Origin of the sequence: Pseudomonas sp. EA_15y_Pfl1_P101, assembly GCF_963970835.1 — a bacterium.
In the GTDB taxonomy this organism is placed as follows: Bacteria; Pseudomonadota; Gammaproteobacteria; order Pseudomonadales; family Pseudomonadaceae; genus Aquipseudomonas; species Aquipseudomonas tritici.
The window spans coordinates 57,672-115,342 of sequence record NZ_CAXAPA010000013.1; the positions used below are offsets into that span (position 1 = coordinate 57,672).

The 57,671-nt window shown below is 61.0% G+C and carries 46 protein-coding genes, 2 pseudogenes and 1 riboswitch (2 of these 49 cut by a window edge); of the genes and pseudogenes, 14 read left to right on the forward strand and 34 right to left on the reverse strand.

Annotated elements, in window-relative coordinates:
- The 5 genes from parE to AACY36_RS20360 all read right to left on the reverse strand — a co-directional run.
- A protein-coding gene (gene parE, locus AACY36_RS20340) for a DNA topoisomerase IV subunit B (protein ID WP_339427250.1) crosses the window boundary here: on the reverse strand, positions 1–931 show its 5' portion. Its footprint begins 974 nt before the window's first position; the window shows 931 of its 1,905 coding nt (coding positions 1–931); it begins with the start codon at positions 929–931; its stop codon lies beyond the left edge, outside the window.
- A 44-nt stretch (positions 932–975) separates the two neighbouring features.
- Positions 976–1,584 (reverse strand): YqiA/YcfP family alpha/beta fold hydrolase, encoded by a 609-nt coding sequence (locus AACY36_RS20345; protein ID WP_339415634.1) that lies wholly within the window; start codon positions 1,582–1,584, stop codon positions 976–978.
- A gap of 203 nt (positions 1,585–1,787) precedes the next feature.
- The gene (cpdA, locus tag AACY36_RS20350; protein ID WP_339415633.1) at positions 1,788–2,603 is read right to left on the reverse strand and encodes a 3',5'-cyclic-AMP phosphodiesterase; all 816 of its coding nucleotides are present in this window, start codon (positions 2,601–2,603) and stop codon (positions 1,788–1,790) included.
- Positions 2,604–2,700: 97 nt separating this feature from the next.
- Positions 2,701–3,150: a DUF1249 domain-containing protein gene (locus AACY36_RS20355; RefSeq protein ID WP_339415632.1), complete on the reverse strand. Its 450-nt coding sequence runs from the start codon at positions 3,148–3,150 to the stop codon at positions 2,701–2,703.
- On the reverse strand, positions 3,141–3,758 hold the full coding sequence (locus tag AACY36_RS20360) for an NUDIX domain-containing protein (RefSeq protein WP_339415631.1): 618 nt from the start codon (positions 3,756–3,758) through the stop codon (positions 3,141–3,143). The genes AACY36_RS20355 and AACY36_RS20360 overlap by 10 nt, the downstream gene beginning before the upstream one ends.
- A 247-nt stretch (positions 3,759–4,005) precedes the next feature.
- Here AACY36_RS20360 and AACY36_RS20365 point away from each other — a divergent pair, with 247 nt between their 5' ends.
- Positions 4,006–4,743, forward strand: coding sequence for an RsiV family protein (locus AACY36_RS20365; RefSeq protein WP_339415630.1), 738 nt, complete (start codon positions 4,006–4,008; stop codon positions 4,741–4,743).
- Here AACY36_RS20365 and cytX read toward each other — a convergent pair.
- Together cytX and thiC are read right to left on the reverse strand one after the other, a co-directional pair.
- A complete protein-coding gene (gene cytX / locus AACY36_RS20370) occupies positions 4,712–6,001 on the reverse strand; it encodes a putative hydroxymethylpyrimidine transporter CytX (RefSeq protein ID WP_339435808.1) in 1,290 nt (429 codons plus the stop codon). The two genes, AACY36_RS20365 and cytX, sit on opposite strands and share 32 nt — an antisense overlap.
- Before the next feature lie 154 nt (positions 6,002–6,155).
- Positions 6,156–8,060 (reverse strand): phosphomethylpyrimidine synthase ThiC, encoded by a 1,905-nt coding sequence (gene thiC / locus AACY36_RS20375; RefSeq protein WP_339415628.1) that lies wholly within the window; start codon positions 8,058–8,060, stop codon positions 6,156–6,158.
- Between the two features lie 149 nt (positions 8,061–8,209).
- Positions 8,210–8,315: riboswitch (TPP riboswitch) on the reverse strand.
- Between the two features lie 207 nt (positions 8,316–8,522).
- Here thiC and AACY36_RS20380 point away from each other — a divergent pair.
- On the forward strand, positions 8,523–9,962 hold the full coding sequence (locus tag AACY36_RS20380; protein WP_339415627.1) for a TolC family outer membrane protein: 1,440 nt from the start codon (positions 8,523–8,525) through the stop codon (positions 9,960–9,962).
- Between the two features lie 118 nt (positions 9,963–10,080).
- On the opposite strand, the gene waaA is transcribed toward AACY36_RS20380, so the two are convergent.
- Together waaA and AACY36_RS20390 are read right to left on the reverse strand one after the other, a co-directional pair.
- Complete coding sequence (gene waaA / locus AACY36_RS20385) at positions 10,081–11,358, reverse strand: lipid IV(A) 3-deoxy-D-manno-octulosonic acid transferase (protein ID WP_339469297.1); 1,278 nt, start codon at positions 11,356–11,358, stop codon at positions 10,081–10,083.
- 23 nt (positions 11,359–11,381) lie between these two features.
- Positions 11,382–12,272, reverse strand: coding sequence for a LysR family transcriptional regulator (locus AACY36_RS20390; protein ID WP_065879892.1), 891 nt, complete (start codon positions 12,270–12,272; stop codon positions 11,382–11,384).
- A 102-nt stretch (positions 12,273–12,374) separates the two neighbouring features.
- Between AACY36_RS20390 and AACY36_RS20395 the strand changes: the two genes are divergently transcribed.
- From AACY36_RS20395 to AACY36_RS20410, 4 genes are all read left to right on the forward strand, one after another.
- The gene (locus AACY36_RS20395) at positions 12,375–12,710 is read left to right on the forward strand and encodes a DMT family transporter (RefSeq protein ID WP_339415624.1); all 336 of its coding nucleotides are present in this window, start codon (positions 12,375–12,377) and stop codon (positions 12,708–12,710) included.
- 142 nt (positions 12,711–12,852) lie between these two features.
- Positions 12,853–14,022 carry an NAD(P)/FAD-dependent oxidoreductase gene (locus AACY36_RS20400; protein WP_339493307.1) on the forward strand — a complete coding sequence of 390 codons (1,170 nt, stop codon included), beginning with the start codon at positions 12,853–12,855 and terminating at the stop codon, positions 14,020–14,022.
- The gene (locus AACY36_RS20405) at positions 14,019–14,831 is read left to right on the forward strand and encodes an aldo/keto reductase (RefSeq protein WP_339438047.1); all 813 of its coding nucleotides are present in this window, start codon (positions 14,019–14,021) and stop codon (positions 14,829–14,831) included. Before AACY36_RS20400 ends, AACY36_RS20405 begins: the two co-directional genes overlap by 4 nt.
- 41 nt (positions 14,832–14,872) lie before the next feature.
- The gene (locus AACY36_RS20410; protein ID WP_339415621.1) at positions 14,873–15,832 is read left to right on the forward strand and encodes a metal ABC transporter ATPase; all 960 of its coding nucleotides are present in this window, start codon (positions 14,873–14,875) and stop codon (positions 15,830–15,832) included.
- 109 nt (positions 15,833–15,941) lie between these two features.
- On the opposite strand, the gene AACY36_RS20415 is transcribed toward AACY36_RS20410, so the two are convergent.
- The 6 genes from AACY36_RS20415 to AACY36_RS20440 form a co-directional block, all read right to left on the reverse strand.
- The gene (locus AACY36_RS20415; RefSeq protein ID WP_339415620.1) at positions 15,942–16,868 is read right to left on the reverse strand and encodes an NAD-dependent epimerase/dehydratase family protein; all 927 of its coding nucleotides are present in this window, start codon (positions 16,866–16,868) and stop codon (positions 15,942–15,944) included.
- Positions 16,861–18,285, reverse strand: a complete 1,425-nt coding sequence (hldE, locus tag AACY36_RS20420; protein ID WP_339497510.1) for a bifunctional D-glycero-beta-D-manno-heptose-7-phosphate kinase/D-glycero-beta-D-manno-heptose 1-phosphate adenylyltransferase HldE — start codon at positions 18,283–18,285, stop codon at positions 16,861–16,863. The genes AACY36_RS20415 and hldE overlap by 8 nt, the downstream gene beginning before the upstream one ends.
- Before the next feature lie 103 nt (positions 18,286–18,388).
- Positions 18,389–18,997 (reverse strand): adenylyl-sulfate kinase, encoded by a 609-nt coding sequence (gene cysC / locus AACY36_RS20425; protein WP_339497512.1) that lies wholly within the window; start codon positions 18,995–18,997, stop codon positions 18,389–18,391.
- On the reverse strand, positions 18,990–19,694 hold the full coding sequence (locus AACY36_RS20430) for a sulfotransferase family 2 domain-containing protein (RefSeq protein ID WP_339497513.1): 705 nt from the start codon (positions 19,692–19,694) through the stop codon (positions 18,990–18,992). Before AACY36_RS20430 ends, cysC begins: the two co-directional genes overlap by 8 nt.
- A 153-nt stretch (positions 19,695–19,847) precedes the next feature.
- The gene (gene msbA / locus AACY36_RS20435; RefSeq protein ID WP_339427255.1) at positions 19,848–21,656 is read right to left on the reverse strand and encodes a lipid A export permease/ATP-binding protein MsbA; all 1,809 of its coding nucleotides are present in this window, start codon (positions 21,654–21,656) and stop codon (positions 19,848–19,850) included.
- Positions 21,657–21,665: 9 nt separating this feature from the next.
- A complete protein-coding gene (locus tag AACY36_RS20440) occupies positions 21,666–22,844 on the reverse strand; it encodes an O-antigen ligase family protein (protein WP_339438049.1) in 1,179 nt (392 codons plus the stop codon).
- A gap of 148 nt (positions 22,845–22,992) precedes the next feature.
- Between AACY36_RS20440 and AACY36_RS20445 the strand changes: the two genes are divergently transcribed.
- The gene (locus AACY36_RS20445; protein WP_339438050.1) at positions 22,993–23,559 is read left to right on the forward strand and encodes a toluene tolerance protein; all 567 of its coding nucleotides are present in this window, start codon (positions 22,993–22,995) and stop codon (positions 23,557–23,559) included.
- On the opposite strand, the gene AACY36_RS20450 is transcribed toward AACY36_RS20445, so the two are convergent.
- From AACY36_RS20450 to AACY36_RS20485, 8 genes are all read right to left on the reverse strand, one after another.
- Positions 23,548–24,633, reverse strand: coding sequence for a glycosyltransferase (locus AACY36_RS20450; protein ID WP_339438051.1), 1,086 nt, complete (start codon positions 24,631–24,633; stop codon positions 23,548–23,550). The genes AACY36_RS20445 and AACY36_RS20450 overlap by 12 nt on opposite strands.
- 46 nt (positions 24,634–24,679) lie before the next feature.
- Positions 24,680–25,441, reverse strand: a complete 762-nt coding sequence (locus AACY36_RS20455) for a glycosyltransferase family 2 protein (protein WP_339497515.1) — start codon at positions 25,439–25,441, stop codon at positions 24,680–24,682.
- 53 nt (positions 25,442–25,494) lie between these two features.
- Positions 25,495–26,451 carry a glycosyltransferase family protein gene (locus tag AACY36_RS20460; RefSeq protein ID WP_339427260.1) on the reverse strand — a complete coding sequence of 319 codons (957 nt, stop codon included), beginning with the start codon at positions 26,449–26,451 and terminating at the stop codon, positions 25,495–25,497.
- Positions 26,451–27,836: a PIG-L deacetylase family protein gene (locus AACY36_RS20465; RefSeq protein ID WP_339427261.1), complete on the reverse strand. Its 1,386-nt coding sequence runs from the start codon at positions 27,834–27,836 to the stop codon at positions 26,451–26,453. The genes AACY36_RS20460 and AACY36_RS20465 overlap by 1 nt, the downstream gene beginning before the upstream one ends.
- Positions 27,833–28,729, reverse strand: coding sequence for an antimicrobial resistance protein Mig-14 (locus AACY36_RS20470; protein ID WP_339415612.1), 897 nt, complete (start codon positions 28,727–28,729; stop codon positions 27,833–27,835). The genes AACY36_RS20465 and AACY36_RS20470 overlap by 4 nt, the downstream gene beginning before the upstream one ends.
- Positions 28,729–29,859: a glycosyltransferase gene (locus AACY36_RS20475; protein WP_339497517.1), complete on the reverse strand. Its 1,131-nt coding sequence runs from the start codon at positions 29,857–29,859 to the stop codon at positions 28,729–28,731. The genes AACY36_RS20470 and AACY36_RS20475 overlap by 1 nt, the downstream gene beginning before the upstream one ends.
- Entirely contained in the window at positions 29,843–31,600 is a 1,758-nt protein-coding gene (locus tag AACY36_RS20480; protein ID WP_339497519.1) for a carbamoyltransferase family protein, read from the reverse strand. The genes AACY36_RS20475 and AACY36_RS20480 overlap by 17 nt, the downstream gene beginning before the upstream one ends.
- A 142-nt stretch (positions 31,601–31,742) precedes the next feature.
- Positions 31,743–32,099: a YceK/YidQ family lipoprotein gene (locus tag AACY36_RS20485; protein WP_339497521.1), complete on the reverse strand. Its 357-nt coding sequence runs from the start codon at positions 32,097–32,099 to the stop codon at positions 31,743–31,745.
- Between the two features lie 198 nt (positions 32,100–32,297).
- Here AACY36_RS20485 and AACY36_RS20490 point away from each other — a divergent pair, with 198 nt between their 5' ends.
- Positions 32,298–34,400 (forward strand): TonB-dependent receptor family protein, encoded by a 2,103-nt coding sequence (locus AACY36_RS20490; protein ID WP_339415608.1) that lies wholly within the window; start codon positions 32,298–32,300, stop codon positions 34,398–34,400.
- A 119-nt stretch (positions 34,401–34,519) separates the two neighbouring features.
- Positions 34,520–34,786, forward strand: a complete 267-nt coding sequence (locus AACY36_RS20495; protein WP_339415607.1) for a hypothetical protein — start codon at positions 34,520–34,522, stop codon at positions 34,784–34,786.
- Positions 34,787–34,793: 7 nt separating this feature from the next.
- Here AACY36_RS20495 and AACY36_RS20500 read toward each other — a convergent pair whose 3' ends face one another.
- From AACY36_RS20500 to glnE, 8 genes are all read right to left on the reverse strand, one after another.
- Positions 34,794–36,239 carry a lipopolysaccharide kinase InaA family protein gene (locus AACY36_RS20500; RefSeq protein ID WP_339415606.1) on the reverse strand — a complete coding sequence of 482 codons (1,446 nt, stop codon included), beginning with the start codon at positions 36,237–36,239 and terminating at the stop codon, positions 34,794–34,796.
- Positions 36,239–36,991 carry a lipopolysaccharide kinase InaA family protein gene (locus AACY36_RS20505; RefSeq protein WP_339415605.1) on the reverse strand — a complete coding sequence of 251 codons (753 nt, stop codon included), beginning with the start codon at positions 36,989–36,991 and terminating at the stop codon, positions 36,239–36,241. Before AACY36_RS20505 ends, AACY36_RS20500 begins: the two co-directional genes overlap by 1 nt.
- Positions 36,988–37,722: a lipopolysaccharide kinase InaA family protein gene (locus AACY36_RS20510; RefSeq protein WP_339497523.1), complete on the reverse strand. Its 735-nt coding sequence runs from the start codon at positions 37,720–37,722 to the stop codon at positions 36,988–36,990. Before AACY36_RS20510 ends, AACY36_RS20505 begins: the two co-directional genes overlap by 4 nt.
- Positions 37,722–38,528: a lipopolysaccharide core heptose(I) kinase RfaP gene (rfaP, locus tag AACY36_RS20515; RefSeq protein ID WP_339415603.1), complete on the reverse strand. Its 807-nt coding sequence runs from the start codon at positions 38,526–38,528 to the stop codon at positions 37,722–37,724. Before rfaP ends, AACY36_RS20510 begins: the two co-directional genes overlap by 1 nt.
- The gene (locus tag AACY36_RS20520; RefSeq protein ID WP_339415602.1) at positions 38,525–39,649 is read right to left on the reverse strand and encodes a glycosyltransferase family 4 protein; all 1,125 of its coding nucleotides are present in this window, start codon (positions 39,647–39,649) and stop codon (positions 38,525–38,527) included. Before AACY36_RS20520 ends, rfaP begins: the two co-directional genes overlap by 4 nt.
- A complete protein-coding gene (gene waaC / locus AACY36_RS20525) occupies positions 39,649–40,710 on the reverse strand; it encodes a lipopolysaccharide heptosyltransferase I (protein WP_339415601.1) in 1,062 nt (353 codons plus the stop codon). Before waaC ends, AACY36_RS20520 begins: the two co-directional genes overlap by 1 nt.
- A 1-nt stretch (position 40,711) precedes the next feature.
- Positions 40,712–41,746, reverse strand: coding sequence for a lipopolysaccharide heptosyltransferase II (gene waaF / locus AACY36_RS20530; protein WP_339415600.1), 1,035 nt, complete (start codon positions 41,744–41,746; stop codon positions 40,712–40,714).
- A gap of 220 nt (positions 41,747–41,966) precedes the next feature.
- Positions 41,967–44,906, reverse strand: coding sequence for a bifunctional [glutamate--ammonia ligase]-adenylyl-L-tyrosine phosphorylase/[glutamate--ammonia-ligase] adenylyltransferase (gene glnE / locus AACY36_RS20535; protein WP_339427264.1), 2,940 nt, complete (start codon positions 44,904–44,906; stop codon positions 41,967–41,969).
- Between the two features lie 383 nt (positions 44,907–45,289).
- On the opposite strand from glnE, the gene aceE reads away from it, so the two are divergent.
- The 4 genes from aceE to msrA all read left to right on the forward strand — a co-directional run bounded on the left by aceE (position 45,290) and on the right by msrA (position 53,296).
- Positions 45,290–47,935 carry a pyruvate dehydrogenase (acetyl-transferring), homodimeric type gene (aceE, locus tag AACY36_RS20540; protein ID WP_339415598.1) on the forward strand — a complete coding sequence of 882 codons (2,646 nt, stop codon included), beginning with the start codon at positions 45,290–45,292 and terminating at the stop codon, positions 47,933–47,935.
- A gap of 11 nt (positions 47,936–47,946) precedes the next feature.
- Complete coding sequence (gene aceF, locus AACY36_RS20545) at positions 47,947–49,569, forward strand: dihydrolipoyllysine-residue acetyltransferase (protein ID WP_339427265.1); 1,623 nt, start codon at positions 47,947–47,949, stop codon at positions 49,567–49,569.
- Between the two features lie 316 nt (positions 49,570–49,885).
- The gene (locus AACY36_RS20550; protein WP_339415596.1) at positions 49,886–52,576 is read left to right on the forward strand and encodes a putative bifunctional diguanylate cyclase/phosphodiesterase; all 2,691 of its coding nucleotides are present in this window, start codon (positions 49,886–49,888) and stop codon (positions 52,574–52,576) included.
- A 72-nt stretch (positions 52,577–52,648) separates the two neighbouring features.
- On the forward strand, positions 52,649–53,296 hold the full coding sequence (gene msrA, locus AACY36_RS20555; protein ID WP_339427266.1) for a peptide-methionine (S)-S-oxide reductase MsrA: 648 nt from the start codon (positions 52,649–52,651) through the stop codon (positions 53,294–53,296).
- Between the two features lie 79 nt (positions 53,297–53,375).
- Here msrA and AACY36_RS20560 read toward each other — a convergent pair whose 3' ends face one another.
- Positions 53,376–54,212, reverse strand: a complete 837-nt coding sequence (locus tag AACY36_RS20560) for a 23S rRNA (adenine(2030)-N(6))-methyltransferase RlmJ (RefSeq protein ID WP_339415595.1) — start codon at positions 54,210–54,212, stop codon at positions 53,376–53,378.
- Between the two features lie 249 nt (positions 54,213–54,461).
- Here AACY36_RS20560 and AACY36_RS20565 point away from each other — a divergent pair, with 249 nt between their 5' ends.
- Positions 54,462–55,739 (forward strand): O-acetylhomoserine aminocarboxypropyltransferase/cysteine synthase family protein, encoded by a 1,278-nt coding sequence (locus tag AACY36_RS20565; RefSeq protein WP_339415594.1) that lies wholly within the window; start codon positions 54,462–54,464, stop codon positions 55,737–55,739.
- Here the strand turns inward: AACY36_RS20565 and AACY36_RS20570 are convergent.
- Both AACY36_RS20570 and AACY36_RS20575 read right to left on the reverse strand, forming a co-directional pair.
- A pseudogene (locus AACY36_RS20570) lies at positions 55,725–56,408 on the reverse strand (DUF4123 domain-containing protein). The gene AACY36_RS20565 and the pseudogene AACY36_RS20570 sit on opposite strands and share 15 nt — an antisense overlap.
- Positions 56,409–56,435: 27 nt before the next feature.
- Positions 56,436–57,671, reverse strand: a pseudogene (locus AACY36_RS20575) (type VI secretion system Vgr family protein); it runs 740 nt beyond the window's last position.

The following is a 57,671-nucleotide window of genomic DNA, read 5'->3' on the forward strand; positions in this document are numbered from 1 at the left end:
GCTTCACGCCGCGTGGCAGCAGGCTGCGGTACTCGCAGAATTCGCGCATGGCATCCAGCAGGCCTTGGCGCAAACCATTGACGTGGGTACCGCCCTGGGCCGTCGGGATCAGGTTGACGTAGCTTTCCTGCACGCTGTCGCCACCTTCCGGCAGCCACAGCAGCGCCCAGTCGACGGCTTCTTTGTTACCGGCCAGGCTGCCGCAGAACGGCTCGTTAGGCAGGCGCTCGAAATCGCTGACGGAATCTTCCAAGTAGGAGCGCAGGCCGTCTTCGTAGTGCCACTCGACCTTCTCGCCGGTGCCTTTGTCTTCAAAGGTCACCAGCAGGCCTGGGCACAGAACAGCCTTGGCTTTAAGTACGTGCTTGAGGCGGCTGATGGAGAACTTCGGCGAATCAAAGTATTTCGGGTCGGGCGCGAAGTACACGCTGGTGCCGGTGTTGCGCTTGCCAACGGTGCCGATCACCTGCAGGTCGGTGGCTTTGTAGCCATCGGCGAAGGTCATCTCGTACTCGTTGCCGTCGCGTTTGACCTTGACCCGGACGTGGTTCGACAGGGCGTTGACCACCGAAATACCGACACCGTGCAGACCACCGGAGAACTGGTAGTTCTTGTTGGAGAACTTGCCGCCAGCATGCAGCTTGGTGAGGATCAGCTCGACGCCCGACACGCCTTCTTCAGGGTGAATGTCCACCGGCATGCCGCGACCATCGTCGGACACTTCCAGGGAGTGGTCAGCGTGGAGAATGACGTGCACCGACTTGGCGTGCCCGGCCAAGGCTTCGTCGACGCTGTTGTCGATGACTTCCTGGGCAAGGTGGTTCGGCCGACTGGTGTCGGTGTACATGCCGGGGCGTTTGCGCACCGGGTCGAGGCCCGAGAGGACTTCGATGGCGTCGGCGTTATAAGAGCTAGCGCTGGGAGTGGCCATGGGGTCTCGTCGTGAGTCGTTCGATTAAAAAATGACCTGCGACTTTACAGTGCTGCAAAGTCGAAGGATTGATACTGATCTGCGCCAATCCCGGCAAAGCTCAGCAACGCCGGTAATTGCTGGGCGAACCCCTGGTAACCATGGTCGCCACCGGCCTGGATGCGCAAGGCACAGGCCCGGTAATACTGTTGGGCGAGGCGATAGTCCAGGGTTTCGTCCCCGGTCTGCAACCACACCTGATAACGCGCGGCGTCCTGGGGCGCCGGGACTTCCAGCTCGGCCAGCGCCGTCACGTGGTCGTGGGTCAGTTCCCAGGTTTCGTCGGTGTAGAGGTTCTTTTGGGTGCCCAAATAACCGTCGAACATCCGATGGGGGCTGACCGCAGGGTTCACCAGCAGCGCCTTGAGGCCATGGCGTTCGGCAAGATGGGTTGCATAGTAGCCGCCGAGTGAGCTGCCGACCAGCAGTGGCCGCCCCAGTTCAGCGATAGCGGTTTCCAACTGGGGAATCGCCTGACGGGGATGGTGATGCAGCGCCGGAACCCGCAACTGGCCGGAAAGGCCGATCGCCTCCATCACGGTGATCAACTGGCTGGCCTTGTTGGACGCCGGCGCGCTATTGAAACCGTGGATATAAAGGATCGAAGCGGACATGCCGGGCTCTCCGTGACGTGGCCAAAGAGGCGCAGTTTACAGGGATCGGGGTGGTGTGTGAGTCCCCTATCGTCCAGCCGCTGCAGAACCAATGTGGGAGCGGGCTTGCTCGCGAAGGCGTTGGGTCAGCAAATACAGATGTCGACTGTTACACCGCATTCGCGAGCAAGCCCGCACACATTTTTGATCAGCGTTTACCGCTTTTAATAGCCGTTGCTGCCGTAGTCCACGGTAAATGCAAAATCCTGGACCCGCTCCACCCCCGTTTCCAACCGTCCGTCGGCATGCAAGCGCAACCAGCGATACCCCGGCGCCTGCTCGCTGACCTTGAAATCCTCGCTGCCCGGCGCGAACTGGATGCAAGTGGACGGCGACGCCAACAGCCGCACGCCGTTGCGATCGCGGTCGATCTCCTGGTGCACATGGCCCCAGAGCACCGCCCGTACCTGTGGAAAACGGTCGAGCACGGCAAATAAAGCATCGGGATTGCGCAGGCCAATGGGCTCCATCCAGGCGCAACCGATAGGCACCGGATGATGGTGAAAGCACACCAGATGATGCCGATTCGGCGCTTCGCTCAGGGCCTGGGCGAGCAATTGCAGTTGCTGGTCTTGCAGATAGCCCGGTACCGAACCGGGTACCGCCGAGTCCAGCAAGGTGACGCGCCAGTTACCGATATCGACCACCGGCTCCAGCAAGTCGCTGTGCATGGCGGCGTCGGCCATGATCTGCGGCTCGTCGTGATTACCGGGAATCCAGCGGGCCGGGGCACCGATGGGCGCGGTCATGGCGCGAAATTGCTGGTACGACTGCAATGTGCCGTCCTGGGACAAATCCCCCGTGGCCAACACCAAATCAATCCGGGGCTGCTGCGTTTGCACCAGCTCGATCACCCGTTGCAGGCTTTCACGGGTATTCATGCCCAGCAGCGTGCCATCGGCCTCGGCAAACAAATGGCTGTCGGACAGTTGCACCAGCAAGGCTGGCGCATCAGGACTCACAGTGGATACGCTCGGCAAGGCGCTCTCCCAAGGCAATCACAGGAATGGACGTTTGGCGTGATTATGCTGGGGCAGGACACAAAGAGGAAACCCATGAAGCGGACGCAGTTCACATCTACCGCACAGCTTCGAACTCATGGCCCAGGGCCAGGCAGTGGCTCAACCATTCACCGAGGAACACATTGAGTTGTGCTTTCTCATCGGGCTGGTGCATGAACACGTTGGGGTAAGGATAGATGCTGCGAAAGCGTCGCGCATGTTCGGCGCTGATCACTTCAGCCATGCGCGCATCATGGTAGACCTGCACTTCCAGTTGCGGCACCGGCAGCCATGGCAGGCTGTGTTCCTGGCGCACGCGCAGGGTGGTGGTGTACGGGCAGTTGACGATGACGTCCAGGGCCAGCACGCCAAGCATCTGGTCGCCATGGGTCACACCGATGCGCCGAGCCGCAGGGGCATGGCGCATGTCGGGGAGCAAGCGCATCAGCCGCGCATAGTTGGCCTCGCAGGCGGCTTGCAGCCCGATCAGGTCGACTCGATAACGTTCCCGTGCCTTTACTGCCATAACCCCCTCACTTCCGCGCGATTAAGCGCAAGCCATTGCAGGGCGATGATGCTGGCTGCGTTGGAAATTTTGCCGTCACGCACCGCTTGCAGGGCATCTTCGAAAGCCCATACGGTGACGCGGATATCTTCAGCTTCTTCTTCCAATCCATGGACGCCACCTACACCGGTGCTGTCGCAACGGCCCAGGTACAAGTGCACATATTCAGTACTGCCGCCGGGCGAAGGGAAATATTGGGTGATCGGCCACAACGCAGAGAACGTCAGCCCAGCTTCCTCTTCGGCTTCGCGGTGTGCAACCTCCTCCGGTTGCTCGTCCTTGTCGATCAGGCCGGCGACCATTTCGATCAGCCAGGGGTTGCCGGTACGGCCCATGGCGCCGACGCGAAACTGTTCGTTCAACACTACTTCATCGCGCTGCGGGTCGTAGGGCAATACGCACACGGCATCATGACGCACAAAGACCTCGCGATTGATCACTCGGCTCATGCCACCATCAAATTTCTCGTGACGCAGCTGCAGGCGGTCGAGCTGGTAGAAGCCCTTGAAAGCATTGTCGCGCTGAACAATTTCAATCTTGCTCGGCGTCGATTTCGCAATGTCCGTCATATCCTTCCTCGTTAGCCTGTGCAATTCGCGCCATCCTAACGCGCTCACGCTGGTTGGTGCAGCCCCTTTCCAGTTGCCGGGATAGACGGCGAGCGTCAAACTCAGGGGGGCGCTCTCAATTAGTTTCCCCGTCGCGGCGGGAAAACTAATTGAGAACGCCCCCTGATCAGCTTAGTGGCGAACTGACTGCCTTGCCGGTAGTCGAAGCTCCACAAATTTCGCTCTTATCGTTAGACGAAGGACATCCATGTCGCTTTTAAAAATCGCCTCCGTGGCCTGCATCGCATTGACCCTGGGTGCCTGCCAAAGCCTGTTCCAACCGAGCTTTAGCACCCCGCTGGAATCCACCCGCGACGCCACCGAGCAGAGCAAGCCGGGCTGCGCCAGCACCGATTGCCCGCTGGTGAATATCGACACCGTGCACTTTGCCAAGGAACCCAAGCTGGACGCTTTGATTGAACAGCGCCTGCTGGAAATGACCCAAACCGACCCGCTGCCGACGAGCCTTGCGACGTACAGCGAGCAGTTCCTGCGCACCGCTGCACCGCGCAATAGCATGTATTTGCAGGCCAAGGTACGGGAGCAGCATGACGGTCTGGTGATCATCGAGCTGTCCAGCTACCTGGACCAGGGTGCTACCCACGGCGAACCAGGCCGTGCGTTCATCAACTATTCGCGCCAGCAGCAAAAGGCGCTGACCCTGACCGACATGCTGTTGCCGGGCAAGGAGGACGCGTTCTGGAAAGCGGCCCAGGTGGCTCACAACAGCTGGCTGATCAGCACCCGCCTGAGCCTGGAGCCGGAGTTTGTGAAAACCTACCCCTTCCAGAAAACCCCGAACGTGGCGCTGACCTATGGTGGCGTGATCCTCAAGTACCCGACCACCACGATCGCCCCCTATGCCCTGGGCCATGTCGAGCTGCAGATCCCCTACTCGCGCCTGGACGGCATCCTCAGGCCTGAACTGGTGCCCGCACGCCGCTGAAGATCCGACTCAGGATCAACTGCAACAGCCCTGCCAGCACCAGTGCCGGCAGGGTCGCGCCGATGTCCGGATACAGATTGGCCAGCAGGTGGTAAGTCGCGATGCCACCCAGCCAAGCCAATAACGCCGGCCAGCGCAGGTTGGCGATTGCGCCCTGGCCACGACGGCGCAGGATGAAGTGATCCACCAGCACCACGCCAAACAGCGGCGCAAACACCGAGCCGATCAATAGCAGGAAATTCTGGTACTGAGCCAACGGTGCAAAGCAGGCGATCAGGGTGCAGATGACGCCAATGGCCAATGCCAGGTGCTCGACCTTCAAGCGCAACAATATCCCGCTGGAGACTGCCGCCGAGTGAATATCGGCAAAGGCGTTTTCCGACTCATCCAACAGAATCAATAAAAGCGGAATGCCCAGGCCCGCCCCGGCCAAGGCCAGCAATAGCGCATTCACTTCACCGCTCGGCGCAAATGCCAGGGTGTACGCCACGCCCAGGCTCATCAGCCATAAATTACCGATAAAGAATCCAAGCGCAGTGCCGCCGAACACGCTTTTTGCGCGTTTGCCGAAGCGTGAGTAATCGGCGATCAGCGGCAGCCACGAGAGTGGCATGGCGATGGCGATATCGAAGCCCACGGCAAACGGCATCGAGCCGTCTCCAGCCTGGGCCCAGAGTGCAGCGAGGTCGGCTTTGGCGAACAGGTTCCAGGTGAGCCACACGCAGGCGGCAAGCAACAGCCAAATGCCCCATTTGCGCAGGATTTGCCGCACAAAAGTCAGTGGGCCGCTGACGGCCAGCAGGGTCGCCAAGCCGCCGAAAAACAGCGTCCATAACAAAGGACTGGCTAGCAGGCTGCCGTCACTGAACGCCCGCGCGCCCAACAGGCTGGCAGCGTCGCGCATCACAATGATTTCAAACGAGCCCCAGCCGATCAGTTGCAGCAGGTTGAGCAGCGCCGGTAGGCTCGCGCCTTTGGTGCCGAGGCTGAGCTTGAGGGCGGCCATGGCGGACAGGCCGGTGTCACTGCCGATCACGCCGACGGCGGCCAGCAACAGCACACCGACCAAAGTGCCAAGGAGGATCGCCACCAAAGAGCCCGACAAGCCCAGGCCAGGCGCGAGCAATGCGCCGGTTTGCAGGACCATCAGGCCGATGCCGAGGGAGAACCAGAGGGAAAAGAGGTCGCGGGCGCCGAAGACGCGCTTGTCAGCGGGGACTGCGATGTCCGGGGAGTAGGTGCTGGGTTGAATGCTCAAGGGGGTTATCTCTGAGGGACACGTTGTTGTTTGGGAGATCGCTATCGCGGGCAAGTCGAATCGTCGCACCGCCGCTCCCACACTGGAATGCATTCCAAATGTGGGAGCCGGTCTTGCCCGCGATAGCGGCGGCACAGTCACCGCCGCCTCTGGATCAGACCTTCTTGTACAACTGACTGCCTTCCTGCTTGAACCGCTCCGCCTGCTCCGCCAACCCCTTGGCTACATCGACATCCACCGCTTCAATGCGCTGGTTGGCCGCGTACTCACGCACTTCCTGAGTGATTTTCATCGAGCAGAACTTCGGCCCGCACATCGAGCAGAAATGCGCGACCTTGGCCGAGTCCTTCGGCAGGGTTTCATCGTGATACGAACGCGCGGTGTCCGGGTCCAGGCCGAGGTTGAACTGGTCTTCCCAGCGGAACTCGAAGCGCGCCTTGCTCAAGGCGTTATCGCGGATCTGCGCACCTGGATGGCCTTTGGCGAGGTCAGCCGCGTGCGCAGCGATCTTGTAGGTGATGATCCCGGTCTTCACGTCATCCTTGTTTGGCAACCCCAGGTGCTCCTTGGGCGTGACGTAGCAGAGCATCGCGCAACCGAACCAACCGATCATCGCCGCACCGATGCCGGAGGTGATGTGGTCGTAACCCGGCGCGATGTCAGTGGTCAGCGGGCCAAGGGTGTAGAACGGCGCCTCGTCGCAGCACTCGAGCTGCTTGTCCATGTTTTCCTTGATCAACTGCATCGGCACATGGCCAGGGCCTTCGATCATGGTCTGCACGTCGTGCTTCCAGGCGGTCTTGGTCAGTTCGCCAAGGGTTTCCAGCTCGCCGAATTGCGCGGCGTCGTTGGCGTCGGCAATCGAACCGGGACGCAGGCCATCGCCAAGGGAGAAGCTGACGTCATAGGCCTTCATGATTTCGCAGATTTCGTCGAAATGCGTGTAGGTGAAGTTTTCTTTGTGGTGCGCCAGGCACCACTTGGCCATGATCGAGCCGCCACGGGACACAATGCCGGTGACGCGTTTGGCGGTCAGCGGCACGTAGCGCAGCAACACGCCGGCGTGGATGGTGAAGTAATCGACGCCCTGCTCGGCCTGCTCGATCAGGGTGTCGCGGAACAGCTCCCAGGTCAGGTCTTCGGCGGCGCCGCCGACTTTTTCCAGGGCCTGGTAAATCGGCACGGTGCCGATCGGCACCGGCGAGTTGCGGATGATCCACTCGCGGGTTTCGTGGATGTGCTTGCCGGTGGACAGGTCCATCACGGTGTCCGAGCCCCAGCGAATGCCCCAGGTCAGTTTCGCCACTTCTTCTTCGATGGACGAACCCAGGGCGCTGTTGCCGATGTTGCCGTTGATCTTCACCAGGAAGTTACGACCGATAATCATCGGTTCCAGCTCGGTGTGGTTGATGTTGGCCGGGATAATTGCACGGCCACGGGCGATCTCTTCACGCACGAATTCGGGGGTGATGATCTTCGGCACGCTGGCGCCAAAGCTGTAGCCGGCGTGTTGCTGGTCGAGAAGGCCACTGGCGCGGGCTTCTTCAAGCTTCATGTTTTCGCGGATGGCGACGTATTCCATCTCAGCGGTGATGATGCCTTTGCGCGCGTAGTGCATCTGCGTGACGTTGGCGCCGGCCTTGGCGCGGCGCGGGTTCTTCACGTGGGCGAAGCGCAGCGCGGTCAACTCGGCATCGCTGAGGCGCTGTTGGCCGAAGTGCGAGCTCAGGCCGGGCAGGCGCTCGGTGTCGCCACGCACTTCGATCCACGGCGAACGTACATCGCCCAGGCCTTTGCGCACATCAATGATCACGTTAGGGTCGGTGTAGGGGCCGGAGGTGTCGTAGACGACGACGGGCGCGTTGATTTCACCGCCGAAATCGGTGGGGGTCACGTCCAGGCTGACTTCGCGCATCGGCACGCGGATGTCCGGGCGAGTGCCCTGCACGTAAATTTTTTGCGAGCGGGTAAAAGGTTGCACGGAGCCTGAGTCAACCTTGGCCGATTCACTCAGGTGCACGGTGTTTTTCAGTTTTGTACTTTTTTGTTCTGTGCTCATCACGGGCTCTCCAACTTATCCAGGCGGTGGATTTTTGTCGGAGCGAACCTGTGACGGATGGACGCACTGAAACCAGTGCTGTGCTTGGCGCACGAGGGCTGTTCGATTGTCGAACAACATCCCGGACGAAGCACAAGAGGACTCGCCGGGTGACGAGAAATCTTGTTCCCTACGCAGGCGCTAACCTGATCAGGTTCAACGGGATCCGGTATTTACCGATCTCAGCCTTCCAACAAGGCACCCCGACAAGAACGCATCCAGTCTAGACCATGCCGTGGGCAAATTGCCAACACCCGAGCATTCAGCGTGATGAATGGCTCTTTTGCAGATTGTTGTGTGGTGAACACGCCACTACACTCGGGAACTGCTCAAGCCCTTGACGCCAGGAATCGGCCGTCTCAGCCTTGAGCGCAAATTACAGCCGTAATATTCAACTCATTATTTTCAACAAAGGATCGCCTCATGCTGCGCAAACTTTCACTGGCGCTTGCCGTGTCTTGTGCGACCAACGGAATGGTCTGGGCAGCAGAAGCGCCCTTGTCTGCCAGAACTGACCTGGTCAGCGTCTACCAGGAAGCGGTGGACAACAACGCCGACCTGGCCGCCGCCCGCGCCCAATACGGCGCGCAAAAAGAGGTGGTGCCCCAGGCACGCGCCGGGCTGCTGCCGAACCTGACCGGTGGTGCCGATATCAATAACGTGCGCACCCAGATCGACACGCCCGCCGCCACCGCCAACCGCGATGCTCACTCCTGGCGCGCAACGTTGAGCCAGCCGCTGTTCCGTGCTGATCGCTGGTTCCAGTTGCAGGCTGCCGAGGCCACCAACGAACAGGCGGCGCTGCAACTGTCGGCCACCGAACAGAACCTGATCCTGCAAAGCGCCGAAAACTACTTCGCCGTGCTGCGCGCCCAGGACAACCTGGCGTCGACCAAAGCCGAAGAAAATGCGTTCAAGCGTCAGTTGGACCAATCCAACGAGCGCTTCGACGTGGGCCTGTCGGACAAGACCGACGTGCTGCAATCCCAGGCCAGCTACGACACCGCCCGCGCCAACCGGATCCTGGCCCAGCGCCAGGTGGAAGACGCGTTTGAAGCGCTGATCACCCTGACCAACCGTCAATACAACTCAATCCAGGGCATTGTCCACACGCTGCCGGTGCTGCCACCGCTGCCGAATGACGCCAAGGCGTGGGTGGAAACCGCCGGCCGCCAGAACCTGAACCTGCTCGCCAGCAACTACGCCGTTACCGCCGCTGAAGAAACCCTCAAGCAGCGTAAGGCAGGGCATGCCCCGACGCTCGATGCTGTTGCGCAATATCAGAAAGGCGATAACGACGCCCTCGGTTTCAGCAACCCGAATGCCTTCGGCACGCCGTATCGGGGTGATGTGGAGCAACGCACCATCGGCCTGCGCCTGAGCATCCCGATCTACAGCGGCGGCCTGACCAGCTCGCAGGTGCGTGAATCCTACTCGCGCCTGGGCCAGACCGAGCAGCAACGCGAAGGCCTGCGCCGCCAGGTGGTGGAAAACACCCGCAATCTGCACCGTGCGGTAAACACCGATGTGGAACAAGTACAGGCGCGCCGCCAGTCGATCATCTCCAACCAGAGCGCGGTGGAAGCCACGGAAATCGGCTATCAGGTGGGTACGCGCAACATCGTCGACGTGCTGGAATCACAGCGCCAGCTCTACGCCTCGGTGCGCAACTACAACAACAGCCGCTACGACTACATTCTCGACAACCTGCGTTTGAAGCAGGCAGCGGGCACCTTGAACCCAGGGGATCTGCAGGACCTGGCGCGCTACCTCAAGGTTGACTACAACCCGGATAAAGACTTCCTGCCACCAGACCTGGCCAAGGCCGCAGCCGAACAGCTCAAGGCCCGCCCGAATAATTAAGCACACCGCATGACCCCTGTGTGAGCTGGCTTGCCTGCGATGCAGACGCCTCGGTACTTCTGGTACACCGAGGCGATGCTATCGCAGCCAAGCCAGCGCCCACGTTTGATTGGTGTTGTCAGCGCGCAAGCAGTTTGTCCAAACCATCCAGCAAACGCTTGAGCGCGCCCTGATTGGCCTGCATCACCTTAAGGCCAGCCTGGGCCATCTTGCGTGCATCCTGCGGTAGCTCGAACAGCTGGCGCACGGCTTCGGCCAGTCCTTGGGCATCATCCACCTCTAGCAACGCCCCGGCTTCCCGCATCATCGCGGTGATTTCGAGGAAGTTGAACACGTGCGGCCCCATGATCACGGGTTTGGCCAACGCTGCCGGCTCCAAAGGGTTGTGCCCACCGGTCGCCACCAGGCTGCCGCCAACAAACGCGCTGTCGGCCAACGCATAGAGAAACAGCAGCTCACCCATGGTATCGCCGAGCAACACTGACGTTTGCGCGGTAACCGGTTCGCCGCTGGAACGGCGCACGGTAGCAAAGCCTTGCTGCTCGCACAGTTCAAACATCGGACCGAAGCGTTCCTGATGGCGCGGCACCAAAATCAGCAACGCGTTGGGATAGCTGTCGAGCAGCTGGCGATGGGCAGCCAGCACCACCTCATCTTCACCTTCGTGGGTGCTGGCGGCGATCCACACCGGACGCTCGCTGGCGCCCCATTGTTCGCGCAACGCAGCAGCTCGCACCGGCAACTGGGGGTCGATGGTCAGGTCGAATTTGATCGAGCCGGTGACGTCGACGGTTTCCGGACGAGCCCCCAGGCTAAGGAAACGCTGGGCTTCGGTTTGCGTCTGCACGGCGAACAGGCTCAGCTCAGACAGCATCGGCGCCGTCAGCTTGGCGAAGCGCCCGTAACCCTTGGCCGAACGCGCCGACAATCGCGCGTTCGCCAACGCCACCGGGATCCCGCGCTGGGCGCAAGCGTGGATATGGTTGGGCCACAACTCGGTTTCCATGATCACCGCGAGTTTCGGCTGCACACGATCAAGAAAACGCTTGGCCGCGTACGGCAAGTCATACGGCAAGTAGCAGTGCTGAATGCGCGGCTCGTTGGCAAACAGCGCCTGGAGGCGCTCGGAACCGGTGGGCGTCATGCAGGTGACGGTGATTGGCAGCTCTGGATAACGCGCAAGCAACCCCCGAACCATCGGCGCAGCAGCGATGCTTTCGCCCACCGACACCGCATGCACCCAGATCCCGCCCGGTTGCATCACCGGCAAGCCATAGGAAAAGCGCTCGCCGACGCGTTTGGCATAGGCCGGCGCCTTGCGAGCACGCAACCACAGACGTAAAGCCACCAACGGCAGCGCCAGGTAAAACAGACAGCTGTAGAGAGTTCTATTCATGGCGCCGGAGTTTATCGGCTTTTTCAGTCGATCGCCTGCAAGCACTCAGCAAAACGTTTGGCCAGGAAGCGCGCGGCGGGCCCCAAGTGCTCGTCGCGGCGCCACACCAATTCCACCACCAGGGCCGGCGGCGTCCATTCGCTGTCCAATTCGACCATTTGTTGCTGATAAGTCGGGTACTGCACGATATGCCGGGGCAGCCAAGCCCAGCCCAGGCCACTCATCAGCCATTCGGCCAGCACGTAGAAGCTGTCGGCGCGCCACACCAGCGGGCTGGCGGCTTCACTGCCGGGGTAAACGCTGGTCTGGGTCGACATCAGCAGTTGGCGAAATTGCGCCAGGCGCTGGCAATCCACGTACTTTTCCTTGGCCAGCGGGTGATTGACACCGCATACCGTGACCATCTCCACACTGCCGACTACTCGCCGCTCGAGTGCTTCGGGGATCTGGTCGTGATAGAACAACAGGCCCAGGTCCGCCTTGCGCTCCACCAACTTGCGCGCGACATCACCCTGGGCGGCGCTGGACAGTTGCACTTCCAGCAGCGGGTACTGCCCCGCCAGCGCCTCAAGGCTATCGAGGACCGGCTGGAACAACATGGCTTCATCCTGAGCCAGGCGCAAGCAAGCCTCCTCGCCGCGCGTCAATGACAGCGCCCGGCCATTGAGCCGCTCGCATTGGCGCAGCACTTCGCGTGCTTCTTCCAGCAACACGCTGCCGGCTTCAGTCAGCCGCGGTTGGCGGCCACTGCTGCGCTCGAACAGGCTCACGCCCAGGTCCGCCTCCAGCATGGCAATCGCGTTGCTGACTGCCGATTGGGCCTTGCGCTGCTCACGCGCCACCGCCGAAAACGAACGCTGCTCGGCGACGCTGACAAATAGGCGCATCTGCTCCAGATCCCACTGCACGCTCATGGCTCAACCCATCTCTAATTCGGATAGGTAATGACTTTACCCCATCTGATAAAACTCTAAAATGCCAGCCTTATCTGATTGCTTTACCCCGAGGATTGACCCATGAACGCCGCCTACTATTACTTGGCAATCGCCATTTGCTCGGAAGTGATCGCCACCGTTTCGATGAAGGCCATCAAGGGCTGGAGCACGCCAATTCCCCTGCTGCTGGTGATCGTCGGTTACGGCGTGGCATTCTGGATGCTGACGTTGGTGGTGCGCACGGTACCGGTCGGCGTGGCCTACGCCGTGTGGGCCGGGATGGGCATTGTGATGGTGAGCATCGCGGCGCTGTTTATTTATGGGCAGAAGCTGGATATCCCGGCGGTGCTGGGAATGGGCCTGATTGTGCTTGGGGTTGTGGTGATACAACTCTTTTCGAAAACAGCAGGGCATTGAGGCGATAGCCAGCGGCAAGTTTCAAGCTACAAGCGGCAAGAAAAAGCAACGCGGTTCGCTTCTAACTTGCCGCTTGCAGCTGATAACTACCAGCTGCGCGCTATACTAGCGCTCCTTTTTCTACGCCAGAGGTCCCGCGCGCATGCCTATTTCCACCGACGTTCTGATTGTCGGCGCCGGGGTTGCCGGCCTCTGGCTGAATGCGCGCCTGCGCCGCCAGGGCTTTTCCACGGTGGTCGTGGAAAGCGCCACCCTGGGTGGCGGGCAAAGCGTGAAGTCCCAGGGGATCATTCACGGGGGTGCGAAATACGCCCTGCACGGTGCCCTTACCGGCGCTTCTGAAGCGATTGCCGATATGCCGCGCCGCTGGCGTGAAGCGCTGGCAGGTAAGGGTGAGCTGGATTTGTCCGGCGTACGCTTGCTGTCCGAGGCCCATTACCTCTGGTCCCCCGGCACGCTCGCTGGCAACCTCACCAGTTTCTTCGCCAGCAAGGCCGTGCGCGGCCGTGTCGACCAGGTCAAGGGCGATGACCTGCCACCCGCCCTGCAAGACCGCCGCTTCAAAGGCAAGGTCTATCGCTTGGCCGAACTGGTGGTGGATGTACCGAGCCTGATCGAACGCCTGGCACAACTGGCCGGCGACGGGTTGCTCGCCGGGCAACAGATTGAACCGTTGCTGGAGGGCGACGCGCTGGTGGGTTTGAAGGTCGACGGTCGCGACATTCGCGCCCAACGCATCGTGTTGAGCGCCGGCGCCGGCACGGCAGATGTGCTGACCGCGCTGGGCACCAGCCAGCCCGCCATGCAAAAACGTCCATTGCACATGATCATCGCCAAAGGGCCCGGCCTGAAGCCGTTGTACGCCCACTGCCTCGGCGGCGGCACCAAGCCACGCATCACCGTCACCACTCACCCGGCGGCTGATGGCAATTGGGTGTGGTACATGGGCGGCGACATTGCCGAAGCCGATGGCGTGGCGCGCACCCCACAAGAACAGATCGCCACCGCGCAGAAAGAGCTTGCTCAGCTGTTGCCATGGATCGACATGAGCCAGACCCAGTGGACCACCCTGCGCGTCGACCGTGCCGAACCATTGCAATCAGGCTTATCCCGCCCCGACAACGCCTTCATCGCCGAGCAAGGCCGGCTACTAGTGGGCTGGCCGACCAAGCTGGCGTTGGCGCCTGACTTCGCTGACCGGGTGATCGACAGCCTGGCGCGTGATGGCATCCGCCCAAGCGCCAGCGAGCCACTGCCCGCGCTGCCAAAACCCGCCATCGGCGTACCTGCCTGGGAGCAACTGTTGCCATGAGCCTGCCAACCCTGCACGACCTGCATCGCCCCTTGGGCAGCACCGGCCTGCTGGTCTCGCCGCTGGGCCTGGGCACCGTCAAGCTGGGTCGCGATCAAGGGGTGAAATACCCCAGCGGTTTCCAGATTCCCGGTGACGACGAGGCCCGTATGCTGTTGCGTCAGGCCCGTGAACTGGGCATCAACCTGATCGATACCGCACCGGCTTATGGCATGAGTGAAGAGCGCCTGGGGCCGCTGCTGCGGGATCAGCGCAAGGACTGGGTGATTGTCAGCAAGGTCGGTGAAGAGTTCGAGAATGGCGCGTCCAGCCACGACTTCAGCGCGGTTCATACGCGGATGTCGATTGAACGCAGCCTGAAACGCCTTGAAACTGATTTTATCGACCTTGTGCTGGTGCATTCCGACGGTAATGACCTGCAGATCCTCAACGACTGTGAGGTCTACCAGACCCTGGCCGATCTGAAAAAGGAAGGCAAGATTCGCGGTTTCGGGTTTTCCGGCAAAACCGCCGAAGGCGGTGTGAAGGCTCTGGAACAGGGCGATTGCGCAATGATCACCTACAACTTGAACGAACAGGCCGAGAAAGCCGTCATTGAGTATGCGGCGGCACACGGCAAGGGCATCCTGGTGAAAAAGGCCCTGGCCAGTGGTCACGTATGCCTTGCGCCTGGAGTGGATCCAATTCGCGCCAGTTTCACGTTGTTGTTTGCGCAAACCGGCGTCGCCAGTGCTATTGTCGGGACCATTAATCCGCTGCACCTGGCCCATAACGTGGCGACCGCTGCCCAAGTCATTCGTCAACTCTGATGCCGCCGACGCGGCCGACCCCGTCGCAAGAAGGAGCCGACATGGCGCGTACGCTCATAAGAAAAAACCCCAGCAACTTCAAAACACTGCCGCTGCACGTCGAAGCCACCCCCGAAGGCCTGAGCTACCAGAGCGTCGGCATGCCGCTCAACTTTGCCCAGACCCTGCAGCGGCGCAAGCCGGTGGAGGTGGCAGACCCCGAGCGCTTCGCGCTCGAACTGGCCAACCTGGGGGTTTCGGTACGCCTGACCCTGCATTGGCAGAACCGCGATTACTGGGTGCTGGTACGCCAACGCCGGCAGGACCGTGGCGATGTGGTGCTCAAGCTGATTTCCGGCTACGTGCCAGCCCATGAACTGAACCTGCCGCTGCACACTGCCATCCAGGAAATTGCCGAAGAGTGCCTGCTGGAAACGCCGGAAGGTTGGCTCAGCGGGCGCTTCAATGACACCTGGCTGCCCGCGCCCTACTCGGCCGCGCTGCATTACCGCGAAGCGCTGCCGTTTCGCCTGAGCCCCTTGTCCGGCGCTGCCCGCCCGGTGCGTTGTGCCACAACCCAGTTGATCGAACGCCCGCGTGCCTACGTGCACTTGCCCACCGCATCGCTGCAATTGATTTACGACCTGCGCCTGGAAGTGCCCAAGGAAGCCAAATCCCTGAGCCTGTTCCATGTGGACGAGCGCCTGGAAGGTGATCAACTGGTCGCGCGCCTGGACCGCAAGCGGCCGGACCTGTACCTGATGCCACTCAAAGACGGCCAACCCTTGGCCGAGCTGTACACCGTCAAGAAGGACCAGCTGTATCCAGCGAGCACCCGGGGTTTGTACCTCGCAGAAAGCTTCGCCCAACAGGAAGGCTGGGTGGTGCGTGAGGAGCGGATTCGCTGGAAGGATTGGCTGCGCCAGCAAGGGCTCGCGGTGCCGGAGAAAGAATCGAAATTGAAGCGCTTGGCAAAGCGGGTGCTGCGCAAAATCGTGCCGAAGAAAAAAGCCAAGGCTTAACACGAAACAAATGTGGAAGCGGGCTTGCCTGCGATACACACACCTCGGTGCATCAGGTAGACCGAGCTGATGCCATCGCAGGCAAGCCAGCTCCCACAATTGATTGCGTTCAGCCTTTGAGCAAGCGCTCCAGGCCGACCTTCAACGGGGTAGGCTCCGGCAGTGTGAAGCTCGCCAACAACCGCTGATTGTTCGCCCGCGAATGCCGGATATCCCCGGAACGCGCCGGCCCGTAAGTCACCGCCGGCAACTTGCCGACTATTTCTTCCAGGGCTTGCAGCACTTGGCTGAGGGTGGTGGTGCGGTTCCAGCCCACGTTGATTGCGCCCAAAGGTGCGGCGGGCGCTTCTACGGCCTGGACCAATACGTCCACCAGGTCTTCCACGTACATGAAGTCACGGGTTTGCTCGCCATCGCCAAACACGGCAATCGGCACGCCTTGCTGTACGCGCTCGCTGAAGATACTGATCACGCCCGAATACGGCGATGACGGATCCTGGCGCGGCCCGAAGATATTAAAGAAGCGCAAGACCACCGGCTCCAGGCCATGCTGGCGGCGGTAGAAGTCGAGGTAATACTCACCGGCCAATTTGTCGGACGCATAAGGCGTCAACGGCGCCTTGGTGGTTTCTTCGTCAATCGACGCGCCCTCGCCATTGTTGCCGTAGACGGCAGCGCTGGAGGCATACACCACACGCTTGACGCCAGCCTTGCGCATGGCTTCGCAGACATTCAAGGTGCCGACGAAGTTGCTCTGGTGCGTGCTGACCGGATCATCCACCGATGCCTGCACCGAGGCCACCGCCGCCAGGTGCACCACCGCTGCCGCGCCGACAGCGGCACGCGCCACCAGCTCGGCATCGGCCACATTACCTTCAAGCAGTTCGACGCGCGGATCGTCCAACGGCAGGTTGCTGCGCTTGCCGGTGGAGAGGTTATCCAGCACCCGCACGCTGTAGCCTTTAGCGAGCAGCCCATCGACAAGGTGCGAGCCGATAAAGCCTGCACCACCGGTGATCAGTACCCGCTTACTCATTGTTGCGTATCTTCTCGACGATAGCCGTAGTCGAGCTGTTCTCAACCAGGCCCAGCACTTTGACCGTGCCGCCGTAGGCGCTGACAATATCCGCCCCCACGACCTGGTCGACGGAGTAGTCGCCCCCCTTGACCAACACGTCCGGCTTGACCTGGGACAGCAGGTTTTCAGGGGTCGCTTCAGGGAAGCTGATCACCCAGTCCACCGCGCCCAAGCCTGCCAGCACCGCCATGCGACGGTCGACACTGTTGATCGGGCGGCCAGGGCCTTTGAGGCGGCTGACCGACGCGTCGTCGTTGACCGCGACGATCAGGCGATCGCCTTGGGCGCTCGCCTGCTCAAGGTACGTCACATGACCAGCGTGCAGGATGTCGAAGCAGCCGTTGGTGAACACAATGCTTTCGCCGTGGGCACGGGCATCGTCGATCGCCAGCAGCAATTGCTCAATCGTCAGCACACCGCGTTCCGAGCCTTCGGAGCGCTGGATCGCGCGACGCAATTCCGGTGCACTGATGGCTGCCGTACCCAACTTGCCGACCACGATGCCCGCTGCCAGGTTGGCCAGGGCCACCGCATGGGGCAGCTCTTCACCGGCCGCAATCGAGGCGGCCAGGGTGGAAATCACTGTATCGCCGGCGCCGGTGACGTCGAACACTTCACGCGCTCGCGCCGGAAGGTGCATCGCCGGGTGGCCCGGACGCAGCAAGGTCATGCCGTGCTCGCCACGGGTGACCAGCAAGGCGCCCAGGTCGAGGTCGGCCATCAGCGCTGCGCCCTTGGTCACTAGGTCGTGCTCGTCGGCGCAACCACCGACGATGGCTTCGAACTCGCTGAGATTCGGCGTGATCAGGCTGGCTCCACGATAAATCGAAAAGTCCTTGCCCTTCGGATCGGCCAGCACCGGGATGCCTTTGGCCTTGGCGGCCTGGATCAATACCTGGTGATTCTTCAAGGCGCCTTTGCCGTAGTCCGACAACACCAGCACCTTGATGCCTTCGAGCAGCTCGTCAACCTGGCCACTGAGGGCCAGGGCGTCGGTGGTGAAGGGTTCTTCGAAATCAATACGCAGCAATTGCTGGTGACGGCTCATGACCCGCAGCTTGACGATGGTCGGCTGATGGGCAATGCGCTGGAACAGCGCGCGCACGCCAGCACCGCGCAGGCTGTTGGCCAGGCTGTCGGCGGCTTCATCGTCACCGGTCACACCCACCAGGGAGGCCGGGGCGCCGAGGGCGGCAATATTGAGGGCAACGTTGGCAGCGCCGCCTGGGCGGTCTTCGATTTGCTCGACCTTGACTACCGGTACCGGCGCCTCAGGGGAAATCCGTGAGGTACCGCCATGCCAGTAACGGTCGAGCATGACATCGCCGACCACCAAGACAGGGGCTTGATCGAATCGCGGCATGGACAACTTCATGGAGCAACCCACATACAAAATGAACAGGGGCGCGATATTAGCACAGGGTGAGCGCCGCCTAGTTCGAGAGCTTTATCCGGGAGGCATCACAGGCTACATCTGCTCATTTTTTAAACAAAGCAGCCAGGATGTGGTCCACCGCGTCGGCCAGTTCGACCTCATCGGTGTTGACTTCGCAGTCAGCTGCAAGCGGCGCTTCGTAAGGGCTGTCCAGCCCAGTGAAGGCCTTGATGCGCCCGTCCAGCGCCGCACGGTACAACCCCTTGGGATCGCGCCGCGCGCGCACGTCAAACGGCGTGCTGATGTAGACCTCGAAAAACTGCCCCGGCCCGAACAGTGCCTTGGCAGTCGCGCGATCGGCGCTGAACGTAGAAATCGCCGAGACGATCACGATCAATCCCGCGTCAACCATCAGTCGCGCCACCTCGCCAATGCGCCGGATGTTTTCCTTGCGCGCCGCATCACTCATGCCCAAGTCATTGCACAACCCCGTGCGCAAGTTGTCGCCATCGAGCACAAAGGTATGCCGCCCTTGCTCATTGAGCTGCACTTCCAGGGCGTTGGCCAAGGTCGACTTGCCGGACCCGGACAACCCCGTCAGCCACAGGCAGCAAGGCTGCTGGTGCTTGAGCGCGGTGCGCGCGGCGACCGACAACGACAAGGCAAAGGGGCGAATGGAGGCAGAACCACGGGAGAGCGACGGACTATTCATAACCCAGGACCTCGTAGTCACGTTGATAAGCACGCCGGACCAAGCGGCGCGTACGCAGGGTGCAGAAGTCCCTGACCGGCTCGCTGCGCCGCCCGAGTGAAACATTGAGATGGGGCAGCGAAGACGTTACGCCGAGGCGGTCGCACAGCTGCTGGAAGTCTTGCTCCAGGGACTCTTGGCGACCCATGAAATCCATGGCCATTTGCCCCAGGTGATCGACCAGGAAGTCGGTCTGGGGAGCAAAGTGCAGCTGGCGGCGCAGGTTTTCCGGGCACAGCCAGTGGGCAACGAAATGGTCAAAGTCGCGGTAGCTGCATACCAGTGCCTGTGCCTGCAGGTCGCGGCGGCCCAAGTGGTTGCTGCGCAAGTAGGTGTAGGCCGAGTAGGCGCGCTCCAGCGGGTCACGCACAAAGGCAAATTTGAAACTGCGTTGGCAATGTTCGGGGAATTGTTGCTGATACCAGTAATACGGCAAATGCCCTGGCCAGCGCCCATCGAGCAACGCCGAACAGACGCTGCTGCCGGCGCATTTGGGTACATGGATAAACACGCAGTTGTGTCGTTCGAAAGCAGGCGGAAGTGCCGTCACCCCAGACAACGATTTGTTCACCGCCTGGCGATCCACCACTGACAAACGTCCCAGCAAAAACACCCTTTGGGTTTTGGGAAGCAGTTTCCAGAACAGACGTTGCAACATTCCATTACCCACGCAAGAAGGTTAGCCCTCTCGTTCGTCATTCGAATCGAGAAGGCCAACATAACAAACGATAGGCTGCGAATTATTTGGCTTTGGTCAAGCCGAGTAAGGGGCTTGATACAAACGCCGGGACGCATTGCGCGCCCCGGCACATCAGGTGATGTTAGCCGTGACGGGCTCATCCAGGCCCATGGCGTGCAGGCGCGAGTAATAGCCGCCCAGAGCCAGCAGTTCCACATGTGTACCACGCTCGACAATTTCACCGTGGTCCATCACCAGAATCATGTCGGCTTTCTCGATGGTGGACAGCCGATGCGCGATAACCAGGGTGGTACGGCCCTTCATTACTTTGTCCAGCGCAGCCTGAATGTGGCGTTCGGACTCGGTGTCGAGCGCCGAAGTCGCTTCGTCCAGGATCAGCAACGGGGCATTTTTCAGCAGGGCGCGGGCGATGGCCAAGCGCTGACGCTGGCCGCCGGAGAGCAGCACGCCGTTTTCACCGACTTCGGTGTCCAGGCCTTTGGGCAGCTCGGCGATGAAGTCCATGGCATAGGCATCGGCGGCAGCTTTTTCGATGTCGGCACGCGGTGCATCCGCCAGGTCGCCGTAGGCGATGTTATTGGCCACGGTATCGTTGAACAGGGTCACGTGCTGGGTCACTTGAGCCACATGCCGGCGCAGGTTGCGCAGGCGGTAGTCTTCGATCTCCACCTCATCCAGCAGGATTTCGCCGGTTTCGTGGTGGTAGAACCGCGGAATCAGGCTGGCCAGCGTGGACTTGCCACTGCCTGAGCGCCCTACCAGCGCGATCATCTGCCCAGGTTCCGCCGTGAAGCTGATGTTCTTCAGCACTTCGCGCTCAGCACCCGGATAGGTGAAGCTCAGGTTGCGCACGTCCAGGCGACCGCTGACGCGATCACGCTCCACGGTACCGCTGTCGACTTCCGGCTCTTCATCCAGCTGTTCGAAGATGCTTTCGGCACCGGCGACGCCTTTCTGGATCGTCGAGCTGACTTCCGACAACTGACGGATCGGCTTGGGCAGCAGGCCCGCAGCGGTGATGTAGGCCACCAGGTCACCCGCCGTGGCGTCGCCGCGCAGCAACAGCACCAGGAACATTAAGGTGGCCATGGCCGTGTAGATCACCAGTTGCAGCATGGGCGTGTAGACCGCACCGGTCTTGTTCATGCGCAGCTGTTTGTCGGTGTTGCTTTGGCTGGCGGCGGCAAAACGGCGCTCCTCGTAGCTTTCGCCACCGAAGCTGCGCACCACGCGGTAACCCTGGATGGTCTCCGAGGCCACGTGGGTGACATCGCCCATTGCCACTTGGATCTTCTTGCTCTGCTTGCGAAATTTCTTGCTGGTGCTGCCGACCATGATGGCGATCAGCGGCAGGATCGCCAGCATCACCAGGGTCAGTTTCCAGTTCATCCACAGCAGGTAACCGAACAGGAACACCACCGTCAGACCTTCGCGGATCACGACCTTGATCGCATCCGTGGCGGCGCCGGTGACCATGGTCACGTTAAAGGTGATGCGGGAAATCAGGTGCCCGGAGTTATGCGTATCAAAATAGCGATTCGGCAGTACCAGCAGTTTGTTGAACAGCTGGACGCGCAGGTCATGCACCAGGCCAAGGGAGACCTTGGCCAAGTAGTAGTTGCCGAGGAAAGAGCCGAGGCCTTGCCACGCGGCGATCAGGATGATCAGCAGCGGCACGGCCATCAGCAGCTTGAGGTCCTTGAACAGCGGGATCTTGGGCAGGAACACCACGTCGGGATTGCTCAAGCCATCCACAAAGTACTTGAGGATCCCGGCGAGCATCGGCTGGGTGGAAGCAAAGATCACGAAGCCCAAGATACTCAGCATGAACATGCCGATGTACGGTTTCACATAGCCCAGCAGCCTGAGATAAATTTTCAGGCTGGATTCCTGGTCCGCTTTGGGCGGTGCGTCACTCATGTGTCGAGCTCACTGATTGGGTAGGACGCGAACTTTATCACATGCATCGGGGTTGGCCCGAGCCCAGACCAAGACACTGGCCAGCGCAATCGGCAGCCACGAGATAAACCACTCGGCGCGCGGGGTGCCCGTTAGGCTGGCCGCATCGAACTGCATGGCCAGGAACGAAAACATCCACATACCGATGATGCCTTTGCCATAGAGCGTGTCGCGGGCCTTCCAGGCTTGCCACAACACGCCAAACCACAGCCCGCACCACAACAGCAGGCCGGGCAGGCCCAGTTCGATCGCGACGTGGGAGAACAGGTTGTGGGCGTGATCGAAATAAAGACCGTCGGCAAATACCTTGTAGTCGCCACCCAGGCCCAAACCGGTCCACGGGCGCTCGGAAATCATCTGGACGGCCGCCATGAAGATCTGCGGCCGGTAGGAAACACCACGGGCCAACATCAGCGATTGCATGGCGAAGAACACCGCCAGCGCCGCCACGACTGCCGCGATAGCGATCACGGTGGTGCGTCGGTCGCGGCACCAGGCCGGCATCGCCACGACGGTCAGCAGCAAGGCCAGTGCGGCACCGCGGCTTTGGCTGAGCACCACAAATAGCCCGAGCAGCGCAATGGACACCGCCCACGCCACCTGCATCCAGCGCCCCCGCGGCAGCCAGTGCAGCAACCAGACGGCGGCCAGGCCAATCACATAGGCGCCCAGGATCGGATGGGACAACTGCCCCAAGCCCTCGATGCGCGCATTCCAGGCGTTATGCTCAAGGCCATAGAACTTGATGATCGTCACCAGCGAAGACAGGGCCAGGCCGAAACCACCCCACTGCATCACGCGAATGACTCGCTCGGTCTGCCCGCAGGCAAACACCGGAAAAAACAGCAGGAACACACCGATGTACAGCAAGCGTTTGGCCTCGCGCGAAGGGTCTTCGGCATTGGTCCACGACAAACTGACTGCACCCCAGACGGCAAGCGCCGCAATCATCAGGCACATCCAGCGCTGTTCACGCCAGACTTCCTTGAGGCGCTCACGCGCCGACCAGGCAAACACCATGGCCGGCAACCAGAGAAACAACGTCAAACCTTGTTGATAAATCTTGTTGGTCGGCGCGAAAGCAATCGCCAGCAAAAACCACAGTAACCCGAAAATCATCCATACCTGCGCCCAACGACTTACTTGCATCACCCGCTCCTGAATACTTACAACCCGCCAACCCGGCATGGTTAAAACCCAAAACTTTCGGCATTATTACCGATCACTGTGCCCGCGACTCCCACAAGGCTTTCCGACGATGCAATGTTCAAGGCTTCCCCAAGCCGATTTAAACGCGATGATTGAAGGTGCCCGAATCCTCGAACAGGACAGCTACGGCCCCAAAGTCTACCTGTTGGCCGACGGGAATATCCTAAAACTGTTTCGCCGCAAGCGTCTGTTTTCGTCAGCGCTGTTGCGCCCCTACTCCAAGCGATTCATCGACAATGTGGCGCAATTGCAACAGCGTGGCATCCCCACCTTGACCGTACTCGCGTTCTTTCAACTGGCCGCGCCCGGCATGACCGCCGTGCTGTATCGCCCGCTGCCGGGTGAAACGCTGCGTCAGATTTCCAACAAGGAAGGCTATGACTGGCAATCGAACCTCGATCCGCTGGTGGCGCTGATCCGCCGCTTGCACGGTGCGGGGATTTACTTCCGCTCCCTGCACCTGGGCAATATTGTTGTCACACCGGATAACGAAATGGGGCTGATCGATGTGGCGGATATGCGCTTTTTGCGCGCGCCGCTGAGCCCGGAACTCGCACGGCGCAACTTGCAGCACTTTTCACGTTATATTGCACGCGAAAAGCTGAACGAACGCTTTCCAATGCAGGCACTGGAGCAGGCGTTGCTAGCGGCATGAAAACAGGCGCTGGGAGGTTTCACTGAAATCTTTCCAGGCTTGGTCCGGGGCCAGCGCTTGCGCCTGAGCCTCCAGCACTTCCTGGATCGATGTGGCGAACGCACGCTCCATCAGACTGCCCCAGGCCTGCACATCGTCTGACGGCGCGTACCAGCCCGCATTCGCCAGTTGCTCGCGAAACACGGCCAATTCGCTGGTCAGAACGGGCACACCCGCCATCACCGACTCTTGCAGGATCAACCCCAAGCCTTCTTGCGTCGACGGAATGGCGACCCAGTCGAAGGCCCGGTAAAGCGTCGCGGCGTCCGGCAGGTGGCCCGGCAACGAAACCTTGCCCTGCAAGCCGAGCTGTTCGACACGCGCTTCCAGGGTCTGCCTAGCAGCACCCTCGCCGATAATCACCAGCCGCGCATCCGGCTGCTGGGCCGACACGCCGGCAAACGCGTCCAGCAAACAGCCAAAACCCTTGCCGTCTACCAGCCGGCCTACCGCCCCCAACACGGGCGAGGCGTCCAAAGACAGGCCCAGGCGAGACCGCGCCTGCGCTCGAGAAAGCGCAGCCGCACGGAAAGCCACCGGATCGAAAGCGCTGCGCAGCACTGTCACGGGCCGCTGCAGGTAACGCTCAAGCGAGTGAGCCAGGGTTTGCGAAACAGCCGCCAGGGTCAGTTGCGTAGCCGGAAACTGTTCGAAGAGCTTCTGATCCGCCCGGCGCATGCGCGTGACGCCATGGAACACGACGACGGCGCGCACATGTGGCAAGTGCTTGAGCACCGGCAACATCACCCGAGCCACACCAACCCCGTCCAGCAGCACAACTTGCAGATCGTCAGGCAGCGCCTTCTGAAAACGCGCGCGCATCCAGGGTGCCAGCAACTTCCACAGGTGCCGCCCCTTGAGCTGGGCGGAGGAGAAGTTCCATTCCAATGCCGGCGCGCTCTCGTCCGAACCGCCTTGAAGCAACCAGGTAGCGATCGGTGCCCGGCAAATAGCGTGGGAAAGTATCTGTTGGTGAACCTTCTGCACCGAAGCGAATGCAGAACCACCGGCCCACATGATGTTGAGGATACTCATCTGAAAAATGACCTTTTGCGGCGTTGTGGTGGCTTGCTGCATGTACTTAATGGATCAACCAGCCGATACCGACACCCAGTACCAACATGACTGCCAGCTTGATCCGCTCTCGCCGCTTGCGCCGCGCCTTGGTCAAGCGCTCTTCTGACGTCGCCACATGCAAACCGAAACCCGTGTGCAAAACCGCATCGCCTTCCAGTGTCACGGCCGCCAGGTTCAGCTGCGCGTAACGCTTGGATAGCCCCTTCTCACCCTCGAATCCGGCGTAGGGCGCGCACAAGCGATATTCCTTGATACGCCGCAACCCGGGATTCAGCGAAAAACCCTGCCACTCAGGCTTGTCGGACAGCAGGGGATAACACGGCACCCCGCCAATCACCTCACGTGGCCCCAGATGGATATAAGGGCTGTGCACCTGCAAGTCATAAACGTAGTTACGCAACCACACCTGCAAAATATCGGGTCGCTGCTCCAGTACCGCCTTGGAGTCTTCGACAAAGCCTGGTCGATAAAACGCCCAATCATCCTCGCAATGGAATATGTAGGGGGTCTTGACCGACGCGTAGGCCAAGTCGACGGATGCCAACTGCCCAAGCTTCGGGCGGTTGATCAGGAAACGGCAATGGCTGTGCCAGTGCGGCGGCACTGCAAGGCGCACGGCTTCATCGCCAGAGTCTTCGGTAATGAAAACTTCGCGGATATCCGCCGTATTGAACAGATCGAAGCTCTCGAGCGTCCGCTTCAATAAATCGAAGCGACCACAACTGGTCACCACGAGCGTTATGTCGCTTTGATCGGAGAACTGCATTCAAGCCTCGATAATATCATATAGCCACTATTTGCGGCCGTATCTGACCGATATTAAACGCCCACTTTCAGACGCAACCTTTCCAGCACATTCAATGGCGCACGAGGCCGCAAGGGCGGCTCGAGGACTTCGACAATACGCTGGCCGATACGGGCGAAACCGAACTGGCCGACGGCCAAGTCCTGCCCACTGCGCGCGATGTCTGCCGCCAACTGCGGGTTGGACCGCAGCACGGCCAGTTTTTCCTGCAACTGCGGGATGTCCTTGTAGAACACCACATTGACCATGTCTTCGAACCCGAGGGCCGCGTTTTCCTCGACTCCCTGATCGAAGGCCAGCAACACGCAACCACAGGCCATGGCTTCGAAGTTCTTGATCATGTACTCGCCCATGCCCACATCGGCACTGACGAAAAAACGAATCCGGTTGAGGGTCGCGCAGTATTCCTCACCCGATTTGGTGCGCGTCACTACCAAAGGTTCAACCCGCGCCAGCTCATCGAGCAGAGCCTTGCGACCACTATAGGCCACGCTGTTGGTACTACCGACAAACGCCAGTTCGATATCTCGTTCACGATCCTGGGGCTGTAGCAGTGCCTGGTCATAGCCCTTGGGCACGAACACCGCATCGAAACCTTCGGCGCGCAGGCGCTCGGTCACCATGTAGCCTGAACTGATCACGCGAACCCACGGCAAGCGACGGTAGTGGGCGCTGAATTTGCCGGTGTACTTGCAGGGAATGTAGTTCTGGTAAGCGTCGTGCTCGAGGATCACCAGGTTTGGGATCGTACGGATAAACCCGGCCTGGCGGATTTCCTGCTTGAAGCGCAGGAAGAACACAATACGGTCGTAACGGGTCACGTCGACTTCGCGCCGAAAGTAACCGCGCAGGGTGCGCTGCTCATCGCTGCTCAACCAGCGGATATCACATTCGCAGTGCTGGGCCACACCTTCGTACAAGCGGTCGAGGATGGCGCGCTGCTCTTTCTGCACCAGAAACAAGACTTTCATTACTTATCCTTTCCCAAACGCCAGAACAACTCATGCCGTCGTACGGCCTTACGGAAAAATTCGTTCTCACCGTAGGGCGATTTCGCGCGACCTGCCAACACCCGCTGCAACCAGCGTCGCACACGGCGCTTGAACGGCGGTGCCGGCTGCAAGTCATGCATCATGCCCAGCGCCATGGCCTTATCACGCTGCTGAGCCAACGTCAGCGGCAGGTTGCACGGCAGCAACTCCACGGTCGCGTCGAACAACGGTGGCAACGCAATACCGGCTCCGGAGGCGCCCATTGGCCAACGATCATTGTCATGCAAGTGGTTGGCATAGCCCAGCACAGTGGTCGGCTGCCACTCCAGCCCTTCCAGCGCCTCCATCACGGCTTGCTGCGCACAGACATGATCTGGATGCGGGTCCAATACCGGATGCGGCAACACGATCACTTCCGGGCGCGCCATTAACAGTACTTGGCGCAGGTCGGCCAAGAGGTTGTTCCAGGTGGGCAGGCCGTCGCTGTCCGCCGGTAATGGAAAGGGGTTGAACTGACGGAATGGCCGCACGTCCGTCAGCTCTGCCTCGCGGGAAGCGAACGGCAGGTCCGGCGCGGCCTGCATCGCCTGCAACTGCAGGCAGAAATAGCCCAGCTGCACGCAGTGGGCCTGGGGCACACCCGCCCAGAGCGGCACGGCGATGCTGTCCCAGGCACGCAGGCGGCCTTTGATGCGCGAGGCTTCGACCGCGTCCAGGCCCATCTGCTCATAATGCTCGGCTTCGATTTCACCTGCCGTCAGGGTGACGATCCAGGGATTTTCAGCCTGGCTGTACAGGCCGAAGGCCGCCAATTCAGCATCGTCGGCGTGGGGCGCGATCACCATCACGCGCTGTGCGCGGTAGTCCGGATGGGTCCAGGCCCACAGACGGGGCGTGCCGAGCAATCGGCAATGGCGACCGCGCAACGTTAAGTCGCTCAGCGCCAAACCGCTGAGGTTCAGGTAACGCACGCCGTTGACGCCACGCTCAAAGGTTTGCCGATCGTCCACCAGCTCGACGCTCGGGTCAAAAAAACGCCCCAGCCAAGTGCTCTTGACCTTGATCGCCAGCACCACCGTCGCGTCCGCGTCCACCGCCTGATCCAGCAGCAAGCGCCCATTTTCCAAGCGCACGCCCGCCAGCTCGGCATCCGCCGCGAAACGGTACTGGTAATCTTCGTTGGGCGCGTAGAACAGGTGGTCGGCAAACCACGCTTCATGGGCCACCCAGGCCAGCAGCGCCAACAGCAACGGTAACCACCAGACCACCAGGATGCCGACCAGCAACAGCAGCAACACACCAATGATCAGCGCCGTACGCTTGTTGCGCCGGTGACGTTTGAGCAATTGCTGCTTGCGGGTCATACGCTGAATACCTGCACAGGGTTGCACCAACGGTCCTTGTATTCGCGGTCGGCGCGGCCAAAGGAAAAGCGCAGTGGCTTGCCGACTTCGCGTGCCTGCTCCCAGGCGCTCTGGGTATTGAGAAAGCTCAGCACGCTGCCGGGGCTAAAGGCGCGAGTTTCAGGATCGACCCCACCGTTGACGTACTCCACACTGATCCATTGCGGCGACTCGACCCGATACACCAACTGGATTGCGATGGGTGCGTCATTCAGAAAAATCACCGAGCCGATCAACCACTCGCGCATCAGCTCGATGACCTCGGCCATGCGCTCGGCGCCTGTGGCGGTGAAGCCCCAGCGGCGCAGGAACAGGTCACAGTAGATGGACGCCAGCTCCGCACTGGAAAACTCACTGACCGACCGCACCACGCCGCCCGCCTCTTCCAGCAAACGCAGTTCGCGGCGCTGGTTGTAGCGAAACTTCTTCGACAGTTCTTCGGGCGTTCGCGCCATGGCCAACTGCTCGGCCTGAAGCTTGAGGCCGCTGAAACGCCCTTCGTTCAGCGCAGACAGGTAGCGCGCACGCTGCCTCAGCGGTGCCTGCGCGTCGGCGGCGGCCGGCAGGATCAGCTCGGCATTGCCCAGATCGAACAGGCCTTTCTTGCCACTGCGCTTAAGTACATCCTTGGACAGCGCCAGGTCGCGCCCCCAGGTGGCAATGCACGCTTTGAGCTCACCCGCCTGCTCCCAGGCCAAGTAACGCACCGGAATCTGCGCCAACCCGGCCAGGCGTTCGATCACTTGCGGATGCGTCGCGACGCTGCCGCCAAAACGCTGCCAGGCCTCGCTGTATGCAGGCGCATCGACGACGGACCAGCCGCGCTCGCGCCAGCCTTGAAATCGATTGAGCATCAAGCCCTCGCGGTCAGTTCAATGACATGCGGCAGTTGCCAGAAAGTAGCGCGCACCGCCTGATCCGAGAATCGTGCGTGCAGGCGCTCCAGCATCAAATCAGCGCACTGGCGTTGCTGGTGCTGATCCATCGCAGCCAAGTGCCCCAGCCCTTGGGCCAGGTGCTCGCCGTCGCCGAAGGGAAACAGGATACCAACGCCCTCAACCACTTCCCGCGCGCCGCCACAGGCGGTGGCGAGCAAGGGGACGCCGGCCGCCATGGCTTCCAGCAACACCATACCAAAGGGTTCGTGGTCGGAGCTCAACGCAAACACGTCAAACGCACGGAAATAGCGACGCGCCTCCGGCACCTGGCCGAGAAACACAACCTTGTCGGCAATCCCCAGCTCGCGCGCCTGCTCTTTCAGGTCCTGCTCCAGGCGTCCGGTGCCGAGGATCGCCAGACGACTTTCAGCCGGTAACGTTGGCAATGCCAGGGCAAAACCTTTGAGCAGCGTGGCCTGATCCTTGTCCGGGTGCAGGCGGCCGACATTGCCGACCACCCACTCATCCGGCGACAAGCCAAGGGCGTCGCGCGCCTCATCCTTCGAAACCTGCTGGGCCTGCAGGTTTTCGACATCAATGCGGTTGTACAAGGTCTGGATACGCGCCGCCGGCCATTTCGGCAGGCAGCGACGGATGTCATCGCGCACGGCATCGGAGACGCCCAACAAGCTCAGGCGCTGGCGAAAAATCGTTGCAAACAGCCGACGCCCCCGGCGCTGGTAGTCGCCAAAAGCGTGATGCACGCCAATCACCTGCAAGCGCGTGGCGAGCAGCGCGATGTAGATCGGCTTGGCGCGGTGCGCGATGCAGAAACTGAAGTTGCGCGACGCGGCAATCTTGCGCAGCTCGGCGATGGCGCCCAGCTTGAGGCCACGGATGGCCTTCGAGCTGAACTCCATGAACAACACTTCATCACTGGCGCAACCGGCCGCCACCTCAGGGTCGGCGACCCCGGTGAGAAACACCGTGGTCACCTTGTAGCCTGACCCTGCGAACAAACTGGCGTACTGCCGCGCACAATCGAGGAATGGCCCGTCATAGCCGTGGCAGAACTGCAGGACGTGGCGGTCAGCCGAGCGCGTCATAAGGGTCCACGCCATCCTTGACGACCAGGATGTCTTCCATGATCAGGTACTGCAGGTCAGAGCCGAAGAACATGTTCAGCGCGTCGGTCGGCGAGCAGATCATCGCTTCGCCACGACGGTTGAGCGAGGTGTTCAGGGACACGCCGTTGCCGGTGAGCACTTCCAGCTCTTTCATCATGTCGTAGTAGCGCGGGTTGTATTCGCGCTTGAGCACCTGGGCGCGGGAGGTACCATCTTCATGGACCACTTCCGGCACGCGGGTCTTCCACTCTTCGGACACTTCAAAGGTGAAGGTCATGAACGGCGCCGGGTGATCGACCTTGATCATCTGCGGGGCCACGGTGTCGAGCATCGACGGGCAGAAAGGCCTCCAGCGCTCGCGGAACTTGATCTGGTGGTTGATGCGATCCGCCACACCGGTGGCGCTCGGGCAACCGATGATCGAACGACCGCCCAGGGCGCGCGGACCAAACTCCATGCGGCCCTGGAACCAGGCCACCGGGTTGCCGTCGACCATGATCTTGGCGATGCGCTGTGGCATGTTCTCGATCTTGCGCCAGTTCGGCTTGCTCTCGTGCTTGGCGCACGCGGCAATCACGTCTTCGTTGCTGTAGGACGGGCCGAGGTAGACGTGTTCCATCTTCTCGACCGGCACACCACGGGCGTGGGACACATACGCCGCCGCACCGACCGCAGTGCCGGCATCGCCCGACGCCGGCTGTACGAACAGCTCTTTGACGTCGCCACGGGCGATGATCTTCTGGTTCAGCTTGACGTTCAGCGCGCAACCGCCGGCGAAGGCCAGTTTGCCGGTGTCCTTGAGGATGTCGCCCAGGTAGTGGTCGATCATCTGCAAGGCCAGTTTCTCGAACAGCGCTTGCATGCTGGCGGCGTAGTGGATGTACGGCTCGTCGGCGATATCGCCTTCGCGCTTTGGACCCAGCCACTCGATCAGTTTTGGCGAGAAGTAGAAGCCCTTGCCCTTCTCTTTGTAGCGGCGCAGGCCGATGACGTTAGCGTAGTCGGTGTTGATCACCAACTCGCCGTTCTCAAAGGAGGCCAGGCGCGAGAAATCGTATTTGCTGGCATCGCCGTACGGCGCCATGCCCATGACCTTGAACTCACCGTCGAGCATCTCGAAACCGAGGAACTCGGTGATCGCGCCATACAGGCCACCGAGGGAGTCTGGATCGTAGAATTCCTTGATCTTGTGGATCTTGCCGTTTTCGCCGTAGCCGAAGAACGTGGTGGCGTACTCACCTTTACCGTCGATCCCGAGGATCGCGGTTTTCTCCTGGAAACCAGAGCAATGGTAGGCGCTGGAGGCGTGGGCCAGGTGGTGTTCAACCGGTTCGATCTTGATTTTCTTAGGATCGAAGCCCAGTTGCTCCAGGCACCAGACGATCTTGTTGCGGTAGCGCTTGTAGCGACGGTTGCCCATCAGGATCGCGTCGAGGGCGCGGTCGGGGGCGTACCAGTAACGCTTGGCGTAGTGCCAGCGCGCCTCGCCGAACAGGCTGATCGGGGCGAACGGGATCGCGACCACGTCAACGTCGGAAGGCTTGATACCGGCCTGTTCCAGGCAGAAATTCGCCGATTCGTAGGGCATGCGGTTCTTTGCATGTTTGTCGCGTACGAAGCGCTCTTCTTCGGCGGCCGCGATCAGCTTGCCGTCGATATACAAGGCTGCGGAAGGATCATGGCTAAGGGCGCCGGACAGGCCAAGAATCGTCAATGCCACAGGGGTCTAGCCTCTTTTAGTCTGCATGCAGGCGGGTTACGCCTGAAAAAAGTGTGCCCCCTGCCTGGGCAGGAAACAGCTAAAGGGCGGGATTATAGCTTAAAAGCAGTGGGGAGCTGTTAGCGACAAGCGTCAAGAGGGATCAGCGGAAGATCTGGATGCTGCCGTCCCTATTCTGGCGGTAAATGGTGTAGGGCAGCACCAGGGTGTCCAGCACGCCGGAGGCGACGAACTCCACGGCGAGGATAGGCAACACGCTGCCCCCATGGTCTATCAGGCTCTTGTCCTTAAGGCTCCTGCCAGGCGCTGGCTCGCCATTGAGCGTGCAAAAGCCGTAGATCACCCCGCTGTAGATGCGCGGCACGTTTTCGCAATGGCTGCGTGAGTCCTTGAGGTTCTGGCTGGTCACGGCGTCGGGTCGGAAGGCGGTATTGATGGTGCCGCAACCGGCCAGCGAAAAAGACACCGCAACCCACAAGACTTTCGACGTAATCCTCATGACCCCACCCTTTTGACCCTTCAGCCATTGTTACTGCCAAGGCTGGCCACGCTAACATCACAACGGATGGCGACCCAGGGCGGGAACACCGATTCGCTGCGTAAGACGACTCCTAAATGATAAAACTCGCCTGATTCACTAAACTCGCGCCCCTTTGCGCGTTTACCTCCTATGCGCGCCACGGATTCCGGCTGACTGATGAACACCCTCGCCCGCTTCACCCTGTTGCTGCAAGGCCTGCTCACACTGAGCAATACGGCACTGGCCGATGACACGCCTTTGGTCCTCGACCCGAGCGTGGTCAGCGGCTCACGCAGCGCCAGCCCGACCTTCGACCTGCCCTACTCGGTGGACGGCATCAACCGTGAACAGATCAGCGACGGTCAACTCGGCATCAATGCCTCCGAAGCCCTCTCCCGCGTGCCCGGCCTGGTGGTGCAGAACCGCCAGAACTATGCCCAGGACTTGCAGATTTCCTCCCGAGGCTTTGGTGCCCGCTCGGCATTCGGCGTGCGCGGCATCAAGCTGATCGCCGACGGCATTCCGGCCAGCACGCCGGACGGCCAGGGCCAGGCTGCCACCTTCAACCTCGACACCGCCGAGCGCATCGAAGTACTGCGTGGGCCGGCAGCCACCCTGTATGGCAGCAATGCCGGCGGGGTGATCCAGATGTTCTCCCGCGACGGCGAAGGCCCGCCGCGCATCGGCGCCGAAACCCTGGTGGGCAGCAACGGCCTGAACAAAAACCACCTGACCGCCGAGGGCGCCACCCACGGCGCAGGCTTCGTGCTCGACGCCTCGCGCATGGACACCAACGGCTACCGCGACCACAGCAGCGCGCGACGTGACCAGACCTTTGCCAAGCTCAACTTCCAGCCGGATGACGACAGCAAGCTGGCGCTGATCTACAGCAGCCTGGAGCAGAATGGCACGCAGGACCCGCTAGGGCAGACGTGGTCAGCGTACAAGGCCGATCCACGCTCGGTGAGTGCGAATGCGCTGACGTACAACACGCGCAAAAGTATCGATCATCAGCAATTGGGGATGAATTACGAGCGCTATATCGGCGATGCGACGTTGCAGGTGAATGCGTATACGGGACGGCGGAGTGTGATTCAGTATTTGTCGATTCCTGACAAGTTCGCCAGTGGCGCGAAAAACCCCGCCAATGCTCGCGGCGGTGTGGTGGCTTTCGACCGCAAGTTATACGGCGGTTCCGTCCACTGGCTGCAACCCATCACCAGCGCACCCGGCGACCTGACGCTAATCGCCGGCCTCGACTACGACCGCAGCGAGGATGATCGCCAAGGCTATTCCAACACCGTTAACGGTGTGCACGGCGTCAAAGGCGCACTCGGCCGTGATGAAATCGACACCGCCACCAGCCTCGACCCGTTCGTGCAAGCCAACTGGCTACTGGGGGACTGGACACTGCAAGCCGGCCTTCGCCACAGCACCATGAAGATGGACGTGGACGACCACTTCCTCAGCGACGGCAACGACAGCGGCAGCAAGACCTACCAGAAAAACACGCCATCGGTCAGCGTCATGTACGCGTTTACGCCTGACTTGCACGGCTACGTGAGCGCCGGCAAAGGTTTTGAAACGCCGACGCAAGCTGAATCCGCCTATTCAAGCAACTCGAACAGCTTCAACTTCGCGCTCAAGCCATCGGTCAGCAAACAGTATGAAGTCGGCTTGAAAGCACGTGTCGGCCAGGACACCCGCATCAACGCTGCCGTGTTCCAAATCACCACCGAAGACGAGTTAGTGGTTCAGCAATCCAGCGGCGGTCGCACGACTTACCAAAACGCCGGCCGCACCCTGCGCCGCGGTTTCGAACTGGGCCTCGAAAGCCAGCTCAGCGAACAGTGGAGCAGCAGCCTCGCCTACACCCGCCTGCAAGCTACTTACGACAGCGACTTCGTCAGCGGCGGCAGCACCGCCGTCGACAAGGGCAACTACCTGCCCGGCGTGCCGCAAACCACGCTGTTCGCCGAACTGAACTGGAAGCCCCGCGACTGGGTCAGCACCGCCATCGAAGGCATTTACCGCAGCAAGGTCTACGTCGAGGACACCAACAGCCGACACGCCGCACCGGCCTACAGCGTGTTCAACTGGCGTGCGCGCTTCGAGCAGAAGGTCGAACACTGGACCTTCCACCAGACCCTGCGCCTGGATAACCTGCTCGACCGCCAGTACGTCGGCTCGGTGATCGTCGGCGATGGCAACAACCGCTACTACGAAGCGGCACCGGGTCGCTCGTGGTATGCGGGTGCGGGCGCGGAGTACCCATTCTGATCAGCGCGCCGCGCACAAGCCGCGATGCGGGCGGTCGAAAGGCCCTGATCCCCCTCTAGCCTGCAAGGAACGCTCATGAAACACATCGCGATTATCGTCGCGCTAGGCTGGGGCTCAAGGTGAAGGAGCGCAGTCGCACTACCGCCGAAGAGGAGCGCCTGCTGTCCCGCGATTCGACCTGCGTCGTGGAACGCGAATTGGCGGCCAGCACACTCAACTCGGCGCTGAGCGGCAATGCCAAAGCGCTCAATTGCACCGCCGCTGGCGATCAATACCGCGCCACCAGCACCGTCATGTACCTAGAGGACTACGGGTACTTCTTCGCCAGCCAGGACAATACTCAGAACAAGGTCGACATTCGTACGACGCTGGTCAAGGCTCAGTAACCGGCCTTCAGGCCTCGATCTGTTTGGGCAGGCGCTGATCAATCAGTTGATACAACGCACTGTCCTGCGGCCAATTACGCATGAACCGCGCGCGGTCCCTGGCAAACGCCGGGGCGAAGCTGGCTTGGGTGCTGTGTTGGCGCATGGCATCCAGGTCGATCAACGACCAGCGATCCTTGTCCCAGAACAGGTTATGCCCCTTGAAGTCGCCATGGCTGATGCGCTCGCGGATCAGCTCGGCGAACAGGTGATCCAGGGCGAGCAGTTCGTTCTCCGGCGCGTCACCGCTCTCAATGTAAGGCGCAAAGCGCTCGATGATGTCCGGCCCCGGCAGGAATTCGGTAATCAGGTAAGCGCGACCGCGCAGGCCGAAAAAGCGCTTTTCCAGCACAGCCAGCGGCTTGGGCGTAGCGATACCGAGGAACACCAGGCGATTGCCTTCACGCCAAGAATGCCAGGCACGGCTTGGGCGCCAGAAGCGCTTGAACCAGTGAGCAAAGCTCTTGATGTTGTAACGTTTGATCACCAATGGGCGACCCGCCACTTCGGCCTTGGCCACCGTGGCGGTTCCACCGGTCTTGTACAAGTGGCCCTGCTCGAGCAAGGCATCGGCCTGTTCCAGCACCGCCAGCATCGCGACTTCTTCCTCACGACGGGTTACACGCAGGGCAAACGGCCCGCGCAGCACACTGAACAGCGTGCATTCGCGACCGACCTTGTTGAGAAAGTCCTTCAGGCGCCAAGCGCTGACCTTGCGCACCTGTTTCTCCAAGGCCTCCAAGGGCAAAGCGTGCTCGCCGTTGCCCAGCAGGTAATACACCAGCAGCTCTTCGTTAAACGGCTCGAGATGCTTCGGCAATTGGGCGAAAAACACCCCAAGGTTTTCCAGTACGCGGTTGCGCGACAGGGGCTTGCCCGCCTCTTCCACGCGAATCCCGGCACCATCGATCAAATACAGCTTGCCGTCCCGACGCAGCAAGTTGTCCAGGTGCAGGTCTTCCTGCCACAGGCCTTTAGTGTGCATCAGGGCAATAGCACCCAATGCCTCGGCAAGCACCGCAGTTTGCTCGTCAGCCAAGGGCGGCAGACCTTCGACCGCGTGCCAGGCGTCCGCCAAGCTCTCGGCGCCTTCGATAAATTCGAACAACAGCCAACCGCCCTCGCCTTCCTGCAAGCCATCGGCCAGCAACAACGGTGTGGTCAGGCCTTGCTCGGCGAGCAGGCGCACGCCATTGAGTTCACGCTGAAAGTGCCGCGCCGCCTTGCTGCCCACCAGCAACTTGGCCAGCACCGGACGCCCGCGCCACACCGCTGCGCCTACGTAGCGCTCGCCCGGCAGCACACGCAACAGGCTCAGCAGTTGCAACTGGCCTGGGCCCGCCGCATCGACCAGTTCAATCGTCAGCGGCAGGGTGGGAGTACGGCCGGCGGTTTTCAGCTCGGACAAACGCATCAACGGTTTTCCTTATGGCTACGACGAGCGCCAAGGCGCTGGAACCAAGTGGCGACCAACTCGCTGCCCTCAGGCTGTTCCAGATAGGCCGCCAACAGTTGGCGGACCTGCGCATCGGACCATTGTGGTGCGCGACGCAACAACGGCTCCAGATCCTTGACCCGATCACGCCAGCCGAACAGCAGCGGGCGGGTTTTCTCCAGGTCGATCAACTGCGCGGCATAACCGTCACCGGTGGCCTGCAGGAAAATATGCTTGGGGTAGAAACAGCCATGCACTTGGCCGACGCTGTGCAGTCGGCGTGCGAGTTGGCCACAGGCCAGCAGGATCGCGCGGTGCTGGGCATCGCTCAGTGAAGGCCACTGCTCCAGCAACGAATCCAGGTCATTCCAGCCGTCCAGGGCGCGGGTCAGCAGCATCGCGCGGTGTTCGCCAGCGACTTTTCGCTCCCCGTAGAACGCCGCTTGCAAGGCAGGAATACCGAGCTTGCGGTAACGGCTGATATTGCGGAATTCGCGGGAGAAGCTCGGTTCGCCGAAGGGGCGGTGCAGGCTGCGCGTCAGGTAATTGCTCTGGCGCTTGAGGTAGTAACCGTGGCCGTCGAGCTCCAGGCGAAACACGCTGCTCCAGCCGCCGCGACTGGTATTCGGCTCGTCCACCGCATCCAGTTGTTTGGCCCACAGGGCATCGAACGTCGCCAGGCCGTTGCGCTCCAGCAGCGCACGGTCTTCAGCCGCCAGGAAATCACTCATTCACGTCCCTCGAAAAACTTCACCACGTGGCGAATACGCTGCTTGTCCGAAGCACTCAGGTGCCGGCGCTGACGGTACTGCATGTAGAAGCGCAGGCGCTGGGTGGCGGACAGGTGATACTTGGCCACCTTGTCCAGGCAGGCCAGGTCTTTGGTAATACGGTACTTGAGCCAGAAGCCGCGCCAGAAATCGCCGTTGGGGCAATCGATCAGGTACAGGGTGGTCTGGTCGTCGATCAGCAGGTTGCGCCACTTCAAATCGTTATGGGTAAACCGATGATCGTGCATGGTGCGCGTGTATTCAGCGAGCTGGAGGCTCACCGCGTCGACCCACTTCGGATCGCGCAGGCGTGCATCATTACGCTCGGCCAGCACCGACAGGTCTTCCGTCCTCGGCAACTCGCGGGTGATCATCGCACCACGGTCGTAGGCCAGGCCTTTGCGTTCCAGGCCCCAGGCAACCACGTCGGCAGTGGGAATGCCCCACTTGGCGAAGCGCTTGAGGTTCTGCCATTCGGACTTGACCCGGGGCTTGCCCAGGTAACGCCGCAAGCCCTTGCCGGCGCCGACGTAGCGCTTGACGTAGTAATTGACCCCGCCGCGCTCCACCCGGACCACCTCCGACAGCGGGTCGCGGGTCAGCCGCTCGCCTTGCAGGGCAAAGACGGCTTCGAGGCTTCCAAAATCATCCGCTAGGTGGGCGTAGGCAGGCTCCAGGTTCCAACCCGCCATCAGATCGCATCCCCGTAACGCTGCTTGCGCGCATAGAGCTTGTCGGCCTTGCGCTGCATCAGGCTCAACGACGCCGATTGCTCGGCCAGGATCTGGCGCAGCGGTTGGCGGAAGTAGCCCTTGAGAAAGCGCAGCTTGTCGCGGCGGGTCAGGCCGATTTCCAGCGCCGAGTAGTACAGCGCCGACAGGTCCTTGTCGCGCCAGCGCAGCGGCAGATGGGCCCGCAATTGGGCACGGTGCAGGTCGATCACCGACAGCTTGATCGTGCTGGCATCAATGGGCTTCGAGGTGTCCAGCAGAAAGTGGCACAGGTAGCAGTCGCGGTGATTGACGCCACCTCGGTGCATATCACCGACCATGCGCGCCAGCTCAGCCGTCAGGGCGTGGCGCAACGCAGGCGCAGGCGGCTCGGCAACCCAATTGATCGTCAGGTCTTCCAGGCTGATCGTCGGCGCCAGCTCTTCGGTGATGATGAACGAATGCTGGTCCGCCGGGTTGCTGCCCTTTTCGCCGAACGCCACGCCGGTCATGGTCGGCACACCCAGTGCCTGCAAACGGTGGATGGCGTCCCACTCCAGGCCGGCGCCGAGCACCGGCAACTTGGCGGTGATCAGGTTCTTGAAGATTTCCGCCCAACCAATGCCGCGATGGATTTTCACGAAAAACGGGCGGCCATCGACCTCGGTGCGCAAGGTGCGACGCGCCGCCAGCTCACGAAATACCTGGCCTTGCAGTTTCTCGACTTCGGCAAAGGCATCAAGCCCGGCCCACAACGTCTTGAACGGTTCGGCAAGAATCAATTTCATCGTTTTGGCTCCGCCAGAATCACATCTGCCGCGTGCTGCGGCATGCTGTAGAGGTCGGCCGTCTCGGCGAAGGCCAACCCATTGCGGCTCCAGGCCGCGCGCTGTGCAGTGTCGGTGAGCATCTGGGCCAAATACTGGTTCAGCTGCGTTTGTTCAAACGGCTCATCCAGTACCAGGCCGCTGTCGGCCTCGTTGATGTAGTGGGCATAACCACACACCGCCGAGACCAGCACCGGCAGCCCTGCCACCAGGGCTTCGAGCAATACGGTGCCAGTGTTTTCGTTGTACGCCGGGTGGATCAACAGGTCGGCGCCCAGCAGGAAGCGCGGGATATCGCTGCGGCCTTTGAGGAACTGCACGTTATCGCCCAGCCCCAACGTGGCGCTCTGCAACTGGAATACTTTGGGGTCGTCCTGGCCGATTACAAACAGGCGCGTGCGTTTTTTCAGCTCCGATGGCAAGGCGGCCACGGCCTTGAGGCTGCGGTCGACGCCCTTGGTCTTGAAGCCGGAGCCTATCTGCACCAGCAACAGATCGTCTGCGCCCAGGTTGAATTCCTTGCGGAAACCTTCGCGAATCTCGGCGGCGTTCGGCGGCGCGCGCCGGTCCTGGGCAATGCCCGGCGGCAGCAAGTGGAAGCGTTCCAGCGGGGTGTCGTAATGCTTGATGAACAGCGGCTGCTGCACTTCGGAAATCATCAGGACTTCGGTCTTGGCATCCTTGGCAAACACCGCGCGCTCGTACTCGGCAAAGTGGCGATAACGGCCAAAGCTTTTGTACAGCGAATGGCGCAGGTTTTGCGCCTTGTCTTCAAAGCAGCCGTCGGCGGCGTAGTACACGTCCAGGCCAGGCATTTTGTTGAAACCAATCAGGCGGTCCACTGGGCGCTTGGCCAGGTCGGCCTCCATCCAGGCGCTGAGTTTCTCGTTGCGCCGATGGTTGAAGAACGCCTTGACCGGCGCCACCAGCACTTCGAAACCGGGCGGGATATCGCCTTCCCAGATCAGCGTGTAGACACGAATCTGATGGCCGCGCTGCTGGCATTCCAGGGCGATGCGCATGAAGTCACGCTGCAGGCCGCCGAAGGGGAAATATTTGTACAGAACAAAAGCCAGTTGCATCAGTGCAGCTCCTCAGCCAATAACAACGTGCTCAGTCGGCTTGCCACACGCTCAGGGTTCAGGCGAGTGAAGCACAGGGGCGACTCGCGCGTGATGTCGAAGCGACGCAGGTCGTCGGCCGTCGGTTGATAGGTACAGTGCTTTTGCAGGCAAGGCGCGCAGGGGAAGTCGCTGGCCAGGTGAATCTGGCCCTTGCCATAGGCACCAGTGAGGCCAGGGTTGGTCGGGCCGAACAGGGAAATGGTCGGCACGTCCAGCGCAGCAGCCAGGTGACCGAGACCGGTGTCCACCGCCACGCAGGCGCGGGCGCCGGCCAATACGCGGGCGACACCGGCCAGGTTCAGCTTGGGCAGTACTTCGGCGTTTTGCAGGCCCTGGGCCAAGCGTTCGGCGCGGGCTTTTTCGGCGGCGTTGCCCCAGGGCAATTTCACGTCCACACCCAGGCGCCCCATGCGTTCGGCCAGCTCGCGCCAGTAGGTTTCGGGCCAGTGCTTGGTGTCCCAGGTGGTGCCGTGCAGCAGCAGGACGAAGGGCTTTTTCGGCGGTAGGCCGAGCAGCTTGTCGACGCTCAGGCCATAGTCGCCCAAGCCTTTGGGCAAGTCATAACCCAGCGCCACGGCGAACAGTTGGCGCAAACGCTCCACCGCATGTTGCCCGGGGGCCACGGCCAGGCGCCGGGAGTAGAAGCGTGCTGCGAACGGCTCGCGGGCCGAGTGCTTGTCGAAACCGGCTACCGGGGCACGTACATAGCGGGTCAGCCAGGCGCTTTTAAGCAGGCCTTGGGCGTCGATCACCAGGTCGTACTTGGTCGACTGGACCTGCTGCTTGAAGCGCCGCCATTCGCCACTTTTGAGGGTCTGCCAGATGTTTTTGCGCCAGCGACGAATTGCCACCGGGATGACCTTGTCGACCGCCGGATGCCAGGTGGGAATCTCGGCGAAGCCTTCTTCCACGACCCAGTCGAATTGAATGCCGGGGATCGCCCGCGCTGCGTCGGTCAGTGCCGGCAACGCGTGGATCACATCGCCCAGGGATGAGGTCTTGATTACCAGTACGCGCAAACTATCGGACCTCGACCACAGAGCCCTGCAACCGCTGCAAGGCTTCGTTCACTGGTTGCGGCAGCAATTGGCGCATGCAGTTGTAGTGACCGAAACGGCAAGTGCGCTCAAAGCACGGACTGCACTCCAGGCCCAGGCGCACGACTTCGACCTTATCGGCCAAAGGCGGGGTGAAACCAGGGGAAGTGGAGCCGTACACCGCCACCAATGGGCGGTTCAGCGCGGCGGCGACGTGCATCAGGCCGGAGTCGTTGGACACCACCGAATCGGCGCAGGACAGCAGGTCGATGGCCTCGGCCAGGGACGTGTCACCACTGAGGTTGACCGACTCTTCGCGCAGGCCGGGAATCAGGCGCTGGCGAATATCTTCACCCACCGGATGATCCTTCTTCGAACCAAACAACCACACCTGCCAACCTTCGCGGATCTTGGCCTCGGCGACCTTGGCGTAGTGTTCCGACGGCCAGCGCTTGGACTCGCCAAACTCGGCCCCTGGGCACAGCGCCAGGACCGGACGGTCGAGTTGCAGGCCGAACTTGACCAGGGCGGCGTCGCGGCTGACCGGGTCGATCTGCAGGCTCGGGCGCGGATACGGCTTGGGCAACTCGGCACCCGGCTCATACGCCAGGGCCATGAAACGCTCGATCATCAGCGGGTAGCGGGATTTGTCCAACCTGCGCACATCATTGAGCAGCACGTAGCGAAACTCGCCGCGCCAGCCGGTGCGTTTGGGGATGCCGGCAAAATACGGCACCAGCGCCGACTTGAGGGAGTTGGGCAACAGGATCGCCTGGTTGTATTCGCCCGCCAGGGATTTACCGATGCGGCGGCGGGTCGCCAACTCCAGGGCACCGTGACCGAGCGGGAAGCTCAAGGCCTTGCGCACCTCGGGCATGCGCTCAAGGATCGGCCGGCTCCACTCAGGGGCGAGCACGTCGATCTGGCAGTCTGGGTAGCGCATGCGCAGGCACTGAAACAGTGTCTGCGCCATCACCATGTCACCGACCCAGCTGGGCCCAACGATCAGAATATTCATGTAGTTTCCACAAACGATGCGGGGAGGCTTATGCCTCCCCGCCTCGATAATGACTATAAGACCGGGTTTGTGTGAACACCGGTTTGTGTGGGAGCGGGCTTGCTCGCGAAGGCATCACCGCAGCCCGATAGACAGACCGCAGCGCCTGCTCCGCGAGCAAGCCCGCTCCCACATAAAGCCGGTTTCCACATCAGATCGGCGTCGCTCAATTCATCAAGTTTCAGCTTAACCCCAGTTCTTTCCAGATTCGCATCACCTGGCGCCGCTCGTCGGCGAACTGATCCCCGGCCACCGTACCGGCCTCGTTTTGCAAGGCCTGGCGGTGCGCGGCGGAACGGTAGGCCTTATACACCTCACGCAGCAGGTGGGCATCGGCGGCGGGCATCAAGCCCACCTGCTCCAGGCCTTCCAGAATGCGGATATTGTCGGTATAGCGCAGCAACGATGGATGTTGCGCAGACCATGCCAAAGCCGCGTATTGCACCATAAATTCAATATCGACGATACCTCCAGCGTCCTGCTTGAGGTCGAACGCCGCCGTGGCTTCGAAGGCATTGGCGCCAGTGCCGGCCGCCGTGGTCTTGGTACCCAGGTTGTCACGCATCTTCGCGCGCATCTCGCTCACCTCCTGGCGCAGCTTCGCCAGATCCCGCTCCCGCCCCAACACTTTAGCCCGGACCCGTTCGAACCCATGCCCCACATCCTGGCTACCGACCAGCACCCGCGCACGGATCAATGCCTGATGTTCCCAGGTCCAGGCTTCATTTTGTTGATAGCGATCAAACGCTCCCAGTGAACTGACCAACAGCCCGGAGGCGCCGGAAGGCCGCAGGCGCATGTCCACTTCATACAGCTGGCCGGAGTTGGTCTGGGTGGTCAGCAGGTGAATGATCCGCTGGCCCAGGCGCGTGAAGAACTGCGCGCCATCAATCGGCTTGGCGCCATCGGTTTCGGCCTGCGGGTCGCCGTCGTGGATAAACACCAGGTCCAAGTCCGAACCATGCCCCAGTTCGATCCCGCCGACTTTCCCGTAACCGACAATAATGAACCCAGGATCGCACAGCGTACCGTCCAACCGCTGCGGCGAGCCGTGGCGCGCGACGGTCTGGCGCCAGGCCAGGGCCAGCACTTGCTCGAGGATGGCCTCGGCGAGCCAGGTCAGGTAGTCGCTGACTTTCATCAGCGGCAAGCTGCCGGCGATTTCAGACGCGGCCACGCGCAGGCGGTGAGCCAACTTGAAGTGACGCAAGGCTTCCATCTGTTGCTCAAGGTCGTCCTCGGGGATGCGCGTCAGGCGCTCGCGCAGCTCAGCCGCAAGCTCCGGCGCCAATGGCGGCTTGAACAAACGGCCTTCGTTAAGCAGCTCATCCAGCAGCAGCGGGAAGCGTGTGATCTGTTCGGCGATCCACGGGCTGGCGGCGCACAGGGTCAACAGGCGACGCAACGCGTCAGGGTTTTCCGTGAGCAGCACCAGATAGGCAGAACGCCGAGCGACCGCTTCCACCAGCGGCAACACACGCTCCAGCACCAGGTCCGGGTTGGCGTGTTCGACAGCCTGGGCGAGCAGACGCGGGATAAATGCATCCAGGCGTTCGCGGCCCAGGCGCTGCATGGCACGCAGTTGGGGGCTGCTGCGCAGGCCGGCCAACACTTTGAGCGCCTTGGTCGCGTCAGTGAACCCGCCTTCGGCCAATTGGCGGCAGGCCGCTTCGTCGTCTTGGGATTCTTCCCACAACGGCAACCACTCACCGCCCACTACCAGTTCGCTCTCTTCACCCTCTTCTTCGTCTGGATCGGCAATCACTTGGCGGAAATGCCAATCCACGCGCCCGCGCCAGTACATCAGGCGCTCATGGAACGCGGCCCAGTCGGCGAACCCCAGCATAAAGGCAATGCGCGCCTGATCTTCCGGGTCGTCCGGGAGCATTTGCGTCTGGCGGTCGGCAATCGCCTGGATCGCATGTTCGGTATAACGCAGGAATTCGTAGCCATTGCGCAATTCGGCGATCACCGCCGGCGGCAGGTAACCCTGACCCTCCAGGGTGCCGAGCACCTTGAGCAGCGGCCGCTGTTGCAAGCTGAGGTCGCGGCCGCCATGGATCAGCTGGAAGGCCTGGGCGATAAATTCCACTTCGCGGATACCGCCAGAGCCCAGCTTGATATTCTCGGCCATGCCTTTGCGCCGCACTTCCTGCTGGATCAACTGCTTCATGGTGCGCAGCGCTTCGATGGCGGAGAAGTCCAGATAGCGCCGATAAACGAACGGTCGCAGCATGTCGAGCAGTTGCGCACCCGCCACCTGGTCGCCCGCCACCACCCTCGCCTTGATCATGGCGTAGCGTTCCCAGTCACGGCCCTGGTCTTGGTAGTACTGCTCCAGCGCATTGAAGCTGAGCACCAACGCGCCCGCGGAACCGTAGGGGCGCAGGCGCATATCGACGCGGAACACAAAGCCGTCAACCGTCATCGGGTCGAGGGCCTTGATCAGTTTTTGACCAAGACGGATGAAAAATTCCTGGTTGTCCAGGGAGCGTTTAACACCGACGGTTTCGCCGCCTTCGGGATACGCGAAGATCAGGTCGATATCCGACGACAGGTTCAGCTCCACCGCGCCGAGCTTGCCCATGCCGAGGATGACCATGTGCTGCGGCTCGCCGCTGCGCCGGCCGGTAGGCGTGCCGAACTGCGCGCAGTGGCGCTGGTACAGCCACAGGTAGGCCTGGTCGATGCTCGCGTCGGCCATGTCGGAAAGGTCTTGGCAGGTTTGCACCAGGCCCGCCTGGCGGGTCAAATCGCGCCAGATGATGCGCACTTGCTGGCGAGTACGCTGGCGACGCAACACACGGCCCAGCTCGTCTTCTGTTTCGGCTTGTTGCACTGCGCCAGCAATTTGCCCACACAGCTCGCCAGGGGCGAAACCCCGGTCCAGCTCGCCCCAGGCCACCAGCTCGAGCAACATCAAAGGGTCACGAACACTCTGTTCAATGACGAAATCACTGGCGGCGCACACGCGGACGAAATCCGCCCACCGTTGCGGCGTCCACGCAGAGAGTCCATGATCGTCGTCCAGCGCGGCCACAGCGTCACGAAATGACTGCTCGGCCCGCTGGGCTTTTGGCAAGAGAATGGCCGGCAGTTCGGCCAGCATTGGAAGGCTCATGGTCTATCCTTGATCAGCGCGTAAATGGCTTGTTGCTGTGGACGTGATACTGGCGCTACATGAAGGACTGTCGAACAAAGGTTATAAATAGCTGAAAAACCATAGTTGTTGGCAGGGAACATTAAACTTCCACCTTTTCTTGTTCGCAAAAGATCAACAATAACGATTATGCTCACCAGCCAGACCGAGCCATACGCTCAGTCTTGTGTAGTTTTACTACTCGTATATACATTCGAAAGGCTGAAATGGCCGACGATTTGTAGTAAAACTACAGGACGCCGAAGCAACCTTCGGCCATCCAAGAATTTATGTCGTCTGCCCACAAGGCCAGTCGCAAACTTCAGGCAACCGATTCTGGTAGCCTTTCCGCCCTGGAGCAAGCCATGCAAGACCTCGATCCCGTCGAAACCCAGGAATGGCTGGACGCCCTGGAATCGGTTCTCGACAAAGAAGGCGAAGACCGTGCTCACTACCTGATGACCCGTATGGGCGAACTCGCGACCCGCAGCGGCTCGCAACTGCCTTACGCCATCACTACGCCATACCGCAACACCATCCCCGTTACCCACGAAGCACGCATGCCTGGCGACCTGTTCATGGAACGCCGCATTCGCTCGCTGGTACGTTGGAACGCCATGGCGATGGTAATGCGCACGAACTTGAAAGATTCTGACCTGGGCGGTCACATCTCCAGCTTCGCTTCCAGTGCAACTCTGTATGACATCGGCTTCAACTACTTCTTCCAGGCCCCGACCGAGGAACACGGCGGCGACCTGATCTACTTCCAGGGCCACACCTCCCCAGGCGTTTACGCCCGTGCGTTCATGGAAGGCCGCATCACCGAAGACCAGATGAACAACTTCCGCCAGGAAGTGGACGGTGGCGGCCTGTCGTCGTACCCGCACCCTTGGCTGATGCCTGATTTCTGGCAGTTCCCGACCGTTTCCATGGGTCTGGGTCCAATCCAAGCGATCTACCAGGCACGCTTCATGAAGTACCTGGAAGCCCGTGGCTTCATCCCTGAAGGCAAGCAGAAAGTCTGGTGCTTCCTGGGCGACGGCGAGTGTGACGAGCCGGAATCCCTAGGCGCCATCTCCCTGGCTGGCCGCGAGAAGCTCGACAACCTGATCTTCGTCATTAACTGCAACCTGCAGCGCCTCGACGGCCCGGTTCGCGGCAACGGCAAGATCATCCAGGAACTCGAAGGTGTGTTCCGTGGTGCTCAGTGGAACGTGACCAAAGTCATCTGGGGCCGTTTCTGGGACCCACTGCTGGCCAAGGACGTCGACGGTATCCTGCAACGTCGCATGGACGAAGTCATCGACGGCGAGTACCAGAACTACAAAGCCAAAGACGGCGCATTCGTGCGTGAACACTTCTTCAACACGCCAGAACTCAAGGCGATGGTTGCAGACCTGTCCGACGACGAGATCTGGAAACTCAACCGTGGCGGCCACGACCCGTACAAGGTCTACGCGGCGTACCACGAAGCGGTCAACCATAAAGAACAACCCACCGTCATCCTGGCCAAGACCATCAAGGGTTATGGCACCGGTGCCGGCGAAGCGAAGAACACTGCCCACAACACCAAGAAAGTCGATGTCGACAGCCTGAAGTTGTTCCGCGACCGCTTCGACATTCCGGTCAAGGACGAAGAGCTGGAAAACCTGCCGTTCTTCAAGCCTGAGCCAAACAGCGCCGAAGCCCGCTACCTGAGCGAGCGTCGCACTGCACTGGGCGGTTTCGTGCCGCAGCGCCGCGCCAAGAGCTTCAACATCCCGACACCACCGCTGGATACCCTCAAAGCTATCCTGGACGGCTCGGGCGACCGCGAAATCTCCACCACCATGGCCTTCGTGCGGATCCTCGCGCAGTTGGTCAAGGATAAGGAAATCGGTTCGCGCATCGTCCCGATCATCCCGGACGAAGCCCGTACCTTCGGTATGGAAGGCATGTTCCGTCAGTTGGGCATCTACTCCTCCGTCGGCCAGCTCTACGAGCCAGTCGATAAAGACCAGGTGATGTTCTACAAGGAAGACAAGAAGGGCCAGATCCTCGAAGAAGGCATCAACGAAGCGGGCGCCATGAGCTCCTTCATCGCTGCCGGTACTTCGTACTCCAGCCACAACCAGCCGATGCTGCCGTTCTACATCTTCTACTCGATGTTCGGCTTCCAGCGTATTGGCGACCTGGCGTGGGCAGCAGGCGACAGCCGTACCCGTGGCTTCCTGATCGGCGGTACCGCCGGCCGGACTACGTTGAACGGTGAAGGCCTGCAACACGAAGACGGTCACAGCCACATCCTGGCTGCCACCATCCCGAACTGCCGCACCTTTGATCCAACCTACGGCTATGAGCTGGCGGTGATCATCCAGGACGGCATGAAGAAGATGACTGAAGAGCAGCAGGACGTTTTCTACTACATCACCGTGATGAACGAGTCCTACCAGCAACCTGCCATGCCGGCCGGTGTTGAAGAAGGCATCATCAAGGGCATGTACCTGCTCGAAGAAGACACCAAGGAAGCGGCGCACCACGTGCAGCTGATGGGCTCCGGCACCATCCTGCGTGAAGTGCGTGAAGCGGCGAAGATCCTGCGTGAAGAGTTCAACGTCGGCGCTGACGTGTGGAGCGTTACCAGCTTCAACGAGCTGCGTCGCGACGGCCTGGCCGTAGAGCGCAGCAACCGTCTGCACCCAGGCCAGAAGCCTGCGAAGAGCTACGTCGAAGAGTGCCTGGCCGGCCGCAAAGGTCCGGTGATCGCCTCTACCGACTACATGAAGCTGTTTGCTGAACAGATTCGCCAGTGGGTCCCGTCCAAGGAATTCAAAGTCCTGGGCACCGACGGTTTCGGCCGCAGTGACAGCCGCAAGAAGCTGCGTCACTTCTTCGAAGTTGACCGTCACTTCGTGGTGTTGGCAGCCCTGGAAGCCTTGGCTGACCGTGGTGAGATCGAACCCAAGGTGGTGGCTGACGCTATCGTCAAGTTCGGGATCAACCCGGAAAAACGCAACCCACTGGACTGCTGAGGAGATTTTTTGTGAGCGAACTCATTCGCGTACCTGACATCGGCAGCGGTGAAGGTGAAGTAATCGAGCTGTTTGTGAAGGTCGGCGACACTGTCGAAGCCGACCAGAGCATCCTGACCCTGGAATCGGACAAGGCGAGCATGGAAATCCCTGCTCCCAAGGCCGGCGTGGTCAAAAGCCTGAAAGTGAAGCTGGGCGACCGCCTGAAAGAAGGCGACGAACTGCTGGAACTGGAAATCGAAGGTGCCGCTGATGCGGCCCCTGCTGCGGCGGCTCCTGCTGCCGCTGCTGCACCTGCACCGGCTGAAAAACCTGCTGCCGAGGCCCCTGCGGCCCCCGCGGCTGCCCCTGCCGCCGCCAGCGTTCAGGACATTCATGTCCCGGACATCGGCTCGTCGGGCAAGGCCAAGATCATTGAGCTGCTGGTCAAGGTCGGCGACACCGTTGAAGCCGACCAATCGCTGATCACCCTGGAGTCCGACAAGGCCTCCATGGAAATCCCTTCGCCGGCTGCCGGCGTGGTGAAAAGCATTGCAGTGAAGTTGGAAGATGAAGTCGGCACTGGCGACTTTATCCTCACGCTGGAAGTGCAAGGCGCTGCACCTGCTGCCGCTCCAGCACCGGCCGCTGCTCCAGCCGCCAAAGCTGAAGCTGCACCGGCTGCCGCTGCACCTGCACCTGCTGCAAAAGCCGAGGCCGCACCTGCGCCAAGCGGTGCCAAGGTTCACGCCGGTCCAGCCGTGCGTCAATTGGCCCGTGAATTCGGCGTTGAGCTCAATGCCGTATCGGCAAGCGGCCCTCACGGCCGCGTGTTGAAGGAAGACGTGCAGGTCTACGTCAAATCCATGATGCAAAAAGCCAAGGAAGCGCCGGCTGCCGGTGGCGCTACCGGTGGTTCGGGCATTCCGCCGATCCGCACCGTGGACTTCAGCCGCTTTGGCGAAACCGAAGAAGTGCCGATGACCCGCCTGATGCAAATCGGCGCGTCGAGCCTGCACGCGAGCTGGCTGAACATCCCACACGTGACTCAGTTCGACCAGGCCGACATCACCGACCTGGAAGCTTTCCGCGTTGCGCAGAAAGCCGTGGCCGAGAAGGCTGGCGTGAAACTGACCGTGCTGCCACTCCTGCTCAAGGCGTGTGCGCACCTGCTCAAGGAACTGCCGGACTTCAACAGTTCGCTGGCGCCAAGCGGCAAGGCGATCATTCGCAAGAAATACGTACACATCGGCTTTGCCGTCGACACACCGGAAGGCCTGCTGGTACCGGTCATCAAGAACGTCGATCAGAAGAGCCTGCTGCAACTCGCTGCCGAAGCCGCTGCGCTGGCTGCCAAGGCCCGCGACAAGAAGCTCACCGCAGACGACATGCAAGGCGCATGCTTCACCATCTCCAGCCTCGGTCATATTGGCGGCACTGGCTTCACGCCAATCGTCAACGCGCCGGAAGTGGCGATCCTGGGTGTGTCCAAGGCCACTATCCAGCCTGTGTGGGACGGCAAAGCGTTCCAGCCTAAGCTGATGCTGCCGCTGTCGCTGTCCTACGATCACCGCGTGATCAACGGTGCCGCTGCTGCTCGCTTCACGCAGCGCTTGAGCCAACTGCTGAACGACATCCGCACCATCCTGCTGTAAGCCTCAACGGGCCTCCTCCTCACCGAGGGGGCCTGGCTACACCGATTTCCGAGCGCCACGCTCGTACCTCAACCCCGCCACTTGGCGGGGCTTTTTTTGCCTGTTCCCCGGCAGGAAGCTGGATAAAGAAGACAGGTTTGTACACCTTCCATCATTCCGATTGAAGAAACCCCTCCCGCGGCCGATAACACCCTTATAGCACTTAGCCTTCATCCTCTCTTGTCAGCCCGCGCCGCATGATGCAACCTTGCCGCAGGCAACAGAAAAGAGGGCGTAAGCCCGGCGCCGTGCGCGTTATTTCAAATGAGTCTGCCCCATGAAAAGCCAACCCGATGTCGCCCGAATGGCGGCCGAGGTAGTGACGCAGTTACCGGTGCCTTCGCGCCTCGGTATGCTGCGTTTCGAGCGGCTGAATGAGGCAAGCTGGGCCCTCCTTTACCTCGACCCCAATTGCGAGCGCCAATTCGGTGTGTCGGCCGTTGAGCTGTGTGCCCTGCTCGGCACGCCCTACGCCAGCCTGATGGAACCCCAGGCGCGCTATGAACTGCACGACACCATCCAGCAGCAACTGGCCCTGAGCCCTCACTACTTGGTGCGCTATACCCTGCATACCAATGATGGTCCGCTGAGCCTGCTGGAAATGGGCGAAGCCTATAAACAACACAATCGCCACCTGCTGCGCGGCTACCTGATGGTGGTCGACGGCCTGTTCAGTGAACTCCCCGCTGCTGCTGCCGTGCCCACGGCAGACCTGGAAAACCAGAACAGCCGCCTGCAGATCGCACTAGAGCTCAACCAGCGCGCCCAGCAGGAACAGTTGCAACACCTGGAGCGGGTGCGTGCCCAGCAGGAGTTGATTCTGCTGCTGGCCCGCCAACGCTACACCATCAATAATTCGTTGCAAGAAGCCGCTGAGCTGATCACTCGCAGCGCCTGCGATATCTACCAGATCGACTGCGCCAGCATCTGGAACCTCGAAGGCCAACGGCTGGTGCCCATCTCGGCCTACCACCGCGACGACCAGCAGCACCACCTGCCCGACTCCATTGACGCAAGCTGCTTCCCGGATTACCTCGAAGCCCTGCACACCAGCCGCGCCATTGACGCCACCAACGCCTTGCGCGACCCACGTACCTGGGAAATGGTCGAGAACAAAGACATTCACGCCATGCTCGACGCGAGCATCCGCGTCGATGGCCAGGTCGTCGGCGTGTTGTGCCTGGAACAAAGCAGCTGCACGCGCGCCTGGCAGGCCGATGAAATCGCCTTTGCCGGCGAACTGGCCGATCAGTTCGCGCAAGTCATCAACAACCACAACCGCCGCACTGCCACCAGTGCACTGCACTTGTTCCAGCGTGCCGTGGAACAAAGCGCCAACGCGTTTTTGCTGGTCAACTGCGACGGCGTGGTGGAGTACGTCAACCCGAGCTTTACCGCGATCACCCAGTACAGCGCCGAAGAAGTCCACGGCCACCGCCTGGCCGAATTGCCGGCGCTGGAAAACTTCAGCGAATTACTGTTCGACGCACCGTCGAGCCTGGCCAAGAGCAACAGCTGGCAGGGCGAATTCAAAAGCCGGCGTAAAAACCTCGAACCCTACTGGGGCCAACTGTCAATTTCCAAGGTCTATGGCGATAACCGTGAGCTGACGCACTACATCGGCATCTACGAAGACATCACCCAGACCAAGCTGGCCCAGCAGCGCATCGAGCGCTTGGCCTACACCGACAACTTGACCAACCTGGGCAACCGCCCCTCGTTTATCCGCAACCTGGATGAACGCTTTGCACGTGACAGCGACAGCCCGATCAGCCTGTTGCTGGTGGACATCGATAACTTCAAGCGAATCAACGACAGCCTTGGCCACCAGACCGGTGACAAACTGTTGATCAGCCTGGCGCGCCGCCTGCGCAACAGCCTGAGCGCCAGCGGCAGCCTGGCGCGCTTTGCCAGTAACGAGTTTGCAGTGCTGCTCGACGACACCGATTTGGAGACCGGCCAGCAGGTCGCCAGCCAACTGCTCGCGACCCTCGACAAACCGATGTTCGTCGATAATCAGTTGATCAGCGTCACCGGCTCCGTGGGCCTCGCCTGCGCGCCGCTGCATGGCCGCGATCCGCAAACCCTGATGCGCAACGCCGGCCTGGCCCTGCACAAAGCCAAGGCCAACGGCAAACACCAGGTGCAAGTGTTTACCGAAGCCCTGAATGCCGAAGCCAGCTACAAACTGTTCGTGGAAAACAACCTGCGCCGCGCCCTTACCCAGAACGAGTTGGACGTGTTCTACCAACCCAAGCTGTGCCTGCGTAGCGGTCGCCTATTGGGCATGGAGGCGCTGCTGCGCTGGAACCACCCGGAAAAGGGCATGATCCGTCCCGACCAGTTCATCAGCGTGGCTGAAGAAACCGGGCTGATCATTCCCATCGGCAAATGGATTGCGCGCCAGGCCTGCCGCATGAGCAAGCAACTGAGTGCCGCCGGCATGGGCAATCTGCAGGTGGCGATCAACCTGTCGCCCAAGCAGTTCTCTGACCCGGACCTGGTCGCGTCGATTGCCACGATCCTCAAGGAAGAACAACTGCCGGCCAACCTTCTGGAACTGGAGCTGACCGAAGGTTTGCTGCTGGAAGCCACCGAAGACACGCGCTTGCAACTCGATCAGCTGAAAAGCTTTGGCCTGACACTGGCCATGGATGACTTCGGCACCGGTTACTCGTCGCTGAGCTACTTGAAAAAATTCCCCATCGACATCATCAAGATTGATCGCAGCTTTATCCACGAAATCCCGGATAACCAGGACGACATGGAAATCACCTCGGCGGTGATCGCCATGGCCCACAACCTCAAGCTCAAGGTCGTGGCCGAGGGCATTGAGACGGCCGAGCAACTGGCGTTCCTGCGCCGGCACCGTTGCGATGTCGGCCAGGGCTACCTGTTTGACCGGCCGATCCCCGGAGCAGAGCTGCTCGAGAAGCTCAAACGCTATCCGCGCGGGCCAATCGCCTGACAGCGCTGTAACACTCGGGCACACTGGCGGTCTGACGTCTTATCCAATTCAACCTGACTGAGAGGACTGATCATGGTCTTGCGCTCGGAAATTCTGGTGAACAAAAACGTGCTGCCTACTCAAGAACAAGCTTTGCCTGGTCGTGAAACCCCAATGCCGCTGCCAGAGACTCATTTCGTCAACGGCAACCCGCTGCTGGGCCCGTTCCTCGATGACGTCGGTTTTGCGATCTTCGGCCTGGGTTGTTTCTGGGGCGCCGAGCGCAAGTTCTGGGAGCGCGATGGCGTGGTCAGCACCGTGGTGGGTTACGCCGGCGGCTACACGCCGAACCCGACCTATGAAGAAGTCTGCTCAGGCCTGACCGGCCACAGCGAAGTAGTGCTGGTGGTGTATGACCAAGCCAAAGTGAAATACGAAGACCTGCTGAAGATGTTCTGGGAACTGCACAACCCAACCCAGGGCATGCGTCAGGGGAATGATATTGGCAGCCAGTACCGCTCGGTGATCTATGCGACCACGCCGGAGCAGTTGGCGGCGGCGCAAGCCAGTGCTGATGCCTATCAGGCTGAATTGACCAAGGCCGGCCTGGGTGAGATCACGACGGAAATCGAAGAAGCGCCGACGGTGTACTTCGCCGAGACGTATCACCAGCAGTACCTGGCGAAGAACCCGCAGGGCTACTGCGGGATTGGCGGTACAGGCGTGAGCTGTCCGATCTGAAGATCGGAGCTGCAAGTTTCAAGCTGTAAGCTGCAAGTAAAAGCAGCAACCACCACTTGCAGCTTGAAACTTGCAGCTTTCATTCAGCAATAAGCCAATCCATCTGCCACCCGCCCTGGGTCTGCCCGAGCTTCTTCGACAACCACGGCAGCAGCTCACGCAATTCCTCCTCCAGGCCCCACGGCGGGTTGGCGATCGCCAGGCCCGAGCCGGTCAGGGTGTTGGGCGTGTCCAGCGGATGCACCAGCAACTCCACACGCAACAACTTCGGCGCACCGGTGCCGGCCAGGTCCTGGTAGAAACGGCGCAACAGGCGCTGGTCCTTCACCGGGTACCAGATGGCCGCGACGGTCTGGCGCATGCGGCTCACGGCTTCCTTGAGGGACGCCGCGCAACGTTGCATCTCGTCGAGCTTCTCGAACGGCGGATCAATCAGCATCAGCGCACGCTTTTCCGGCACCGGCAGCAAGGCACGTGGCACATGCCAGCCTTCGCCCAAGTGCACCTTGACCCGGCGATCACCTTTCATGTTGTCCTTGAGCAGCAGACCGTCTTCCGGATGCTTTTCATTGAGCAGTACGCGGTCCTGTGGACGCGTGAGGCGCCGCGCCAGCTCCGGCGAGCCCGGGTAGTAGCGCAACTCGCCATCCGGGTTCATCTCATGCAGCACACGCATATAATCGGCGGTCAGCGGCGGCAGGTCACTTTCGCCCCACAGGCGCGCGATGCCTTCCAGGTATTCACCGGTGCGGTTGGCCTGGTCGCCCTGCAGGTCGTACAGACCGATGCCGGCGTGGGTATCGAGGTAGGTGAACGGCTGCTCCTTGCGCGACATCAGGGCGATGAGGCGGGTCAAGGTCAGGTGTTTGAAGACATCGGCGTGGTTGCCGGCGTGAAAGGCGTGACGATAATTCATGGTTGCTCCTGCGCAGGGGGCGAAGTTTACCTTTTACGCGGGCGTTGGTGCAGTGCGGCTTGCCGGACGGTGCTTATGTCAAAAGCACAGGCGTTATGCCGAAAATGATCTAGCGGGTTATGTGGGAGCGGGCTTGCCCGCGATGCAGGCGCTGCGGTATTACCAACTACCGCGGTGATGCTATCGCAGGCGAGCCAGCTTGCACCTTGCAGCGGGTGCCCACAGAGTCCAGGGAGGTCAATAATTTTCATGAAAGACGCCACCATCGCATTGCACCACGGCTTCAAGTCCGACCCAACCACCAAGGCCGTCGCCGTACCGATCTACCAGAACGTCGCGTTCGAATTCGATAACGCCCAGCACGGCGCCGATCTGTTCAACCTGGACGTGCCTGGCAATATCTACACGCGAATCATGAACCCCACCAATGACGTGCTGGAGCAGCGTGTCGCCGCCCTTGAAGGCGGTATCGCCGCCCTGGCCGTGTCGGCCGGCAGCGCCGCAATCCACTACGCGATCCAGACCCTCACCCGGGCCGGCGACAATATCGTCACCACCCCGCAACTCTACGGCGGCACTTACACCCTGTTCGCACACTTGCTGCCAAGCTTTGGCGTCGACGTGCGTTTCGCCCGCGACGACTCCGCCGAAGCCATCGCCGAACTGATCGATGACAACACCAAGCTGGTGTACTGCGAAAGCATCGGCAACCCAGCCGGCAATATCGTCGACCTGGAAGCCTTGGCCAAGGTGGCCCACGCCCGAGGCGTGCCGCTGATGGTGGATAACACCGTGGCCACGCCGATCCTGTGCAAACCGATCCAGTTTGGTGCCGATATCGTGGTGCACTCGGTGACCAAGTACATCGGTGGCCACGGCAATTCACTGGGCGGTGTGATCGTCGACAGTGGCACCTTCCCCTGGACCGACTACCCAGAGAAATTCCCCGGTCTCAACACCCCGGAGCCCGCGTATCACGGCGTGGTCTACACGGAAAAATTCGGCCCTGCCGCCTTCATCGCCCGCGCCCGCACCGTACCGCTGCGTAACACCGGCGCGGCGCTGGCCCCCATGAACGCCTTTCTCCTGCTGCAAGGCCTGGAAACCCTGGCCTTGCGCATGGAACGCCATACCGAAAACGCCCTGAAAGTTGCGCAATTCCTGCAAGACCACGCGGATGTCGAGTGGGTCAGCTACGCCGGCCTGCCAGACCATCCCCATCACGTATTGGCGCAGAAATATATGCAGGGTAAACCGTCGGCGATCCTGTCGTTTGGCCTAAAGGGTGGTTACGAGGCCGGTGTGCGCTTCTACGACGCGCTGCAAATCTTCAAGCGGTTGGTAAATATCGGCGATGCCAAATCCCTGGCCTGTCACCCCGCCTCTACCACCCATCGGCAGATGAGCGAGCGGGAACAAGCCAAGGCCGGCGTGAAGCCGGAGATGATTCGCCTGTCAGTCGGTATCGAGGCGATTGAAGACCTGATCGAAGATCTGCAGCAGGCACTGGGTTCAACTCAGCTCTGAGGCCAGATAGCCGGCCAGCGCCTGATGGCTGACATCCGGACCGCGCGAAAAGTAGACGACCTTGTGCTGCAAGGTCGTGGGCGTGAAGGCGGTGTAGAGGTGGGGGCGCTGCTCTTCCAGCCATTGCAGCAAGTTGCCGATAAGAGTCTGCGGCGATTGCCCGGCCAGGTGTTCCAATAACGGTGCAGGCACCCGCCACCACGGGCTGGCTTTAGCCGCCGTGACCGGGCCAGTCGCAACGGTCAGCGACTGGCCACTGATCAGGTAATGCTGGAATACCGGCAACACCTCGCCACCCACTTGCTGCAGGATGGGTAGCATCTGATCGCCATCCCATAAACGCAAAAACACCTCCTGGCCATCGGGCAGGTACACCTTGGTCAAGCCTTGAAGATGTGCCACCACACTGTCCAACGAGCTCAACGAAAGGGCCAGCCACCCTCAATCCGTTGCGTCAGTGGAGGCGGCCCAATCGAGGAAAGGGCTGCCCGGCTCGACGATACCCACGTAGGGCATTACCTCTTCCCATTTCTCGTAGGCGGTGCCAGCCCAAATGGGTTGCAGTGGGGCGCCGACGGCAAGCGCTCTCCAAGCCTCCAAGGGCTTGGCGTCGCTGGCAGCGCCCAGTACCGCGAAGAGCTGTTCACCAGCAAGCAAGGGTTGATGCATCGACGTAAATTCCTTTTAAAGTGGAGGTCAGGTGAGATCACACTGGCCGTTTTTACAACGCTCACACTCTTCGCAAAACGGCGCGCTGCGCTTCAGGCTGGCAATTTGCACACGACTCAGCGGTGCAGGAATCACGGCCAGCAACTTCTCTTTCACGCCAGGAATCAACGGCGCGGATGTCGGAACGGCGGAGCCGCCGAGCTGAATCGGTACGCTGCTGAAAATTCCGCCCGCAGACAGCGTGATCGACTGCCCACCCGCCTGAATCGTGACGGTCGCGCCCGCATCAATGACAACGCTTTGCCCTGCCCCCATCTGGATGGTCTGCCCGGCGCGCACCTGCTGTGAGCCGCCAACCACCAGATGGTCGTCCTGCTTGAGGTCGGTCACGCGGTTGCCATGGGTTATGCGCTGCTCTTCGCCTTGCTGTTCATGGTGCGACTCACCGCCCACCTTCACCCGATGGTCATGCAGCACATGCTGCGTCCAATCACGCTGGGCACGCAGGTAGATTTCCTCGGCCCCCTTGCGATCCTCAATGCGTAGCTCGTTGTAGCCTCCCCCACCTGGGCTGCTCTGGCTGCGGAAAATGCTGCGGGTCTTGTCCGCCGGCAGGTCGAGGGGCACCTGTGTTGCGGCGCTTGCCAGGCAGCCCACCACCAGTGGCATGTCCAGGTCGCCATTGACGAAGCCCACCAGCACTTCCATGCCGACTCGCGGGATCACGACCGACCCATAACGATCATGCGCCCAGGCGCTGGCAACCCGCAGCCAGCAACTGGAATGGTCGTTATGCTCTGCGGCACGATCCCACGCCAACTGCACCTTGACCCGGCCGTATTCATCACAATGAATTTCACTGTCGACGGGGCCGGTCACCGTTGCGTTTTGATAGCCAGCAATGCTCGGGCGAGGCTGCTCTGGCATTGGCGGCCGGAAAATCACATCCCACGGGGCGGCGGCGAATTCGTTGCGATAGCCCTGGCGAAAATCCCCGCCCGACACCTCGGTTACAAGCTCTTCCAGTACCTGGGGCTGCTTGCCCTCATGGGTTACTTTCGTCACCAGCCACAAGGCGTTCCAGTCTTCGCGCGGGTGACCGGCGAGCCTGAGGAACCGTCCGCTGACCAGAGCAGGTTCATCACCACTGCCACAGGCGACACGATAGTCGCTGCGATGACGCTCCAGGCCACGCTGTGCGAGGTATTTGCCATGGGCACGGTCGCTGAAGTGGCCGGGATAATCCTGCGCTTCGAGCTTGGG

Coding starts and splice junctions, on each gene's coding strand:
- AACY36_RS20345 (WP_339415634.1), bottom strand. CDS start 1,584: ATGTCCGCTTCGATCCTTTATATCCACGGTTTCAATAGCGCGCCGGCG.
- AACY36_RS20355 (WP_339415632.1), bottom strand. CDS start 3,150: ATGGCAGTAAAGGCACGGGAACGTTATCGAGTCGACCTGATCGGGCTG.
- AACY36_RS20360 (WP_339415631.1), bottom strand. CDS start 3,758: ATGACGGACATTGCGAAATCGACGCCGAGCAAGATTGAAATTGTTCAG.
- AACY36_RS20365 (WP_339415630.1), top strand. CDS start 4,006: ATGTCGCTTTTAAAAATCGCCTCCGTGGCCTGCATCGCATTGACCCTG.
- thiC (WP_339415628.1), bottom strand. CDS start 8,060: ATGAGCACAGAACAAAAAAGTACAAAACTGAAAAACACCGTGCACCTG.
- AACY36_RS20380 (WP_339415627.1), top strand. CDS start 8,523: ATGCTGCGCAAACTTTCACTGGCGCTTGCCGTGTCTTGTGCGACCAAC.
- waaA (WP_339469297.1), bottom strand. CDS start 11,358: ATGAATAGAACTCTCTACAGCTGTCTGTTTTACCTGGCGCTGCCGTTG.
- AACY36_RS20390 (WP_065879892.1), bottom strand. CDS start 12,272: ATGAGCGTGCAGTGGGATCTGGAGCAGATGCGCCTATTTGTCAGCGTC.
- AACY36_RS20395 (WP_339415624.1), top strand. CDS start 12,375: ATGAACGCCGCCTACTATTACTTGGCAATCGCCATTTGCTCGGAAGTG.
- AACY36_RS20400 (WP_339493307.1), top strand. CDS start 12,853: ATGCCTATTTCCACCGACGTTCTGATTGTCGGCGCCGGGGTTGCCGGC.
- AACY36_RS20405 (WP_339438047.1), top strand. CDS start 14,019: ATGAGCCTGCCAACCCTGCACGACCTGCATCGCCCCTTGGGCAGCACC.
- AACY36_RS20410 (WP_339415621.1), top strand. CDS start 14,873: ATGGCGCGTACGCTCATAAGAAAAAACCCCAGCAACTTCAAAACACTG.
- AACY36_RS20415 (WP_339415620.1), bottom strand. CDS start 16,868: ATGAGTAAGCGGGTACTGATCACCGGTGGTGCAGGCTTTATCGGCTCG.
- hldE (WP_339497510.1), bottom strand. CDS start 18,285: ATGAAGTTGTCCATGCCGCGATTCGATCAAGCCCCTGTCTTGGTGGTC.
- cysC (WP_339497512.1), bottom strand. CDS start 18,997: ATGAATAGTCCGTCGCTCTCCCGTGGTTCTGCCTCCATTCGCCCCTTT.
- AACY36_RS20430 (WP_339497513.1), bottom strand. CDS start 19,694: ATGTTGCAACGTCTGTTCTGGAAACTGCTTCCCAAAACCCAAAGGGTG.
- msbA (WP_339427255.1), bottom strand. CDS start 21,656: ATGAGTGACGCACCGCCCAAAGCGGACCAGGAATCCAGCCTGAAAATT.
- AACY36_RS20440 (WP_339438049.1), bottom strand. CDS start 22,844: ATGCAAGTAAGTCGTTGGGCGCAGGTATGGATGATTTTCGGGTTACTG.
- AACY36_RS20445 (WP_339438050.1), top strand. CDS start 22,993: ATGATTGAAGGTGCCCGAATCCTCGAACAGGACAGCTACGGCCCCAAA.
- AACY36_RS20450 (WP_339438051.1), bottom strand. CDS start 24,633: ATGAGTATCCTCAACATCATGTGGGCCGGTGGTTCTGCATTCGCTTCG.
- AACY36_RS20455 (WP_339497515.1), bottom strand. CDS start 25,441: ATGCAGTTCTCCGATCAAAGCGACATAACGCTCGTGGTGACCAGTTGT.
- AACY36_RS20460 (WP_339427260.1), bottom strand. CDS start 26,451: ATGAAAGTCTTGTTTCTGGTGCAGAAAGAGCAGCGCGCCATCCTCGAC.
- AACY36_RS20465 (WP_339427261.1), bottom strand. CDS start 27,836: ATGACCCGCAAGCAGCAATTGCTCAAACGTCACCGGCGCAACAAGCGT.
- AACY36_RS20470 (WP_339415612.1), bottom strand. CDS start 28,729: ATGCTCAATCGATTTCAAGGCTGGCGCGAGCGCGGCTGGTCCGTCGTC.
- AACY36_RS20475 (WP_339497517.1), bottom strand. CDS start 29,859: ATGACGCGCTCGGCTGACCGCCACGTCCTGCAGTTCTGCCACGGCTAT.
- AACY36_RS20485 (WP_339497521.1), bottom strand. CDS start 32,099: ATGAGGATTACGTCGAAAGTCTTGTGGGTTGCGGTGTCTTTTTCGCTG.
- AACY36_RS20490 (WP_339415608.1), top strand. CDS start 32,298: ATGAACACCCTCGCCCGCTTCACCCTGTTGCTGCAAGGCCTGCTCACA.
- AACY36_RS20500 (WP_339415606.1), bottom strand. CDS start 36,239: ATGCGTTTGTCCGAGCTGAAAACCGCCGGCCGTACTCCCACCCTGCCG.
- AACY36_RS20505 (WP_339415605.1), bottom strand. CDS start 36,991: ATGAGTGATTTCCTGGCGGCTGAAGACCGTGCGCTGCTGGAGCGCAAC.
- AACY36_RS20510 (WP_339497523.1), bottom strand. CDS start 37,722: ATGGCGGGTTGGAACCTGGAGCCTGCCTACGCCCACCTAGCGGATGAT.
- rfaP (WP_339415603.1), bottom strand. CDS start 38,528: ATGAAATTGATTCTTGCCGAACCGTTCAAGACGTTGTGGGCCGGGCTT.
- AACY36_RS20520 (WP_339415602.1), bottom strand. CDS start 39,649: ATGCAACTGGCTTTTGTTCTGTACAAATATTTCCCCTTCGGCGGCCTG.
- waaF (WP_339415600.1), bottom strand. CDS start 41,746: ATGAATATTCTGATCGTTGGGCCCAGCTGGGTCGGTGACATGGTGATG.
- glnE (WP_339427264.1), bottom strand. CDS start 44,906: ATGAGCCTTCCAATGCTGGCCGAACTGCCGGCCATTCTCTTGCCAAAA.
- aceE (WP_339415598.1), top strand. CDS start 45,290: ATGCAAGACCTCGATCCCGTCGAAACCCAGGAATGGCTGGACGCCCTG.
- AACY36_RS20550 (WP_339415596.1), top strand. CDS start 49,886: ATGAAAAGCCAACCCGATGTCGCCCGAATGGCGGCCGAGGTAGTGACG.
- msrA (WP_339427266.1), top strand. CDS start 52,649: ATGGTCTTGCGCTCGGAAATTCTGGTGAACAAAAACGTGCTGCCTACT.
- AACY36_RS20560 (WP_339415595.1), bottom strand. CDS start 54,212: ATGAATTATCGTCACGCCTTTCACGCCGGCAACCACGCCGATGTCTTC.
- AACY36_RS20565 (WP_339415594.1), top strand. CDS start 54,462: ATGAAAGACGCCACCATCGCATTGCACCACGGCTTCAAGTCCGACCCA.